At 43.6% G+C, this 56,051-nt stretch carries 67 protein-coding genes and 1 riboswitch (2 of these 68 cut by a window edge); of the genes, 9 read left to right on the forward strand and 58 right to left on the reverse strand.

Annotation, left to right across the window (positions count from 1 at the left end):
* Together brnQ and FQV26_RS15945 are read right to left on the reverse strand one after the other, a co-directional pair.
* Positions 1–1,152: the 5' portion of a branched-chain amino acid transport system II carrier protein gene (gene brnQ / locus FQV26_RS15940; protein WP_146558694.1), read on the reverse strand. Its footprint begins 219 nt before the window's first position; only the first 1,152 of its 1,371 coding nucleotides appear in the window; its start codon is at positions 1,150–1,152; its stop codon lies off the left edge, out of view.
* Positions 1,153–1,609: 457 nt separating this feature from the next.
* The gene (locus FQV26_RS15945) at positions 1,610–2,524 is read right to left on the reverse strand and encodes a DUF2971 domain-containing protein (RefSeq protein ID WP_146558695.1); all 915 of its coding nucleotides are present in this window, start codon (positions 2,522–2,524) and stop codon (positions 1,610–1,612) included.
* 245 nt (positions 2,525–2,769) lie between these two features.
* On the opposite strand from FQV26_RS15945, the gene FQV26_RS15950 reads away from it, so the two are divergent.
* Together FQV26_RS15950 and FQV26_RS15955 are read left to right on the forward strand one after the other, a co-directional pair.
* Complete coding sequence (locus FQV26_RS15950) at positions 2,770–3,144, forward strand: CidA/LrgA family protein (protein ID WP_146558696.1); 375 nt, start codon at positions 2,770–2,772, stop codon at positions 3,142–3,144.
* Between the two features lie 2 nt (positions 3,145–3,146).
* Entirely contained in the window at positions 3,147–3,839 is a 693-nt protein-coding gene (locus FQV26_RS15955; protein WP_146558697.1) for an LrgB family protein, read from the forward strand.
* 69 nt (positions 3,840–3,908) lie between these two features.
* On the opposite strand, the gene FQV26_RS15960 is transcribed toward FQV26_RS15955, so the two are convergent.
* From FQV26_RS15960 to FQV26_RS15970, 3 genes are read right to left on the reverse strand one after another with little or no spacing between them, the layout of a single operon-like run.
* Entirely contained in the window at positions 3,909–5,513 is a 1,605-nt protein-coding gene (locus FQV26_RS15960; protein ID WP_146558698.1) for an ABC transporter permease, read from the reverse strand.
* The gene (locus FQV26_RS15965) at positions 5,513–6,430 is read right to left on the reverse strand and encodes an ABC transporter ATP-binding protein (RefSeq protein WP_146558699.1); all 918 of its coding nucleotides are present in this window, start codon (positions 6,428–6,430) and stop codon (positions 5,513–5,515) included. Before FQV26_RS15965 ends, FQV26_RS15960 begins: the two co-directional genes overlap by 1 nt.
* Positions 6,431–6,441: 11 nt before the next feature.
* The gene (locus tag FQV26_RS15970) at positions 6,442–7,065 is read right to left on the reverse strand and encodes a TetR/AcrR family transcriptional regulator (RefSeq protein WP_146558700.1); all 624 of its coding nucleotides are present in this window, start codon (positions 7,063–7,065) and stop codon (positions 6,442–6,444) included.
* A gap of 232 nt (positions 7,066–7,297) precedes the next feature.
* Here FQV26_RS15970 and FQV26_RS15975 point away from each other — a divergent pair, with 232 nt between their 5' ends.
* The 4 genes from FQV26_RS15975 (at position 7,298) to FQV26_RS15990 (ending at position 10,856) form a co-directional block, all read left to right on the forward strand.
* Positions 7,298–8,146, forward strand: coding sequence for a transporter substrate-binding domain-containing protein (locus FQV26_RS15975; RefSeq protein WP_146558701.1), 849 nt, complete (start codon positions 7,298–7,300; stop codon positions 8,144–8,146).
* A gap of 280 nt (positions 8,147–8,426) precedes the next feature.
* On the forward strand, positions 8,427–9,125 hold the full coding sequence (pxpB, locus tag FQV26_RS15980; protein WP_146558702.1) for a 5-oxoprolinase subunit PxpB: 699 nt from the start codon (positions 8,427–8,429) through the stop codon (positions 9,123–9,125).
* Positions 9,109–10,089: a 5-oxoprolinase subunit C family protein gene (locus tag FQV26_RS15985; RefSeq protein WP_146558703.1), complete on the forward strand. Its 981-nt coding sequence runs from the start codon at positions 9,109–9,111 to the stop codon at positions 10,087–10,089. Before pxpB ends, FQV26_RS15985 begins: the two co-directional genes overlap by 17 nt.
* Positions 10,086–10,856, forward strand: coding sequence for a LamB/YcsF family protein (locus tag FQV26_RS15990; protein ID WP_315898448.1), 771 nt, complete (start codon positions 10,086–10,088; stop codon positions 10,854–10,856). Before FQV26_RS15985 ends, FQV26_RS15990 begins: the two co-directional genes overlap by 4 nt.
* A gap of 88 nt (positions 10,857–10,944) precedes the next feature.
* On the opposite strand, the gene FQV26_RS15995 is transcribed toward FQV26_RS15990, so the two are convergent.
* From FQV26_RS15995 to FQV26_RS16010, 4 genes are all read right to left on the reverse strand, one after another.
* Positions 10,945–11,970 carry an ABC transporter ATP-binding protein gene (locus tag FQV26_RS15995; protein ID WP_146558704.1) on the reverse strand — a complete coding sequence of 342 codons (1,026 nt, stop codon included), beginning with the start codon at positions 11,968–11,970 and terminating at the stop codon, positions 10,945–10,947.
* Positions 11,971–11,983: 13 nt separating this feature from the next.
* On the reverse strand, positions 11,984–13,042 hold the full coding sequence (opp3C, locus tag FQV26_RS16000) for an oligopeptide ABC transporter permease (protein ID WP_146558705.1): 1,059 nt from the start codon (positions 13,040–13,042) through the stop codon (positions 11,984–11,986).
* Complete coding sequence (locus tag FQV26_RS16005; RefSeq protein WP_146558707.1) at positions 13,039–13,968, reverse strand: ABC transporter permease; 930 nt, start codon at positions 13,966–13,968, stop codon at positions 13,039–13,041. The genes opp3C and FQV26_RS16005 overlap by 4 nt, the downstream gene beginning before the upstream one ends.
* Before the next feature lie 254 nt (positions 13,969–14,222).
* Entirely contained in the window at positions 14,223–15,866 is a 1,644-nt protein-coding gene (locus tag FQV26_RS16010; RefSeq protein ID WP_146558709.1) for a peptide ABC transporter substrate-binding protein, read from the reverse strand.
* Positions 15,867–16,002: 136 nt separating this feature from the next.
* Here FQV26_RS16010 and FQV26_RS16015 point away from each other — a divergent pair, with 136 nt between their 5' ends.
* Positions 16,003–16,374, forward strand: coding sequence for a DUF3899 domain-containing protein (locus FQV26_RS16015; protein WP_146558711.1), 372 nt, complete (start codon positions 16,003–16,005; stop codon positions 16,372–16,374).
* A 111-nt stretch (positions 16,375–16,485) separates the two neighbouring features.
* Here FQV26_RS16015 and FQV26_RS16020 read toward each other — a convergent pair whose 3' ends face one another.
* The 30 genes from FQV26_RS16020 to flgB all read right to left on the reverse strand — a co-directional run bounded on the left by FQV26_RS16020 (position 16,486) and on the right by flgB (position 40,501).
* Positions 16,486–17,130, reverse strand: a complete 645-nt coding sequence (locus FQV26_RS16020) for an NUDIX hydrolase (protein ID WP_146558713.1) — start codon at positions 17,128–17,130, stop codon at positions 16,486–16,488.
* 99 nt (positions 17,131–17,229) lie between these two features.
* Entirely contained in the window at positions 17,230–17,694 is a 465-nt protein-coding gene (locus FQV26_RS16025) for a hypothetical protein (protein WP_146558715.1), read from the reverse strand.
* A gap of 73 nt (positions 17,695–17,767) precedes the next feature.
* A complete protein-coding gene (locus FQV26_RS16030; protein WP_146558717.1) occupies positions 17,768–18,457 on the reverse strand; it encodes an HAD family hydrolase in 690 nt (229 codons plus the stop codon).
* Between the two features lie 18 nt (positions 18,458–18,475).
* On the reverse strand, positions 18,476–19,249 hold the full coding sequence (locus FQV26_RS16035; protein ID WP_146558719.1) for a hypothetical protein: 774 nt from the start codon (positions 19,247–19,249) through the stop codon (positions 18,476–18,478).
* A 149-nt stretch (positions 19,250–19,398) separates the two neighbouring features.
* Positions 19,399–19,755, reverse strand: a complete 357-nt coding sequence (locus FQV26_RS16040) for a PilZ domain-containing protein (RefSeq protein WP_146558721.1) — start codon at positions 19,753–19,755, stop codon at positions 19,399–19,401.
* 30 nt (positions 19,756–19,785) lie between these two features.
* Entirely contained in the window at positions 19,786–20,223 is a 438-nt protein-coding gene (locus tag FQV26_RS16045; protein ID WP_146558723.1) for a YaaR family protein, read from the reverse strand.
* On the reverse strand, positions 20,224–20,658 hold the full coding sequence (locus FQV26_RS16050) for a DUF6115 domain-containing protein (RefSeq protein ID WP_261384370.1): 435 nt from the start codon (positions 20,656–20,658) through the stop codon (positions 20,224–20,226). It lies immediately after the preceding gene.
* 31 nt (positions 20,659–20,689) lie between these two features.
* Positions 20,690–21,448 (reverse strand): FliA/WhiG family RNA polymerase sigma factor, encoded by a 759-nt coding sequence (locus FQV26_RS16055; RefSeq protein ID WP_146558725.1) that lies wholly within the window; start codon positions 21,446–21,448, stop codon positions 20,690–20,692.
* 36 nt (positions 21,449–21,484) lie between these two features.
* Positions 21,485–22,354, reverse strand: a complete 870-nt coding sequence (locus tag FQV26_RS16060) for a MinD/ParA family protein (RefSeq protein ID WP_146558727.1) — start codon at positions 22,352–22,354, stop codon at positions 21,485–21,487.
* Complete coding sequence (gene flhF, locus FQV26_RS16065; protein WP_146558729.1) at positions 22,347–23,468, reverse strand: flagellar biosynthesis GTPase FlhF; 1,122 nt, start codon at positions 23,466–23,468, stop codon at positions 22,347–22,349. Before flhF ends, FQV26_RS16060 begins: the two co-directional genes overlap by 8 nt.
* The gene (flhA, locus tag FQV26_RS16070; RefSeq protein WP_146558731.1) at positions 23,465–25,504 is read right to left on the reverse strand and encodes a flagellar biosynthesis protein FlhA; all 2,040 of its coding nucleotides are present in this window, start codon (positions 25,502–25,504) and stop codon (positions 23,465–23,467) included. The genes flhF and flhA overlap by 4 nt, the downstream gene beginning before the upstream one ends.
* Positions 25,505–25,526: 22 nt before the next feature.
* Positions 25,527–26,612: a flagellar biosynthesis protein FlhB gene (flhB, locus tag FQV26_RS16075; RefSeq protein ID WP_146558733.1), complete on the reverse strand. Its 1,086-nt coding sequence runs from the start codon at positions 26,610–26,612 to the stop codon at positions 25,527–25,529.
* Positions 26,613–26,615: 3 nt separating this feature from the next.
* Positions 26,616–27,395, reverse strand: coding sequence for a flagellar biosynthetic protein FliR (gene fliR / locus FQV26_RS16080; RefSeq protein WP_146558735.1), 780 nt, complete (start codon positions 27,393–27,395; stop codon positions 26,616–26,618).
* A gap of 6 nt (positions 27,396–27,401) precedes the next feature.
* Positions 27,402–27,671: a flagellar biosynthesis protein FliQ gene (gene fliQ, locus FQV26_RS16085; RefSeq protein WP_146558737.1), complete on the reverse strand. Its 270-nt coding sequence runs from the start codon at positions 27,669–27,671 to the stop codon at positions 27,402–27,404.
* A 16-nt stretch (positions 27,672–27,687) separates the two neighbouring features.
* Entirely contained in the window at positions 27,688–28,377 is a 690-nt protein-coding gene (gene fliP, locus FQV26_RS16090; protein ID WP_146558739.1) for a flagellar type III secretion system pore protein FliP, read from the reverse strand.
* Entirely contained in the window at positions 28,374–29,021 is a 648-nt protein-coding gene (locus FQV26_RS16095; protein WP_261384371.1) for a flagellar biosynthetic protein FliO, read from the reverse strand. Before FQV26_RS16095 ends, fliP begins: the two co-directional genes overlap by 4 nt.
* Positions 29,022–29,047: 26 nt before the next feature.
* Entirely contained in the window at positions 29,048–30,139 is a 1,092-nt protein-coding gene (gene fliY, locus FQV26_RS16100) for a flagellar motor switch phosphatase FliY (protein WP_146558742.1), read from the reverse strand.
* Complete coding sequence (gene fliM / locus FQV26_RS16105) at positions 30,129–31,112, reverse strand: flagellar motor switch protein FliM (RefSeq protein ID WP_146558744.1); 984 nt, start codon at positions 31,110–31,112, stop codon at positions 30,129–30,131. The genes fliY and fliM overlap by 11 nt, the downstream gene beginning before the upstream one ends.
* Before the next feature lie 13 nt (positions 31,113–31,125).
* Positions 31,126–31,341 carry a flagellar FlbD family protein gene (locus FQV26_RS16110; RefSeq protein ID WP_146558746.1) on the reverse strand — a complete coding sequence of 72 codons (216 nt, stop codon included), beginning with the start codon at positions 31,339–31,341 and terminating at the stop codon, positions 31,126–31,128.
* A gap of 48 nt (positions 31,342–31,389) precedes the next feature.
* Positions 31,390–32,166: a flagellar basal-body rod protein FlgF gene (gene flgF, locus FQV26_RS16115; RefSeq protein WP_146558748.1), complete on the reverse strand. Its 777-nt coding sequence runs from the start codon at positions 32,164–32,166 to the stop codon at positions 31,390–31,392.
* A gap of 42 nt (positions 32,167–32,208) precedes the next feature.
* Complete coding sequence (locus FQV26_RS16120; RefSeq protein ID WP_146558750.1) at positions 32,209–32,664, reverse strand: flagellar hook capping FlgD N-terminal domain-containing protein; 456 nt, start codon at positions 32,662–32,664, stop codon at positions 32,209–32,211.
* Between the two features lie 16 nt (positions 32,665–32,680).
* Positions 32,681–34,057 (reverse strand): flagellar hook-length control protein FliK, encoded by a 1,377-nt coding sequence (locus tag FQV26_RS16125; RefSeq protein ID WP_146558752.1) that lies wholly within the window; start codon positions 34,055–34,057, stop codon positions 32,681–32,683.
* 4 nt (positions 34,058–34,061) lie between these two features.
* Positions 34,062–34,547: a flagellar export protein FliJ gene (fliJ, locus tag FQV26_RS16130; RefSeq protein ID WP_146558754.1), complete on the reverse strand. Its 486-nt coding sequence runs from the start codon at positions 34,545–34,547 to the stop codon at positions 34,062–34,064.
* Positions 34,534–35,850: a flagellar protein export ATPase FliI gene (gene fliI / locus FQV26_RS16135; RefSeq protein ID WP_146558756.1), complete on the reverse strand. Its 1,317-nt coding sequence runs from the start codon at positions 35,848–35,850 to the stop codon at positions 34,534–34,536. Before fliI ends, fliJ begins: the two co-directional genes overlap by 14 nt.
* The gene (locus FQV26_RS16140; protein WP_146558758.1) at positions 35,831–36,637 is read right to left on the reverse strand and encodes a FliH/SctL family protein; all 807 of its coding nucleotides are present in this window, start codon (positions 36,635–36,637) and stop codon (positions 35,831–35,833) included. The genes fliI and FQV26_RS16140 overlap by 20 nt, the downstream gene beginning before the upstream one ends.
* Positions 36,630–37,643, reverse strand: a complete 1,014-nt coding sequence (gene fliG / locus FQV26_RS16145; protein ID WP_146558760.1) for a flagellar motor switch protein FliG — start codon at positions 37,641–37,643, stop codon at positions 36,630–36,632. The genes FQV26_RS16140 and fliG overlap by 8 nt, the downstream gene beginning before the upstream one ends.
* Before the next feature lie 11 nt (positions 37,644–37,654).
* A complete protein-coding gene (gene fliF, locus FQV26_RS16150) occupies positions 37,655–39,292 on the reverse strand; it encodes a flagellar basal-body MS-ring/collar protein FliF (RefSeq protein ID WP_146558762.1) in 1,638 nt (545 codons plus the stop codon).
* A gap of 25 nt (positions 39,293–39,317) precedes the next feature.
* Positions 39,318–39,614 (reverse strand): flagellar hook-basal body complex protein FliE, encoded by a 297-nt coding sequence (gene fliE, locus FQV26_RS16155; RefSeq protein ID WP_146558764.1) that lies wholly within the window; start codon positions 39,612–39,614, stop codon positions 39,318–39,320.
* Positions 39,615–39,638: 24 nt separating this feature from the next.
* Positions 39,639–40,094 (reverse strand): flagellar basal body rod protein FlgC, encoded by a 456-nt coding sequence (gene flgC, locus FQV26_RS16160; protein WP_146558766.1) that lies wholly within the window; start codon positions 40,092–40,094, stop codon positions 39,639–39,641.
* A gap of 5 nt (positions 40,095–40,099) precedes the next feature.
* Positions 40,100–40,501, reverse strand: a complete 402-nt coding sequence (gene flgB / locus FQV26_RS16165; protein ID WP_146558768.1) for a flagellar basal body rod protein FlgB — start codon at positions 40,499–40,501, stop codon at positions 40,100–40,102.
* A gap of 80 nt (positions 40,502–40,581) precedes the next feature.
* Positions 40,582–40,668, reverse strand: a riboswitch (cyclic di-GMP riboswitch).
* 222 nt (positions 40,669–40,890) lie between these two features.
* Between flgB and FQV26_RS16170 the strand changes: the two genes are divergently transcribed.
* Both FQV26_RS16170 and FQV26_RS16175 read left to right on the forward strand, forming a co-directional pair.
* Positions 40,891–41,727: a flagellar hook-basal body protein gene (locus FQV26_RS16170; protein WP_146558770.1), complete on the forward strand. Its 837-nt coding sequence runs from the start codon at positions 40,891–40,893 to the stop codon at positions 41,725–41,727.
* A 17-nt stretch (positions 41,728–41,744) separates the two neighbouring features.
* Positions 41,745–42,587 (forward strand): flagellar hook-basal body protein, encoded by an 843-nt coding sequence (locus tag FQV26_RS16175; protein WP_146558772.1) that lies wholly within the window; start codon positions 41,745–41,747, stop codon positions 42,585–42,587.
* Positions 42,588–42,639: 52 nt separating this feature from the next.
* On the opposite strand, the gene flgL is transcribed toward FQV26_RS16175, so the two are convergent.
* The 19 genes from flgL to FQV26_RS16270 form a co-directional block, all read right to left on the reverse strand.
* Positions 42,640–43,521, reverse strand: coding sequence for a flagellar hook-associated protein FlgL (gene flgL / locus FQV26_RS16180; RefSeq protein WP_146558774.1), 882 nt, complete (start codon positions 43,519–43,521; stop codon positions 42,640–42,642).
* Between the two features lie 17 nt (positions 43,522–43,538).
* The gene (gene flgK / locus FQV26_RS16185; protein WP_146558776.1) at positions 43,539–44,810 is read right to left on the reverse strand and encodes a flagellar hook-associated protein FlgK; all 1,272 of its coding nucleotides are present in this window, start codon (positions 44,808–44,810) and stop codon (positions 43,539–43,541) included.
* Positions 44,811–44,835: 25 nt separating this feature from the next.
* Entirely contained in the window at positions 44,836–45,321 is a 486-nt protein-coding gene (locus FQV26_RS16190; RefSeq protein WP_146558778.1) for a flagellar protein FlgN, read from the reverse strand.
* Positions 45,322–45,351: 30 nt separating this feature from the next.
* Positions 45,352–45,621, reverse strand: coding sequence for a flagellar biosynthesis anti-sigma factor FlgM (gene flgM / locus FQV26_RS16195; protein WP_146558781.1), 270 nt, complete (start codon positions 45,619–45,621; stop codon positions 45,352–45,354).
* A gap of 22 nt (positions 45,622–45,643) precedes the next feature.
* Complete coding sequence (locus FQV26_RS16200; RefSeq protein ID WP_146558783.1) at positions 45,644–46,072, reverse strand: flagellar protein; 429 nt, start codon at positions 46,070–46,072, stop codon at positions 45,644–45,646.
* Positions 46,073–46,141: 69 nt separating this feature from the next.
* A complete protein-coding gene (locus FQV26_RS16205) occupies positions 46,142–46,564 on the reverse strand; it encodes a flagellar basal body-associated FliL family protein (protein WP_146558785.1) in 423 nt (140 codons plus the stop codon).
* A 14-nt stretch (positions 46,565–46,578) separates the two neighbouring features.
* Positions 46,579–47,346: a flagellar motor protein MotB gene (motB, locus tag FQV26_RS16210; protein ID WP_146558787.1), complete on the reverse strand. Its 768-nt coding sequence runs from the start codon at positions 47,344–47,346 to the stop codon at positions 46,579–46,581.
* Entirely contained in the window at positions 47,336–48,145 is an 810-nt protein-coding gene (motA, locus tag FQV26_RS16215) for a flagellar motor stator protein MotA (protein ID WP_146558789.1), read from the reverse strand. The genes motB and motA overlap by 11 nt, the downstream gene beginning before the upstream one ends.
* A 118-nt stretch (positions 48,146–48,263) precedes the next feature.
* Entirely contained in the window at positions 48,264–48,641 is a 378-nt protein-coding gene (gene fliS, locus FQV26_RS16220) for a flagellar export chaperone FliS (RefSeq protein WP_146558791.1), read from the reverse strand.
* Between the two features lie 21 nt (positions 48,642–48,662).
* Positions 48,663–49,049 carry a flagellar protein FliT gene (locus FQV26_RS16225; RefSeq protein WP_261384374.1) on the reverse strand — a complete coding sequence of 129 codons (387 nt, stop codon included), beginning with the start codon at positions 49,047–49,049 and terminating at the stop codon, positions 48,663–48,665.
* Positions 49,049–50,539, reverse strand: a complete 1,491-nt coding sequence (gene fliD, locus FQV26_RS16230) for a flagellar filament capping protein FliD (RefSeq protein ID WP_146558793.1) — start codon at positions 50,537–50,539, stop codon at positions 49,049–49,051. Before fliD ends, FQV26_RS16225 begins: the two co-directional genes overlap by 1 nt.
* Before the next feature lie 18 nt (positions 50,540–50,557).
* Positions 50,558–50,902, reverse strand: a complete 345-nt coding sequence (gene flaG / locus FQV26_RS16235) for a flagellar protein FlaG (protein WP_146558795.1) — start codon at positions 50,900–50,902, stop codon at positions 50,558–50,560.
* A gap of 125 nt (positions 50,903–51,027) precedes the next feature.
* Positions 51,028–51,768, reverse strand: a complete 741-nt coding sequence (locus FQV26_RS16240) for a glucosaminidase domain-containing protein (RefSeq protein WP_146558797.1) — start codon at positions 51,766–51,768, stop codon at positions 51,028–51,030.
* Positions 51,769–51,923: 155 nt separating this feature from the next.
* Positions 51,924–52,100: a YjfB family protein gene (locus tag FQV26_RS16245; RefSeq protein WP_146558799.1), complete on the reverse strand. Its 177-nt coding sequence runs from the start codon at positions 52,098–52,100 to the stop codon at positions 51,924–51,926.
* Positions 52,101–52,158: 58 nt separating this feature from the next.
* Positions 52,159–53,016 (reverse strand): flagellin N-terminal helical domain-containing protein, encoded by an 858-nt coding sequence (locus FQV26_RS16250; RefSeq protein WP_146558801.1) that lies wholly within the window; start codon positions 53,014–53,016, stop codon positions 52,159–52,161.
* Positions 53,017–53,191: 175 nt separating this feature from the next.
* Positions 53,192–53,416, reverse strand: coding sequence for a carbon storage regulator CsrA (gene csrA, locus FQV26_RS16255; RefSeq protein WP_146558802.1), 225 nt, complete (start codon positions 53,414–53,416; stop codon positions 53,192–53,194).
* A 3-nt stretch (positions 53,417–53,419) separates the two neighbouring features.
* On the reverse strand, positions 53,420–53,875 hold the full coding sequence (fliW, locus tag FQV26_RS16260; protein WP_146558804.1) for a flagellar assembly protein FliW: 456 nt from the start codon (positions 53,873–53,875) through the stop codon (positions 53,420–53,422).
* 106 nt (positions 53,876–53,981) lie between these two features.
* Positions 53,982–55,805, reverse strand: a complete 1,824-nt coding sequence (locus FQV26_RS16265) for an adenylate/guanylate cyclase domain-containing protein (protein WP_146558806.1) — start codon at positions 55,803–55,805, stop codon at positions 53,982–53,984.
* A gap of 13 nt (positions 55,806–55,818) precedes the next feature.
* Positions 55,819–56,051: the 3' portion of a DUF3307 domain-containing protein gene (locus FQV26_RS16270; protein ID WP_146558808.1), read on the reverse strand. Its footprint extends 112 nt past the window's final position; the window shows 233 of its 345 coding nt (coding positions 113–345); the start codon falls outside the window, past its right edge; its stop codon occupies positions 55,819–55,821.

The following is a 56,051-nucleotide window of genomic DNA, read 5'->3' on the forward strand; positions in this document are numbered from 1 at the left end:
AAAGAAAGTCACAATAATGGTTGATACGTATACCAGTTGAGCATGTCTGAACAGCGGCGACAAGAAAGCCAGAATGATCAGGACGATAGCCAATGGATACAAGAACATCAACACAGGGATCGAATACGTAATGATATTGGCAAGTCCTGCATTTGTGACAATCAAGGAAAAGACAGAGAAGATAAAGACAAATGTCTTATAACTGATTTTCGGCGCCAGTTTGTGGAAAAATTCAGAAGTGGCAACTGTCAAGCCAATGGCAGTCGTTAAACATGCCAAAATAATAATCACGGCCAGCAATGTTGCGCCGAATGTTCCAAAATAATAGTCGGAAGCCCCGCTTAAAACAGGTCCTCCTGTTTCCATGAGACCTAAAGTGCTTGTACTTGTTGACCCTAGATAAGCGATTCCTGTATAGACGATAGCTAAAAGAGCTGCAGCTACTACTCCACTCTTCAACGTTGCGGTTAAAACACCTTTAGGTGAATTCACTCCCAATTTGCGGACTGCTGAAATCACGATAATTCCGAAAACCAATGAAGCGAGCGCATCCATGGTGTTGTAGCCTTCCGTAAACCCTGTAAAGAAAGCGTCACTCGCATAAACTGGCTGCGGTGCTTCCTGGCTGCCCATCGGCTTTACAAAAGCGGCAACCAGTAAAATACCCAAAGTTACGAGAATGGCTGGCGACAGGATCTTTCCGATACTGTCGACCATTTTTGTCGGATTCAGTGAAACCAATAAGGAGATTCCAAAGAAAATAAGCGAAAATACAAGCAAACCGATCACTGCATTTGCTTCTCCAATAAACGGAGCAACGCCGACTTCATATGAAACGGCACCTGTTCTCGGCAACGCGAAGAAAGGACCGATTGTTAAATACAATAACGCGGTGAAAACCAATCCATAAACCGGATGAACACGGCTTGATAAATCTTGCAGGTCATTGCTTTTCGAATAACCGATTGCCAATATCCCAAGCAAAGGCAGCCCGACACCTGTAACCAAAAATCCGAAGATTGCTACCCAGACATTTGTTCCTGCATACTGTCCCAATTGTGCCGGAAAGATTAAGTTTCCTGCCCCAAAGAACAACGCAAACAACATCATTCCTACTATCGTATATGACTTAAATGACAACTTACTATCCACTACTGCTTCCTCCTAAAAATTATAACGATTTATTTTGCATCACTTACAATTTCGATATAATACATTTCTCTCTAAAAAATGTATGCGATATATTGCATAAAGTAATAATACAATATATTGTCCAAAAAGCAAGCTTTCTAATTCAATAAATTTTTAAATTCTGTTTATTTTATAACACTGGGTTTTAAGGTTATTTTCGCGAAATAGTATATATACTTTTTAACGTATAAAAAACCACACCTTGTCAGCTCTTTTTGTGTGGTTTAAAGCCGTTCGTTGCCTTGTCGCAAGGAGATGAAGTCCATAGGTATCCACGAAAAATGCAGCACTCCTTGCATAGGCTGCGAGATGTCGGGACTCCTGAATCTTTTAACAAGATTGCCTAAAGCCTTTGTTCTTTTTTATTTATTGAGTTGTAGGATTTCTGGATGTACTATACGTCTCCGGTACAATAGCGTTAATACCTAAGAGCTGCAACTGACTTGCTGACTGAAATTTTATCCAAATCATACCCCTTGCTTTTGATGTAATGTTCAACGCCGCTTTTGGCAATATCAATATTATTCTTAGGACCGATGGTAATGTGGCTGATCGGCAGCCTCTCTTCAAACTCCACTTCAATATAAGGAATGATGACCCCATGCCGGGCACGAAACTTCACTTTATCGTCTTCTTTTCCGCCCCCGATTATGGCAATTCGATATTCTTCTTCGCTTTTAAAGCTGGTATCTTTAAAAAAGATTGCACATGATACAATCATGGAAAAGAAATGGTTTGGTAAAGCAGCTGCCACCTGCTCCGCTTCATAACCGCTTACCAATTCAAAGCTATCCAGTAAAAAGTTTGTTAAGACGGCTTCCTGTTCCTGTTTGTTGTAAACAACGAATCCGTGCAGCGCTGCAGAGCTATCTGGATGGGCACTAACCTTTCCAAGAAGATCAGCTGCAGAAAAACCGATATTATATCCGTCCCCTCTTGCATAGTTATACCAAAGTGCCAGCGAATCTTCCGTTTGTGACATTGAAAAAATGTAGACTTCAAAACCGCTTTCTACAATTTCTTTCATAAAATGATCCAATGCCTTCTCCAATTTTTCAGTAAATAGGTTCCATAGCGATACTTTTTCGGGAATGACCATTTTAGATATCACGTTTTTTAAAACGCCTGAGAAATAAACCAGCTCACTGGAGTCGTTCAGAAATGTTCCTTTGCTCATCCATAGACGGTTGGTTTCAATCATGCCCATTAAACTATTCAAGCTCGTGTAATGGTATAAACTGTGACCTGGCTCCTGAACTCTTTTTATTTGTTTGTTAAAGCCACTTATCAAATGATGTTCCAGCTCTTTGGCCAATGTATGGTTGCTGTTCATCTAACTGCGCCCTCTTTCGCTGTCGGAATCTGCGCTTTCCTACTTTCCCGCCGAGTCCGCTTTTGGTTTTCCTATACCCCCTCAGGAGAAATTAAAAATGCTTCTCGCAGATCTTTTTATCATTTTTCTAATACTTGGAGACCAGGACAACTCTTTCTCGCTTTTCAAATAAAATGCTGTAAAATAACTTATCATGGAAAGAACCGGGTTTTCATTTCACAACTAACCGGAAGGTGGCGTTCTCTTTGAAAATTATCTATATTATTCTTCAGCTTCTCGCTATCACCGGTTTTTATCTGTTAGGCGAAGAATTGCAGACCCTTTTTAATATCCCATTGCCAGGAAGCATCATCGGCTTCATTTTGCTGTTTACTGCGCTCATGCTGAAAATCTACCCGCTTGAATGGATTGATTCAGGAGCGCATTTTTTGCTGGCTTTTTTATCTCTTTACTTTATTCCAGCTACTGTCGGTGTTGTTGAATACGGAGAACTTTTTTCCGGCAAGGGCATTTTACTGATTCCGCTCGTTATGGCCAGCACTTTCCTCACTATGGCAGCAGCGGGATGGGTCAGCCAATATACCGCGGAGAAAAGTGCTAAGCGAAAGGAGCGGTCCTAATCATGGCATTCAATACAACAGCCGCTTTTTTTGCGGCACTGACCGTTGTTGTTTATCTGCTGACCAATTTTCTATACTTAAGATACCGAAAGACTTTATTGAATCCGGTACTTGCTTCTACAGCCATCCTCGCCAGCATTTTGGTATTGGGCAACATCCCTTACGACACCTATATGTTAGGTGGCAGCTGGATTGGGACACTCCTCGGTCCGGCAGTTGTCGCCTTAGCCATCCCGCTTTACAAACAAAGAGAATTGCTTTTCACTAATCTGATTCCCATCATTTCAGGTATTGCGACAGGCGTTGTAGTGGGCATGACCAGCGGTATTTTATTTACACAGTTGTTCCGTTTCTCAAATGAGCTGATTCTGACAGTATTGCCAAAATCGTTGACGACACCTGTCGCTATGCAAGTCGCCAGCAATCTTGGCGGCATCCCCTCGCTGGCTGCAGTTTTTGTGATGGTCGCAGGATTTACCGGTTATATCATCGGCCCTCTCCTTCTGAAGTGGCTGCATATCGATTCGCCGATTGGCCGGGGCATCGGCCTCGGCACTTCTGCACATGGCATGGGCACAGCGAAAGCATTTGAATATGGCCAGCAGGAAACTTCCATGAGTTCTGTTGCGATGACCTTGAGCGCAGTACTCGGTGCCTTACTGGGCCCTGTCGCTGCTTGGCTGCTGCTCCTGTAACCTCAACAAAGAACCGCCCCTCCAATCAAACTGGAGAGGCGGTTCTTTCTATTATGGAGCGATACAAATCTACCTTCCAATATCCCTGCGCTTAAAACCAGCCATGCCTGCTGCTATCAAAATAACAGCAACCACAATCAGCATAACAGCATTGAAGTAATTCATTTCTTCGATTGGAATTTCAGATACATAGCCAAATGGCGTCAACCTCCCCACCCACTCAGGAAATTGGAACAAGCCACCGAGATAAATGACGAAGAATGAAAAAGCCAAGTACAACCACACAATGCCGCTTAAATTTGGCGCCCAGCCGAGAAGCAGCACCGCCACGCCGACCATGGCAAGCATCGCTGGCAAATAAGCCATTGCCGCCCCATAAAACATGCCAAGGGAAAGCTGTTCCTCCATCATCGCATTCCCCACCAGGCCAAGTCCCAGTGCCGCCAGGGTCAGCATGACAAAACCGGTCAAGAAGGACATGGCCAAGTAACTGCCCATCACCTGGTTTCTGGAAACAGCACGACTCAGAATATGCTCAAGACGGTCGTTTTTTTCTTCTGTCTTCAATTTCAAAATGGCCATTAAAACTGGAATGGTTCCCAAAATCCCCATGACTGCCATGAGTACTGGAATAAATTGCTCTGTCAGCGAAAATCCTTCTACTTGAGCAATCATTTGCTGCATCAGGTTAATGTCTTTAAAAAATGTTTCCAGATCACCAAGGACCGAACCATAGGAAGCACCAATCAACAGCAACCCGATGGCCCAAGCGATCAACCCGGTTCGCTGAAGCCGGAAGACGAGGCCGACCGGACTCAGAAGCGACCGGGAAGCTCTCTCTTTTCCGGCGCGTGAAGGCAAAAATCCGGAACCGAGGTCACGAATTGAATTAAGATACAAAGCCAGCGCCATCAGCAGCAGCGATCCTGCCAACGTCAATAAGATCGGCCACCAATAATTGTTCACGTAGGCTTCAGATCGCAAAATCCAACCAAGCGGTGAAAACCAGGATAAGGTTTCATTTGTGACATCGCCGATGGCACGAATCATGTAAGCCAACAATAAAATTGTGATCGATAGCCCCAGTGTATTTCTGGCGTTTGGCGACAATTGTGCACACACAGCAGCAATTCCAGCAAAAATCATACCGGTAGCTCCTAAAGCGGCACCATATACGAGCGATCCTTCCAAGTCCACACTTTCAATACCCAATGCGGTCAATGAAAATGCAGTCAGCAATGCTAAAATAATATTGGCAATAGTCAACACTGCTAATATCGACAGCAGGTTCGACAGGCGGCCTACAGGCAATGATCGGACCATCTCGATGCGGCCATCTTCTTCATCTGTACGTGTATGGCGAGTCACTAATAAAATGCTCATCAGCCCTACTACCACAGCTGTCATGAGCAGCATTTCGTGCGCTGTCATGGCTCCGACAGTGTAATTATCCAGGCCATACCCCGGCCCCACCATCGCCGTCATAGCCGGATTGCGCATCGTTTCAGCCACAGCCTGCCGTTCTGCTGCATTCTGATACAAACCTTCAAAAGCCAAAGCAATGATTGCCGAGATAGCTGCGAACGATACGAGCCAAAGCGGCAGACGCAGCCGATCACGGCGCAAGACAAAACGCATCAACGTTCCTGTACCGTCAAAAAGATGTCGGGCCATTATGACTCGCCTCCTGCTCCTGATTCCACCGCTTTGCTGGTTCCCTCATAATGGCGCATAAATAGCTCCTCTAAAGTTGGCGGCGAGCTTTCGATGCGGGTCACTCCGAACTGGCTGATATAACGGATGGCATGATCTACTTCGCTAGCGTCCACCTGGAAAGACAGCGCTGCACCTTTTTGTTGTATGCCGCTGACTCCTTTCAGCCCTTCTAAATTAGGAATCGGCTCTCTCGTTTCCACCAACAGGATTGTTCCCGTCAAATGCCGAAGTTCTTTCAATGTACCTGTCTCTATAATTTTCCCTTCCCGGATAATCGCTACTTTATCGCAGAGTTTTTCGACTTCGGATAAAATATGGCTGGACAGCAGGATGCTCTTCCCTTGTTTTTTTGCATCCAAAACATATTCTTGGAACACTCTTTCCATCAGGGGATCAAGTCCCGAGGTCGGTTCATCCAATATATACAGGTCCACATCGGAAGAAAACGCAGCAATCAACGCTACTTTTTGGCGGTTCCCTTTGGAATAGGTCCGACATTTCTTGGTTGGGTCCAAGTCGAATTTACGGATCAATTCCTGCCGCCGATCCAAATTATTTCCGCCGCGCAGTTTGACGAATAAGTCGATGACTTCGCCGCCTGTAAGATTTGGCCAGAGATTGATGTCTCCCGGAACGTAAGCAACCCGTTTATGGATTTCGACTGCCTCTTTCCAGGCATCTTTGCCGAAAATTTCAGCATGTCCTTCAGAGGCTTTCAGTATCCCGAGAAGAATACGCAGCGTTGTCGACTTGCCCGCGCCGTTCGGTCCGATAAATCCATAGACCTCTCCTTCTCCCACTTCAATATTCACTCCGTCCAACGCCGCAAAATCTCCGAACTTCTTTGTCAGGTCAACCGTTCTCAAAACTGTCATGGATAGCCCTCCTAATTCGTATAAAAGCTTTTCTTGAGAATATCGAGGTATGCATAAAACTCTTCCCAATATGGTTCAAAATCCAGTTCCGTCATTTTCTTCCCTTGCAGCCTTTGCAGGAGATCCTGCTGATACCCATCAACTCCCCAGCGGATTAAATTGAATGCCTTGTCAGCGTCCACATCTTTTCTAAAAAGTGTTTTATCGATGCCTTCATACAACAGTGCATATCCTTGCACCTGCAATTGTTCGTAGCGCTTCTGCAGATGCGGCGGAAGATCCAAATCTTTCGTCAGCATGAACGTTCCCATAAAATTAAAGACATGTTCGTTTTCCAACTGCGCTTTCATCTTGATTTGTGCAGCTCCTTGAAGGCGTTTAATAAAATCAGCCTCTTTTATATCCACTAAACTCAAGTATTCATTGATGATGAAATTCAAACTGTATTCGACCAGGTATTCGTACAGCTCTTTTTTATTTTTAAAATAATAGAACAGCATCCCTTTTCCAATGCCTGCCTGTTTGACGATGCGATTGGTTGATGCTTGCTTGTATCCATTTTCAGCAAATTCCATTAATGCAGAATCAAGGATCTTCTGCTGTTTTTCCAGGTCAAGATTCTCAAACTTCTCCATGCTCATGCCCTCTTTCTGTCTTTAGACCATATCGGTCGACTACAGAATACATCTTTCGACCACAATGGTCAAGGTATTGTATCGAATTATCTGATTTTTTATTTAACTATTTTTATAGAATGGTTGAGTAGCCAATTTACTAAGTTTTGCTTTATTTCAAAATCAAACCATTGCCCTTAAACCTTGTTAATGCTATGTTTTAATTGCCATAATATTATAGGAGGAATAGCAATTGAAAAACTTATTTTTTACTAAAAAAGCTTCCATAGTTGCCGGTCTGGTGATTTTATCGCTTCTGAGTGCCTGTGGAAATAACGAAGATACAGCCTCTGAGGAAACAACGACTGCCTGGGATGAAATTCAGGAAGAAGGCAGCTTAACTGTTGCTACATCAGGTACGCTATTTCCTACATCTTATCGTGAAGAAGGTTCAGACGAGTTAACGGGCTTTGAAGTTGAGGTGGTTCGTGAAATCGGGGAACGTCTTGAGTTGGAAGTGGAATTTACAGAACTTGGTTTTGATGAAATGCTGACTTCTGTCCAAACTGGCCAAGTCGATCTTGCAGCCAACGACATTGAAATTACCGAAGACCGTCAGGAAAATTTCATCTTCTCCACACCGTTCAAGTATTCTTACGGGACTGCAATCGTCCGTTCGGGTGATTTGTCAGGCATCGAGACATTGGAAGACCTGGAAGGCAAAAAAGCAGCGGGTGCATCGACCTCCGTTTATATGGAAACTGCGCGCTCATATGGAGCTGAAGAAGTCGTTTACGATAATGCCACCAACGAAACTTATTTGCGCGACGTTGCCATCGGACGGACGGATGTCATCTTAAATGACTATTATCTCCAGACTTTAGCGATTGCTGCATTCCCAGAACTGGAAATCACCATCCATCCAGATTTGAAATACAGCCCATCCGAAGTTGGAGTCGTCATGAATGAAAATAATGAAGAACTTGCCGAGAACGTCAATCGTGTCATCGAAGAAATGCTGGAAGACGGCACAATCGCCGAAATCTCTGCTGAATTCTTTAACGGCGCCGACGTCACGGAAAAAGTGGATATTAAAGAATAAGACAAAAGAAGCCGCTCTTATTGAGCAGCTTCTTTTTCTTTGCGGCAGTCCGGCAACAAAATTCCCAATTATTTGGATATACTTTCTGCTTCAGTCTAAATACTTTCCGTTTGAGATGAAATACTTTCTGAATGGGCTTAATTACTTTCCAGAACCGGTGAAATACTTTCTGAAGTGGTTAAAGCCATATTTACATGCTGTTCTCTCCTCCTTTCGCAAACTTTATAAAAGCTCTATACTGAATAAAAAGCAAGAATAGTCTGTATATGGAGGCGTGTAGATGAATATTTCTTTTTCGCCGCTCGGTGACCAGGCGATTGTCATTGAGTTTGGCAATGAAATCAATGAGCAAACAGAACAGCAAGTCAGAAAAGTATCTGCCCTGCTCGAAAGCCGGCCGCTGGAATGGATGATTGAATTTATCCCTGCTTTTACAACGGTAAGTATCTTTTATAATCCAATTCTGGCACCATACGATTTAGTGAAAACCCAACTGGCACATCTCTTGACTCAGTTGGGTGAAGTGCCGTCTGTCCATTCCAGAACTATCGAAATACCGGTTTGCTACGGTGATGAATTTGGTCCAGACCTGGAATTTGTGGCGCAGTATAACCAACTAACACCGCGTGAAGTTATTGACATCCATACTGCTGGCACTTATTCGGTCCATATGATCGGTTTTGCGCCCGGGTTTCCCTTTATTGGTGGCATGTCCGAAAAAATTGCCGCACCAAGACGTGAGTCACCCCGTCTTCGAATTCCGGAACGGACAGTTGGTATTGCCGGCATGCAGACCGGCGTTTATCCAATTGAAACGCCGGGAGGCTGGCAATTGATCGGCAGAACTCCACTTCGTCTGTTTCGTCCAGAAAATGATATTCCAAGCCTGCTGTGGGCAGGCGATAAAGTTATTTTTCGAGAAATCTCACAACAAGACTATCATGCATGGGAGGAAGATCCGGATGCTGAAAATCCTTAAAAGCGGTCTGCAGACCACAGTTCAGGACCTGGGCAGGACAGGTTTTCAAAAGTACGGTGTCATTGCCAGTGGCGTCATGGATCCTTTCGCCCATCGTCTGGCCAATTTACTGGTTGGCAATAAAGAACAAGCGGCAACCATCGAAATCACTCTTGTTGGGCCTGTCATTAAATTCACTGAAGATGCGATTATCGCTCTATGCGGCGGTGACTTGAGTCCCCGAATAGATGACAAAGCCGTTGGTATGTGGCGCATGCTCGTCGTAGGTAAAGGTAGCACCTTGACGTTTGGAGAGCCTCGTATGGGTGCCCGGTGCTATCTCTCAATTGCCGGCGGGGTCGACATACCTGAAGTGATGGGCAGCAGATCTACTTATCTGCGCGCAGGAATCGGCGGATTTCAAGGGCGTGCTTTAGAGAAAGGTGACGAGGTTCCTGCTGGCCAAATCAACAAGCAGCAAAAAAAAATAATGCAGAAGAGCACTGAAAACGAGTTTGACTGGCTCTTGCCGCCTGCCCGTTATTTTGAAGAACCGGTAATCCGGATGATGCCAGGGCGCCAATTCGATTTGTTCGATGATAACAGCAGACAACGGATTTTCAATGAGCCATTCACTGTTTCGCCGAATTCAGATCGGATGGGATACCGGCTGGAAGGCACAGGTCTGTTCTTAAAAACCCCAAAAGAATTAATCTCCGAAGCGGTATCCTTCGGTTCTGTCCAAGTTCCTGCAGACGGCAATCCCATTGTCCTGTTGGCAGACCGCCAAACTACAGGCGGCTATCCGAAAATCGGACAGGTGGCGTCTGTCGACCTGCCGTTAATCAGCCAATTAAAGCAAGGCCAGCAGCTGCGCTTTAAGGAGATCTCTTTGGAAGATGCACAGCAGCGTCTGATTGAGCAGGAGCAGGCTATTCGTCAAATGAAAGCGGCAATCCAACTGAAGTGGGAGGAATGGATATGATACATAAAGTGGATTTGAATTGCGATATGGGAGAAAGTTTCGGTGCTTATAGAATGGGCAATGATGAAGAAATTCTTGATTACGTCACATCCGCCAACATCGCTTGCGGCTTCCATGCAGGTGACCCATCCACTATGCGGAAAACCGTCAAATTGGCTCTTGAGAAAAATGTGGGCATCGGGGCTCATCCAGGGCTTCAGGATCTGGTCGGCTTCGGACGGCGCAATATAGCGCTGTCGCCTCAAGAAGCCTATGATTTAACGATATACCAAATCGGCGCTCTGTACGGCTTTGTCAAAGCGGAAGGCGGAAGGCTCCAGCACGTCAAAGCGCACGGTGCCTTATACAACATGGCCGTGAAAAACACAGCACTGTCAGAAGCTATTGCCGAAGCCGTCTACAAAATCGACCCCGAGCTGGTGCTATTCGGACTGTCCGGCAGTGAAATAACAAAAGCCGGTGAAAAAATAGGGCTTCGTACAGCCAACGAAGTATTTTCAGACCGAACATATCAGCGGGATGGGTCGTTGACTCCACGGACAGAAAGCAACGCCTTGATCACCGACCCTGGAATTGCCATCGACCAGGTCATTCGGATGGTCAAGGAAAACAAAGTGGCAACCGTTGAAAATACCGATGTGGATCTCCAAGCAGAAACTATCTGCATTCACGGGGACGGTGTTCACGCACTTGATTTTGCTAGCGAGATTTCAAGATCCTTGAAAGAGGCTGGCATTAATTTGGTTAAGGTAAGCGAGTTTATTTAAAGAAAACATATTTACTAACCGTTATGCATTGTCCGAAAAAAACCAGTAAAGCCTGATTTTAGGCCTTACTGGTTTTTGATGTCTTATTTTAAAAAGAAGACTTGCCTGTTTCTACAAGTTCCGGTGTTTCCGTCGACGTCCGCGGATCCTGCAGCCAACAAGCTACAGAATGTCCGGTTTCCGTTACGATATCGCGCGGTGTATACGTATGGCATACCGCCATTGTATGCGGACACCGCGCCGCAAATGCGCAGCCTTCTCCAAGCGTTGCAAGATTGGGCGGCGAACCGGCAATTGGCAGCAGTGGCTGCGAGCGGTCTTCATTCAGCTTCGGCATGGATTGCAGCAGTCCCAAAGTATAAGGGTGCTGCGGATTATAGAAGATTTCATCCAAAGTTCCCTGCTCCACGATTTTGCCGCCATACATCACAGCCACACGGTCAGCCATATTGGCGACCACACCCAAATCGTGGGTGATCAGAATAATTGCGGTATCTGTTTTCTTTTGCAGGTCTTTCATCAAATCAAGGATCTGTGCTTGGATGGTGACATCCAAAGCAGTTGTCGGTTCATCTGCAATCAGCACCTTCGGGTTGCAGGCAAGCGCCAGTGCGATGACGACACGTTGCCTCATCCCCCCCGAAAATTGATGCGGATAATTGTCGAGCCGCTTTTCCGCTTGTGGAATCCCGACGAGCTTCAGCATATCCAGTGCCCGCTCACGCGCCTGTGCTTTTGTCACCTGTTCGTGCCGTTGAACACCTTCCATGATTTGTTTGCCGACTTTCATCGTCGGATTCAACGAAGTCATGGGGTCTTGGAAGACCATCGAGATTTCTGAGCCCCGCAGATTGGTGACTTGCCTTTTGGACATCTGCAATAAGCTTTCACCGTTATAGACAATGTCGCCTTTGGTCACTTCTGTAGTGGCTGACGGCAACAGCTGCATAATGGATTTTGCAGTCACCGATTTGCCTGAACCCGACTCGCCAACGATAGCCAGCGTTTCTCCTTTTTTCAATTCAAAATTTACGCCCCGCACCGCTGTCAATTTGCCGGTTTGGGTCTTAAACGCTACGTGCAGGTTATCAACTGTCAAAATAGTATCGCTCATGATGGTTCCTCCCCTATTTTCTCATTTTCGGATCTAATGCATCACGCAGTCCATCGCCAAGCAGATTGAAAGAAATCATGATGATGCTGATGACCAAAGCCGGGAAAATCAACTTATATGGGAAATACCGCATTGATTTATAGCCGTCTTCAATCAGCACGCCAAGCGATGCGAGAGGTGCCTGCAAACCGAGACCGATAAAGCTTAAGAATGCTTCAAAGAAAATAGCGGTCGGGATGGTGAACATGACCGTCACGATGATTGGACCCATGACATTTGGCAACAGATGTTTTGAAATCAGCCGCGGGTTCGATGCGCCAAGCGTCCGTGAAGCCAAGACGAATTCCTGCCCTTTTAGCTGAAGCACTTGTCCGCGTACCACACGTGCCATTCCAACCCAGCCGGTAATAACCATCGCCAAAATAATGGACGTGATGCCCGGTTCCAGTACAAGGATGAAGAGGATAATCACAATCAAGTTCGGAATCCCCATGAGGATTTCGATGATTCGCTGCATGACATTATCAATGCGTCCTCCGTAAAAGGATGAAATGCCACCATAAATGACGCCAATCACGAGATCGAGAAAAGCTGCCACTAAAGCGATGAACAAGGAAATTTGTGTCCCTTTCCATACCCGTGTCCAAAGATCACGGCCAAATTCATCTGTTCCAAACCAGTAATTGATTTGCACATCTCTTTCTGCATACTGATTGACTCCCTGCGAATTCTGTCCATTAAATCCAAGCCATTCCAAACCTTCGACTTTCGGCGGCATATTGGAATGTGCCAGATTTTGTTCGCGATATGAAAACTCATTCATACTCGGCCCAATCAATGCCAAAGTAATCAATAAAATGAGCATAATTAATGAAATCATAGCTCCTTTATTTTTAAGAAGACGCTGAAATGCTTCTTTCCAAAACGAAACCGAAGGCGTTCCGATTTCTTCGCTTTTTCGTTGATCCAGAGGCGCTTTTACAAACAAATCTTGTGGTATTTCATCGTAGGCATATTGATTCTGCGCCTGTAAGTCTTGATGCGGGGGAAGTTGCGGTATGTTTTTTGTCATGCTGATTCCCCCTTATAGTTGATGCGTGGATCCAGGAAGCTGTAAATGATATCGACGACAAAGACCACAAAAATGAACAAGGCGCTATAGAAAATAGTGATGCCCATAATCACGCTGTAATCCAAAACAAGAATCGATAATGTAAATTGTTCGCCAAGCCCTGGCACGGCGAATATCTTTTCGATAACCAAAGTTCCAGTCATGATCGATACAGCGAGTGGCCCGAGCATGGTCACAACCGGAATCAGCGCATTGCGGATTACGTGCTTAACGATGACCTGATTTTCTTTCAAACCCTTTGCTCTCGCTGTGATGATATAATCCTGGCCGATCACTTCGAGCATTTCACTGCGGATAAATCTTGCAACTGTAGCCGTCACGGTCACTGACAAAGCAATCGAGGGCAGCAGCGTACTGGAATAGCCTTCCCATAAAGCGACAGGCAGCCATTCCAATTTAACGCCCACATAGTATTGCAGCAATGCTGCGAAGACGAATGACGGAATCGACATTCCTAAGACGGCTAATGTCACTGAACCATAATCCAGAACGGAATTATGCTTCAAGGCGGAAACAATTCCTAATACAAGCCCGATGATTGCTCCAATAACCAACGCCTGCAACCCAATAAATGCTGAAGGGCCGATTCGATCACTGATCATGCTGGTGACGGTCCGTCCCTCATGTTGAAACGAATAACCCAGATCGCCCTGCACCAAGTTCCCAATGTACTGTATGTATTGAATGGCCACAGGCTGATCCAATCCATATTTAGCATTTAAAATAGCCAGCTGGCTGTCGGTCAACTTCTCAGGATTGGTGAACGGTGTACCTGGCAGAAGCTGCATGAGGAAAAAGGTCGCTGTCACAATAATGAAAAGCGTAATGAGCATAAAGCCGATTCGCTGCAATAAATAACGTTTCATGTGAACACCTCAGTTCTGTAGGGTGAATTAATCTTCGTGATGCGAAAAGCGCAAGCGCCCGTGTAGCTCTGATGGGCATAAGACAGACCGGCGAAGCGGCGTTTCTTCAGCCGCACAGCTGGGCTGGCTTATGACTCAAAGAGCTGGGTGCTGGAGTCTGGACAATGCGAAAAGCGCAAGCCCAAGCCATCAAAAATACGAGGGCGTCCGCCAAACGGCTACACCCTCGTATTTGTAAGCTGTAAACCTGTTCTCTATTCTTCGATCGTCACCCATTTATAGGAGAATGAAGCTCCAGTCGGATGCACCAATAGATTTTTAATCTTGCTTCTCTTTAAGACAGCGGCACCTTCTTGGTAAAGCGGCACAATCGCTGCGTCTTCTTCTAACAAGATTTTCTCAATGTCCAACAGCATTTGGTAACGAGCTTCAAGGTCTGTTTCCGTTCTTGCTGCTGCTACCAATTCTTCCAATTCGGCATTTGTGTAATCCATGCGGTTAGCCGATCCGCCTTCAAGCCACATATCCAAGTAAGTCATCGGGTCGCTGTAATCAGGCCCCCATGAAGATAGAGACAAATCATACTCAATCGCTTTTTCAATCTCTAAACGTTGTGCGAAAGGAACGGCTTTGATGTCCAATTTAAATCCTGGAAGATTGTCTTCCAATTGCGCCTGGATGTACTCAGCCACTTTTTTATGGTCTTCAGAATCTGCAATGTTGATGGATACCGTTACGTCTGTTGCTCCTGTTTCCTCTAAGCCTTTTTCCCAAAGCGCTTGAGCTTCTTCAACTGTTCCGGTATTGAAGTCCCCGTTCAAGTCACGGAAATCTTCGCCTGATGGAGATTTAAAGAATCCTTTTGGAACCACACCGTTTAATGCTGTAGAACCGTTCTTCAAAATGACGTCAGTCAGGCTTTCTTTGTCGATCGCCATATTAACTGCCTGGCGAATATTTTTGTTGCCCAGTACCGGATGGTTATGGTTAAAACGCAGGAAGATGATTTCCGGTTCCAGGATTGTTTCAAAATTTGCGTCGTCTTTGTTTTGGTCAACAGCTTCAGAACTCAAAACAATGCGGTCCACTTTATTCGTTTCATACAAGTTGATGCCGGCTGCTGGATCTTTTACCACATAGGCATTGATCGCATCCAACTGAACTGTTTCTGCATCCCAGTAATCTTCGTTCTTTTCATACTTCCAACCTTGTTCATGCGTCCAGTCAGTCAATGTGAATGGTCCGTTAAATAAAATATTCTCTGCTTCCAATGCATATTGGTCGCCTTGTTCTTCAACGAATTTCTGGTTTTGAGGCAAGAAAGTCGGGAATGTCATCAACGACTGGAACAACGGATTCGCTGCTTCCAACGTAACTTCCAATGTTTTTTCATCGATTGCTTTAACACCTAATTCTTCTGCATCCATCTCTTCGTTCATAATCGCTTCAGCATTTTTGATGCCTGCTGTTACGAACATAAAATTATAAGGACTTGCATCTTTCATAACGCGCTTCCAGGCATATTCGAAATCCTGAGCAGTAACTGGATCTCCGTTGCTCCAGTTTGAATCGCGCAACGTGAATGTATGGACGGTTTGATCTTCATTTTCTGTATGTTCCGTTACTAGAGCTTCAATTGGTTCGTGATTTTCATCTTGACGATAAAGACCTTCATTCACATTATTCAAAACCGTGAATGCAATGCCGTCATGTGCTTTGGTGGAATCTAAAGTGGGAATATCCGCTGTGGTAGAAATGTTCAATACTTGCCCAGCTTCTCCTTCTGCTGCTGCATTTTCTTCACTTGAACTTTCGGAAGAATTGAAGTTGCAACCTGATAAGAATAAAACAAATGCAATCATGATCATGAAAATCTGTGTTTTTCTCTTTCTCCCCATTTTCTTACCCCCCAATTTTTTTGATAATTCTTTCTAATCATAATTGTTATTTCAAGAATAGGCAACAAGATGTTTAAATTTTCAAATATATAAATTACATGGTAATCTTTATTTATGAAAAAAAGGGGCGGCATGGATGAATTTCAACAGAATTTTATTTCTAGTTTCACTGGGCAGCTCATTAATTTTGCCTTTCTTCCTATATAGGCATTGGACTGTTGCGACTTGGTTTGACGCTGTATTTTTGGTCGGTCTTTTACTGATCATAGTCTATTTTGTAATGCTTTTAATCGAAGGGCAGTTTTTTTCAGCATTCTTGAAAAGTACTCGAAACTTTTTTGCAAAAGTAAATAAAAAAGATCAGCTGATAAGGGAAAGTGAAAAACGCGCTGTGGAGTCAGTGGAATACCAGCATCATTTTCCAAATCAAAAAGCTTTCTTACAAATCGGTTTGATTTATTGTATCGGGGGCTTGCTGATTTCCTCTGCTTTGTATTACTTGAATTAGAAAAGCATAAAATAAGATTCACGCTAGTTACATGAAAAAATTTCGATACAATAAAGAAACGGCATTGCCTGTAAAAAGGCAATGCCGCTTCACTTTATATAATCTAAATAACTATTTTGTATGAGATTCGGTTTCGTCTAATTGTTGTCCGATCAATTCGGTGATTTTTTTCAAATACTCGGGACTGTGGGGAACCAGATCCTTCAAGCTAATCATTTTCTTTAACATGTTGCGGCCATTCATAGTTGCTTCAAAGCCTTCCACTTGAACTTCTTCTTTCTCCCCTTTAATCAAAGCAGACAATTCTTCAAATTCAAGTTTCACCATGCCGGATACTTCTTCAAGCTGCAACTTGAAGGTATCGTCAATGTTTCCTCTGCCCTTGTATAAAAAGCAGTGGCAACGTTCATTGTCCAGGAAATCGTCTATTGCCAGCTGATCTTTGATGATTCCTAAATAGATCAGTTCTTCAAGATTCACTTCGAGACCGAGTTCTTCTCGCACTTCCCGGACGCCGTCTTCAACAGTTTCATCCGCCAATAAATGACCTGCCGCTGTGATATCGAAAAGCCCGGGAAAATCCTTCTTGCCTTCACTGCGCAATTGCAGATAAATCACATCTCTGCCGTCTTGACGGCTAACCACCCAGCAGTGAAAGGTTTCATGCCAATATCCTTTTTCATGAACAGCCTGCCGTGTAGCTATCCCTTGCTGGCTTCCATGTTCATCGTAAACGCTTATTTTTTCTGTTTCCATTCTTGCCCTCCTCTTTCTTCCAGCCTAACAAAAAACCAGCCATTTTTATGACCGGTTCTTAGTTTCTTCAATAATTTCTCTGTTGACTGGTACATTTCATTACGTGTATTCGTTAAAATGAGTGCCATACGGTGCCACGTGTTTGATGAACAACAGATCTTCTTCCGTCACATCCGGAACGAAAAATTCAGTGCCCCAATGTTCCGATGAGAAAATATGTTGTTCTCCTCTGCTTAAAAAGACTGAAAACCATTTTAGCATTTTCTTTTCGCTCACGTGATGGCTCATTAGAAATTGTGCGATTTCCAGTGTCAGAAGACCAGAAAAGATGGTCATCCCTCCCTTTTTGTCAATATCGAACAAGCCAGGGAAGCTTGAAGTGAGCTCCTCAATGGCTGCTGCTTCTTCGTTAAAACAATGGATTTCAAACGTATCGGATTTAGCCAGAAAATATTCCATCAGCAGAAGCCAGTAATCATAGTTTCCTATAGCCGGTATGCGGTCCGATGCTTGGTTATCTGCAAACTCAGTCAGTTCAAACTGTAATTGCGTCTTTAGTTCCATGCTGCACTTCACCTGCCCTTTTCTCCTATCGCGCATTCTTCTCCAGCATGACGTACAGCTGATTCTCTTTCCTTCATTTTAAAGCTGATTCTGCTGTCTTGGAGTTGAAGCGTTCAATCCATTCAGTAATTTCACTTAAATCCTCAATTTCTCCATCTGCATTCAGACAGTTCCAATGCCGGTCTTTTTTCCAAAGCGTGTTCATGCCGACTGCTCCTGCTGCCTGTATATCATTTTTCGGATGATCTCCAATATAGACAGCTTCAGCCGGAGATAGGCCGAAACCAGCTAAGGCTTTCTGAAAAATAGCTGGATTGGGCTTAGCCATCTCTTCCCATTCAGAGATAAGAATTTCATCAAAATAATCTTTGATTCCCAAGGCCAGTATATTGTCCATTTGGAATTGCCCTTTGCCGTTTGTAATCATTCCTAAACGAAGGGAGTTTGTTGCCAGTTGATTCAGCATATTGTCTAAATTCGGAAACGGTATGCAATGAGAGCTGAAATTTTTCACATAATCCTCCAGTAAGCTTGGCCAATCAATCTCTTTAATCGAAAATTCTTCGATTAATTGTTGATAAACTTGATCTTTCCAGACATAGCCCTTGGCATCCAGTTCGATAAAACGTTTGATGAATTGAACCTTCGGTATATGCTGAAAGTACGCAGCTAACCGGGTATACTGGTCTTCTATAAATGATGCCAGTGAAGCATCCCGGTCTAGTAAAGTTCCATCCAAATCAAAAATAACGGCTTTGATCATTTTAACTCCCCTGTCTCCTCATTCACTGCTTCCCAGATTGAGCCTCCGGTAAAACCCTAAGGATTCTCTTAGAAATTCTTTGTTATAATGCGTTTTCTCATGGATTCTTTCCACCCATTCTTCCAACGTCTCAATCGGGCTATCCGGGTAAAGTCCCGTACCGGTGCTTAAAAAACTCTTCCAATTATCGAACTCCCAATGAACAGTTTCATCTTCTTGCTGCAATCGGATCTCGACCAATGGCTCTGTATGGATATGGTGTTGAGAATACTCGGCAGCCCTTAAAAATTCCGACCGCTCAACCGGTACTGTCGCATAGACCTGATCGGACTGTTTGCCGTTCGGCCGGTAATAAATTACTTCGACTCCTTGATCAGCCGGTTTCACTTGAACTTCTGCTCCCGGAAAAAAACCAGCCAGTCTGTCCCCGTTAAAATTAGGGCTATCTGCATCGATGAGGATCGGCTGTATCCACTGGTCCCCTAAATCACAGAGGAATCTGCGTCCAGCCGAATCTGCAGCCATAATAGCTGCATGAGCTTGCTCTGTACCAAGCTCACTGCCAATCGGATACGCTTTTATTCCCGCATCATCAAAAGCGGAAAGCAGCCAAATCGCCAGGTCAAAACAATTACCGGTAATGCCATATTGCGTGCGATGATGCTTCATCAACTCTACATCGCGCTGCTTCTGCTCGCCTGAACGCTGGTAGTACCAAGCTTTAGTCAAGGTCTCCATCGGAAATCCGTCAAACTGCCGCCAAACGGTAAGGATTTCAGCCGGTGCTTGCATGTTTTCCACCTTCTCTTTTTTTGTATGGCTATTACTTCTCTTTTTTCTATCGGAATTCCTCCTATCAAAAGAAGAACTTCACCTGTTAGAATTTCACGCACAAAAAAACAGACCTCAAGGGCCTGTTCTTTTTTTATTAACATATGATTTTATTCGGCCAGTAATCCTTTACGTTGGCGGATCTGGTAATAGTTTAACTGCTTGAATAATTCTGAAGAAGTTCCTTGGTCTACAGAAAACTCAACACCGTATTCAATTATTTCCTTATCTTTTTGAGGAATTTTCCGGACAATAGAACCTGCTAATGCAAAAGATCCTTCTAGAACTTTAAAATGACAAATGATCGATTCATTCAAAGCATTGCTAACCTTAGAATAAAATCCTAGTCCGCCCGCACTTATGTTGTAAATTTTTACAGGAACAAGTTCTGCCCCTTTAACTGAAACGTAACCTTCAATTGAATCATCGAACCATAATCGAAAAAACTCACGGCGGTTATTGTCCATCTCTGCCCTCCTATTACTAGATAATCGTATTCACATATATAAATTGATAAGCAGACCTTTAACTTCCCCTACTAGATCTAAAGTACCAATACCTGCTTCTTCATTATTCAATACTTGGTCTTGGATTTCAATCAATTTCTTATCAATTACTTTAATGATTTGATGAGACTTCATTCCGCCGCCCGGCATTTGGCTTTGTTCGTCAGATAAATGCAGACCATGGCGGGTGGACTCGCTGACAAATTGTTTGACCGCCTGCTTGTAATTTATCAAATTTTCAAGTGTCCGCTGGTTGGAAAGTTTTTGTCCTTGTACGTCCACGCGCTCCATTAATTGGTTCAGCGAATCATTGTGAAGCTTTGACTGGGATTTTTTCATGGCATTCAAAAAAAGATCGCCATTTTTATTTCCCGTTGCTTGTACCGGTAACCTTTCTTTCTGGATATTACTTTGGCTGTCAATGCGCAATTACAGCACCTCATCTTCTTTAAAATTCCCTTGTTGCTTGTTATTCATATTGACAACGAGCTCGACTTTCCCGTAGTCGACTTGGAGTACTTTGGCGATTTGCTTGGAAGAAAATCCTTGCTTGGAAAGCTGAAGCACCTTTTCCGTTTCTATAGAAGCCAGTTGGGGTGCTTCTTCGAAATCAGAAGCAAGGTTTTCTTCCAAGCGTTCGATTCGTTCTGCCAGCTGCAATTCGTTGTCCTTAATATAGGCAGTTAATTTATCGTAAAGTTCATCATTTTCTTTTTCAAGCTGTGCCACAAACTCCGCCATACTTTCGTGAATTTCAGCTGGTTCTTCTTCGTCTATCTGCTGCTTTTTAACGGATAGCATCAGTTTTATATTCATTAGCATCAACAAGATGATTCCCGCAATTAATAGCCACTCCATAGTCATCACCCAGACCTTCTGTTTCGTAGTTTACATCTTAAAAACGATCGTGCACAGATAAAATAGAAGCATGCAATCGAAGCATTGCCTTAGAATGAAGCTGCGATACTCTCGATACACTAACGTTGAGGATTTCTGCGATTTCGGTTAATTTCATTTCTTCAAAATAACACAAGGAAACGGTAATTTTTTCTTTTTCCGGAAGTCGTTCAATGGCTCGGACAAGTGATTCTTTAGTCATCTGATCTGACAAGTGGCGCTCGGGTGAATCGACATGATACTGCCCCAGTGCCCCTTGTTCTTCAAAGTTCTCGTCGTCCATTGAAATCATGGTCGATAATGCCGCTTCAGAAACGGTTTTATTGAGTTCGGCTTTGGTGATTCCTAAATACGAGCTGACCTGTTCGTCGGATACGGCGGCTTCATTTTCCTGCTCTAGCAGAAGATAGGCTTTTTCAATTTTTTTCACTTTATCCCGTACAGACCGGGGAAGCCAGTCACTATGGCGCAAACCATCAATGATTGCCCCTTTAATCCGCCAGGAAGCGTAAGTTTCAAATTTCAAATCCCGTTCAATGTTGAATTTACTCAAGGCATCAAGTAAACCTTCGTAAGCATAGCTGCGGATATCGTCTTTTTCCACAGTTTTTGGCAGACTGATCATGAACCGTTGAATCACGTAATCAACCAAAGGAAGATACTGTTCAACCAGGTAGTCCCCAGCCTCCGGATTCCGATGTTGTTGCCAATCACCCCAATAGGCAAGCTCTTCTTTTGATAAGTTATGATTCAGCAAGATTTTCAACACCATTCCCAAGCGGCAACACCGCTTTTATTTGAAAAGGATTTTCATAATAAATCCTTTAAGTCCTAATTTATACGGTGCCGGCAATTCTAAAAATTCACTAGCCATTTTACGAATTGCTGTTGCCGCTTCACTGCTTGGATAAGCCAACAGCAAGGGATGCTGCTTTTTCACAGCTTCCGGAATATGTGCATCGCTTGGAATAAAACCCAATGCCTCAATTTCTTTACCCAGAAACTGCTGAGCTACCTGTTTAAAATTATCGGCTGTCCGTTGTCCTTCTCGTACGCTGATGCATTGATTGACTACGAGTTTCATATGAACATTCGGATCTCTGCCCTGGACCATCTTAACGACCGAATAAGCATCGGTGATTGACGTTGGCTCAGGAGTCGTGACCAAGATCACATCATCTGCAGCAAGGATAAAACGAGGGTTTTCGTAGGACAAACCTGCTCCAGTATCGAGGATAATGTAGTCCACTTTTCCCTGCAGCGCGCTCAATTCCTTAAAAAACTTCTCCAATTTTAGGTCATCCATGCTGAATAGGTCACTAAAACCATTGCCTCCAGATATGAATAGCAGGCCATTGGGACCTTCTTCAATGATGTCTTGTGCAGCCAAATCTTTTTCAATCATCGTAGCTATAGTTTCCTGTGGCGTTCGTCCGAGCAGTACGTCAATATTGGCAAATCCAAGGTCGACATCGAAAATCAGCACTTTCTTATTTTGCTCCACCAGACTTAGTGCAAAGTTCAGAGCGAAATTGGATTTCCCTACTCCCCCTTTGCCGCTGGTGATTGCCAATACCCTGGTTTTTTTAATAGATTTGCGCTCAGGTTTTTCGGATTGCTTCATTCTCATTTTTTCCCTTAATCCATTTGCCTGATCACGCATGATTTTCTTCCCCCAATATAAAATCTGCCACTAATTCAGGAGTAACTGCCAATATATCGTTTGGTACATTTTGTCCGTTGGCAATATGGCGAACAGGAATACCATAATGATGGATCAGGTTTAGGATCGCACCAGAAGAACTCGTTTCGTCCTTCTTTGTCAGAAGCAGTTCATCCATAGCGATTGATTGGAAATTATCAATAATCTTTTTCATGTCTTCATATTTCGCAGTCAAGCTTAACACCAGATTGATTTGCACTTTATGATTGTCCGGCAATAACCGTTCGAGTTCATCAATATAGTGTTTCTGCTGATAATTGCGTCCAGCTGTATCCATCAAAATGATGTCACAGCCCGCAAAGTCGCTGATGGCTTTCTTTAAATCACCCGCCGACTCGACCACTTTGACAGGGATATTCAAAATGCTGCCGTAAGTCTTCAATTGCTCGACAGCTGCAATCCGGTATGTATCGGCAGTGATCAATCCAACTTTTTTATCTTTTGTCAGCATATAATCTGCAGCGATTTTGGCAATGGAAGTTGTTTTCCCTACACCTGTCGGACCAATAAAACAAATGATTTCAGGATCTTGAAGAGTGGTTTGCGGCTGATGATGAGCAATCATTTCAACCAGTTCTTCACGAGCCAGCCGCTCTAAATACTCTGACGTATGGTTAGCTTCTCCTTCGATCCGGGCTATCAGCGTCGCCAGCAATTCCGTTTGGATATCCGCCGCCACTTCCTGAGTTGCCAGTCGTTGTTTTAACAACTGAAGCGCCTCCGGCAAAGCTTCTTCCGTCAATTGCTGGACCATAAACTGTTTAATGTTTTTCAATTCGTTGATCAGTTCAGCTGCCGATTCTGTCTCCGGTGTTATATTCACCAACGGCTTGGTTTTCCGCAATTCCATTTCCTTCGGTTCCGGCTGAACCTCCTGCTTCACTACCGGATCAACGGCAGCAGTAACTTCCAATTTATCTTTCTGGAAAAAGCCTAGAAAGCCGCCGGTTTTAATTTTTTTTGTGTTCAGGATCAAGGCATCTGCGCCCAGATCCCGTTTAATCATTGGAATCGCTTCAGTCATCGTGCCGACGATATATGTTTTCAGCCTCATGAGATGTTAACCACTCCAACACTTTGAATTTCGATCTCTGGTTCCAATTCGTTATAGGACAGCACCGGCAGGTCAGGTGCAAAACGTTCCACAAACTGCCTCATATAAATTCGGATAGCAGGAGACGTCAGCAGAATCGGCTGTACACCGGTTTGCTGAAGCTGCCCAGCCTGTTCGGTTATCTTCTGGAAAATCGCCTGGGATGATTCTGGATCGATGGACAAGTAATTGCCCTGTTCTGTCCGGTGTACGGAATCGGCGAACTTCTTCTCTAAGCTCGCTCCCGCTGTAATAACTTGCAAAGGTTCTTTCTGAGTAGCATATTGCAACGTGATTTGCCTTGATAGGGCCTGACGGACGTATTCTGTCAGCAAATCCGTATCTTTGGTCTGTGAAGAATAATCAGCCAATGTTTCCAAAATAACGAGTAAATTACGGATCGATACTTTCTCTTTCAACAACTTCATCAGCACTTTCTGCACTTCACCGATGGTCATCAGCTGCGGCACCAATTCCTCCACCACTGCAGGTGAGGTTTCCCGTACGTTTTCAATCAACGATTTGACTTCCTGCCTGCCAATCAATTCATGGGCATGGCGCTTGATGACTTCCGTCAAATGAGTAGAGACGACAGATGGAGGATCCACAATGGCGTAGCCCGCCATTTCCGCTTCTTCTTTCATGTCTTCATCGACCCAAAGCGCTGGCATACCGAAAGCAGGTTCAATCGTTTCGATGCCTTCCACCGCTTCGTCCTCAATTCCTGGGCTCATGGCCAAATAATGGTCGAGCATAATTTCGCCTGACGCTACCCGGTTGCCTTTAATCTTGATGACGTATTCATTGGGCTGCAGTTGAATGTTGTCGCGAATCCGGATAACTGGGACGACAATGCCGAGTTCCATTGCACACTGCCGGCGAATCATGATGACGCGGTCCAGCAAATCGCCGCCTTGGTTTTTATCGGCAATTGGAATCAGGCCATACCCAAACTCAAATTCAATCGCATCAACATGCAATAAGTCGATGACGCTTTCCGGGCTTTTCATCCCTTCCAGCTCTTTCTCGTCCTTGCCTACTTCCACTTCCTGCTTTTCCTCAGACTTCAAGGTTTTCTGCATTTGGAAAGCCCCATAAGCGATGACGCCTGCAATCGGTACGACCAGCATCGGGCTGATTGGTGTAAAGACTGCAAACATTACCAATGTAGCTGCGACAATATATAGCATTTTCGGATAAGCGAACAACTGTCTCGTGATATCCGATCCTAAATTGCCATCCGATACCGCACGTGTCACGACGATACCCATAGCAGTGGAGATCAACAGAGCTGGAATCTGGGAAACCAAGCCATCTCCAATCGACAGCAAGGCAAACAGCTGGGCTGCTTCTCCAAACGGTAATTGGTGGACCATAACACCGATCAGCAAACCGCCAATAATATTGATGATTGTGATAATGATACCGGCTATGGCGTCCCCTTTAACGAATTTGCTGGCACCATCCATAGCTCCGTAGAAATCCGCTTCCGAGCTGACTTTCTCGCGGCGGCTCTTGGCTTCCTGATCAGAAATCATTCCGGCGCCAAGATCGGCGTCAATGCTCATTTGCTTACCAGGCATCGAATCGAGCGTAAACCGTGCAGCGACTTCTGCTACTCGTTCCGAACCTTTTGTGATAACCAAGAACTGAATGATGACGAGGATTAAGAACACCAAAATCCCGATAATGGCACTTCCTCCGACCACAAACGAACCGAATGTCTCAATAACCTGTCCGCCGGTTTGGTTGGTCAAGATCGAGCGTGTGGTCGAAACGTTCAAGCCCAGACGGAATAAAGTAGTCAGTAATAATAAAGTAGGAAAAATAGAAAATTGCAATGGTTCTTTTGTGTTCATCGCCACTAACAAGATGGTTAATGCGAGGCTGATATTGATCATGATCAATACATCTAATAAGAGCGGCGGAAGAGGGATGACCATCATAACAACAATCATTATGACGGCTACCATGATGGCATAATCTCTAAATTTCACGCGGTTCCCTCCTCTTTCCAGTTCATCGGATTTTTCCTTTTAGTCGGTAAATATATGCTAATACCTCTGCCACGGCCAGAAACAGATCTTCCGGCACGGTATCCCCAATTTCAACTTGGGCATACAATGCACGTGCGAGAGGCTTATTTTCCATCGTCACAATTCCAAGTTCTTTTGCTTTTTCTTTGATCTTTAAAGCCAAGTGATCTTTGCCCATCGCGATAATGACCGGAGCTGCCATCGTTTCGGCATCGTATTTGATGGCGATTGCATAATGCGTCGGATTGGTGATCAGCACATCCGCGCCCGGCAGATCCTGAATCATCCGATTCATGCTCATTTGCCGTTGCTTGTCTTTTATTTTTGATTTGATCAGCGGATCGCCTTCCGCTTTTTTGTATTCATCTTTGATGTCCTGCTTGGACATCCGTATGCCTTTTTCAAACTCATATTTCTGGTAGATATAATCCAGAATGGATAGACACAACAAGATGATGCCTGCCACGAGCCCCATCTGAACCACTAAAGAACCGATGAAAGATAAAGAATAACTGATGCTTTTTTGAGATAGGGAAAACAGTTCTTCCTTGCCAAGCCACAACACACCGAAAGCAGCGCCTCCGATAATGGCAATCTTCAGCAAGGATTTCCCCAATTCGACCAAGGCGCGAACCGAGAAGATCCGTTTCGCTCCTTTGACCGGATCCAGCCTTTCCAGCTTGGCCATAATGGGATCGGTTGAAAAGATGGCGCCTACTTGAATGAAGTTGCCGAGAAAGCCGAAAATTACACCAATCAGCATGATGGGCAACATCAGCAAAAATGCATTCATGGCCATCTGCTCAAATAAGGTCCGGATTGTCGCGGGCGTTATTTCCCAGGAAATATATTGCGTAAAATGGATGCGGTAAATAGCCAAGATCCGGTCGAGCATCCAGCCGCCAAGTGAATTCAGCAACATGATTCCGCCAAGGATGATCATGGCTGCTGCAACTTCGGGGCTTTTGGCTACTTGGCCTTTCCGCTTGGATTCCTGGCGTTTTTGCGGCGTCGCTTTTTCAGTTTTTTCACCGGCAAAAAACTGCAGGTCCAGGGGATACCTTTTCACTACTTACGTTCCTCCTAATAAACTGATCAGCTGAGCCATGCTCACTAAAATTTTCTCGAAGAGAATTTGTAAAATATAAAAGAATACAGGCAAGGTCAGAAAAACCATGATAAAACCGACAAAGATTTTCAGCGGCAGACCAACAGCGAAAATATTCAACTGCGGCACTGTTTTCGCCAAAATGCCGAGTGCGATATCCACTAGAAACAAGGCACCAACAATCGGCAGCGCGATTTGCAGCGCAATCAGAAACATATCCGTAAACAAGCCTGTCATGAACTGGGCAATGCCTTCCGCTTTCACTGTAATCGCCAGCCGTTCCACCGGAAACACACGTAAGCTCTGCATGACGCCGTCCAGCATCAAATGGTGGCCGTTGGCAGTCAACAGGAACAACAGCGCCATCATGTACTTGAAATGGCCCATAATCGGTACCTGTGCGCCCGTCTGTGGGTCTAGAACATTGGCCATTGAAAAACCCATCTGAAAATCGATGAAAGCCCCTGCAATTTGCACTGCATATAACAGCAGTGCTGCTGTAAAGCCAAGTGCCAATCCTGTTCCAAGTTCTTTCATGATTAATAAAAGGTAAGAAGAGTCAAGCGGGATAGTGTCCCCCATTGGCAAAGTCGAAACGGCAACATATGCCAGAAAAGCAGCGATGCCGATTTTAAATTGTGTTGGTACTCCCCGCATCGAGAAAATTGGAGCAATCAGAAAAAAACTAGTTAAGCGAATAAGCATCAATAAAAAATAAGGCAGTATGTCAAAAATCGTTTCCATCGCCGCTTACCCGATGATTCTTGGCAGCTGCTGAAACAAGTTTCGAGTGTAATCCAGAAGCAAAGTGAGCATCCATGGCCCAAAGACTACCAGTGAAATGAAGACCGCCAGTATTTTCGGAATGAACGCCAGCGTCTGTTCCTGGATTTGCGTCATCGCTTGGAAGACACTAACCAATAATCCAACAGCCAGTGCAATCAGCAGCATGGGAGCGGATATAAGGATAATTGTAAAAATCGATTGTTCAGCTAGTTTGATCACCATATCTGGAGTCATCGTTTTCTTCCCTTCGTCAAAAGCTGACAAGCAGCGATTCGATTATTAAATACCAGCCATCCACTAGGACGAACAGCAAAATCTTAAATGGCAATGAAATCATGACCGGCGGCAGCATCATCATTCCCATCGCCATCAGCGTACTGGCGACAACCATATCAATGATCAAAAAAGGAATAAAAATGACAAAGCCAATCTGGAAAGCTGTTTTCAGCTCACTGATGGCAAACGCGGGTATCAATGAAGTCAACGGAATCTCTTCAATGCTGTCGGGCTTTTCTAATTCTGCATATTTGAAGAACAAAGCCAAATCTTTTTCCCGTGTGTTTTGAGCCATGAATTCCTTCAACGGGATGATGGCAGTATCGAGTGCTTCTTGCTGCTCCATGTCCCCATCCAAGTAAGGCTGAAGGGCAGTTTCATTCATCTCCATCGCGATCGGCGACATGATGAAAAACGTTAAGAACAGGGCCAAACCGACCAATACTTGGTTCGGCGGCATTGATTGGGTTCCGAGCCCAGTTCGAACAAAAGACAAAACAATGATGATCCGTGTAAAACTGGTCATCATAATTAGAATCCCCGGTGCCAGCGACAAAATAGTCAACAAGAAAAACAATTGAAGCGTCGTTGAAACATCTTCAGGTGATTCTACGCCAAAATCGATGCCCGGAATATTAATGGATGATAATATTTCCGGAATCATAGCGGACGTCCTTCCTTATCTTGTCTTTTTTGTTCAAGATCTTGCTGCAATGCTTCTTGTTTAGCTTGCTGTTTGTTCAGGCTTTGCTTAAACAACTGATCAAAGCCCTTCTTTTGCGGTTTTTTTGAAATATGACCAATTTTCTTTTTCGTAAAGTCGATTAGATTTTTCGACATTGCAGGCTGCTGTTGTTCAAAGTCTTTTTCAATGCCGCTGATTTCTGCAGCATCCGAGAATTCCTTGATCAAAGTTACTTCATCCCCGACACCAATCAAATACATCTGGCCGCCAACTTTCACTAATTGCAGCGACTTATTGTTGCCGAGCGGCGTACCGCCCATCAATTTGACTGCCTGATTGGGCTGGAAGTTTTTCTGGCGAGCTGCAAGAAACTTGATCAACCCATAAATCATCGCAACAATCAGAAGTGTGTAAAGCACCAATTGCACGATGATGCCGGCAAGGCTTTTTTCCTCTACCGTTGCCACATCGATACTTTCCTCCGGTATTTCTCCTGTAGGCTCTTCATTGTTCAGCCATTCCACCACATTCGGACTGGCCTGTACAGAGGGTGCCGACAATAGTGCACTGAAAAACAGAGCCGCCAGGATTAGGGGAATGGTTAAGAAATATGATTTGTTCAATCTTGGTAGACTCCTTCTATCAGGCATTAACGCAGTTTCGAGATGCGTTCGGCTGTACTTAGCACATCTGTTACGCGGACTCCAAAGTTCTCGTCAATGACGACCACTTCCCCGACAGCGATGAGCTTGTTATTGATCAGGATATCGACGGGTTCACCAGCCAATTTATCCAGTTCAATGATGGAACCTTGTGAGATTTCCAGTATTTCTTTGACCATGCGTTTTGTACGCCCCAGTTCTACGGTTACTTGAAGCGGAATATCCAAGAGCATATTCAGGTTATTCGGTTCAGAATCAGTAGACTCCGGTTCATCAAAACTGGAAAATTGGACATTCTGGATTTGAGGTGATGCGGCTTGATCCGTCACGTGGCTTTTTTGTGTTATTGATTCTGATTCTGTTGAGTTTTTATCTGTTTGATAGGGCATTATTTGAGTCTCCTCTGCTGCTTCTTCCTCTTCCTCTTCAAAGGAATCTGCCAAAATTCCAACCATCTGTTTTGCTAATCGAATCGGGATACATAAATGAAGGTTCAATTTATGGAGGTTGCTAATCTTAATTTCAAAGGCGGCTTCTACAAACCACTCTTCATTCGTAAAATTTCCCACTCGAAAATCTTCATGACGTTCAACTGTATCCATTCCCGATAACGAATGAACAATTTCACATTCCAGCACTTTTGATAAGGAACTTGAAACTGAGTTAAACATTTCTTGGATAAAGTCTTGTATAACTTGAAACTGTTTATCTGCATCTTCATTACTGCTCGAATCGACTAATTCTGCTGCAGCTGAAACTTCTTCTTTATTGATTGAAAGAATCTGTATGCCTTTGATTCCTCCTGCATATTCACCCAGGACAATAAAAAATGGAGCCACTGTATCGGATAATAAATGATCCCTTTCGATCACAGACAGTATAGGAGCCGAAACGGTTACTCCTTCCCCAAAAATAGGAGATAAGACAGTAGCAGAGCCGCCAAGTGATACGGTTAATAACTCTGTTAAAACTTCAGTTTCCGATTTAGACAATGAACTTTGGTTTTTCAATTTCGTACTTTTAGTTTGTTGACCTAACAATCCCTTAACTTCATCTGGAGATAATTTATCAGTTGTCATCGAATACGTCTCCTTCTGCAAACACGTCTGTTACTTGAATGGCTAATCGGCCTTTAGAAACCCCAGGCTGCGCAAAAAACTTTTGTTTTCCATCGACGAGAACTGTAACCGAAGAATCATAGGATTCGTTTAATCGAATGACATCGCCTTCTTTTAGTTTCAAGAAGTCCCCGATATCGATTTTTGATCTGCCTAAAATAGCTTTAATCTCTAATTTGGTACTTTGCAATTTTTTCTCTAAGGCTTCCAGTTCATGATTCTCAATTTCTTTTTTCTGATTAGCTAGCCAATGGCGGGCAGATAATTTAGGCAATACTTGCTCCAGCACCACGTGGGGGAGGCAAATATTAATAATGCCTTCTACATCTCCAATTTTTGTCTGCAAAGAAACGAGAATCACTGTTTCGTTTGGAGGAGAGATTGTTAAAAATTGTGGATTTATTTCTATTTCTTTTAATTCAGGAGACAATTCAATGACTGAGGCCCAAACTTCCTGAAAGTTTTCTAACGCTTTTATAAACACTCTTTCAATAATACTTACTTCAATTTCCGTCAAATCACTGCTCTTCAGCAGCACTTTGCCTTGGCCTCCAAGCAGCCGGTCGAACATCACATTTGCGACATTTGGAGAAAATTCCATAGCCATACTGCCTTGAAGTGGCGCAGCTTCAAACACACCTAAAATTGATTTTTGCTGCACATTCTGAATAAATTCCTCATATGAAATCTGTTCAACCGCTGAAACGGAAATTTGTACAAATGCCCGCAATTGAATCGAAAAATAAGAAGTTAATAAACGTGCAAAGTTTTCATGAATACGAGTCAAGGTACGTGTTTGATCCTGTGAAAAACGTAAGGCTTTTTTGAAGTCATAAGTTCGAACATTTCGGTCTTTTGTTTTTGGAGCTAGTTTCTCTGTGTCTAACGTCGAAAGCAGCTTCTCGATATTTTTATCGGATAAACCCTCTGTCACAGCTTTTCTCTCCTCATTCCATCAAGTTTAGTTCTTGTAAACGAGGTAAAATGTTAATTTCTCGATAATAATCAGTCACTTTTCCAGTCACTTCGTCTATGGATTCCAAAACATGTACTTTTTTGCCCGAAGTCAACGTTACTACGGTATCTGGAATTGCTTCCAATCTTTCAATGTATATAGCATTCAAAGTGATTGAGGATTGATTTAATCTAGTCAAATTAATCATTTAGAATGTCAAGGTCAGGAAAACTCCTTTACCTTAACCGTCCCTCCTTTATCGTTTCAAGTTAATAACTTCTTGCAGAACTTCATCAGAAGTGGTGATTGTACGAGAATTGGCTTGGAATCCACGCTGCGCAATAATCATTTCCGTAAACTCTTCGGTAAGATCCACATTTGACATTTCCAACATCCCTGAACTAATTTCAGTGTTTCCAGCAGTTGCTGTGCCTATAGCAAGAGCGCCACCTGCAGCTCCTGTCATTTCGTATAGAGATCCTCCAACTTTCCGGAGCCCTTCTGGATTTGGCGGAGTTGAAATACCAACAGAACCAATGGTAGTTTCTGCTCCATTCGCTTGCCTTCCAATTACTTCACCCGCGCGATTGATGCTGAAAGAATCGTAACCTGCTACATTAATGGCCTGTCCGTTACTATTTAAAACATTATATCCTTGAGCTGTAACCAGATTTCCAGCCTCAGTAACTGTAAAATTACCAGAACGAGTTAAGTATTGTCCTCCAGCAGCTGCTTCTGGATCCTGAACTACAAAAAATCCGTCACCCATAATTGCCAAATCTGTGCCGACCCCTGTAGTCATGGCAGAACCTGCGTTATGATTTACATTGATTGAAGCTGAAGCTGACCCCAGACCTACTTGCATTGGATTAGCGCCGCTGTTCGACATGTTTTGGCTCAGCAAATCCTGAAAGTTGATTGTACTTTTCTTATAGCCGATCGTATTGACGTTAGAGATATTGTTCCCGATAACATCTAATTTTGTTTGGAAGTTCTTCATGCCTGATACACCTGAATACATTGAACGTAACATTTAATTTTCCCCTTTCAAGAATCCTCTTTTGACCACTCGGGGTCAGACGATTTCTTGTCCATTTGTGCTTGCTGGTTGTTTTTCAATCCTTTGAATCGATTCAATTTGGACTTTTACATCCGTGCCTTCAATTTCGGCCATCAATTCGCCATTCTTGCTCGACAAGGCTTTGACAACGCCTTCTCCTGAGCCCGTTTCTGATTCCCATTTAACCGAAGTACCAATTAAATGCGCATAATCCGCTAACGAAGAAGTTCCTTGATTGCTGACAAATTGCGTCATCGTTTTATTTAAGTTGGTCAATTGCTCTAAGCTCGTAAACTGTGCCATCTGGCCAATAAATTCGGTGTCTTTCAACGGCTCCATTGGATCTTGGTGCTTCATTTGAGTCACCAGGATTTTCAAGAAAGCATCTTGTCCTAATGCATTTGTTGCTTCCGTCTTAGCAGCCGGTGTTGATGCAGCAGCCGATCCGGTAGTCGCTGTCGAGATATTCATTCAAACACCCTTTCTTTTATACTGTATAATCCACTTTCATTAATTGACCCACTGAAGGCTGCCGTTCGGCTGCCTTTTCTTCTTCCAGCTGCAAATAACTGTTTTTATTTCGTCCAGCAGTACCATTTCGCTGTTGCTGCTGAGAAAAGCGTTGTTCGGCTTGATTGCCAGTCTGTCCAAATGGCGACTGAGGATCCTGCTGCAGCACTTCAATTTTTTCTACTGCGACTCCTTGCTGAACCAATGAAATTCTCAGTTGATTTAGTTGAAGTTCAAGTGCCTCTTTCGCCATCGGAGTACTTGCCATGATTTGAGCGGCCAGTTTTCCGTTGGTCGAAGTCAACAGGATTTCAAGATGGCCGAGATGCTCTGGAAAAATGTTAACCCGCATCTTCATGCCTTCAGAGCTGTCTGCCAAACGCATTGAGCTTTTCAGCATCCCACCCAAATCTTCCAGCAGATTCGATAGTCGAACAACTGGTGAAGGCGGCGGGGTGGTTTCTATCCGAACAGGGTTGCTCATGGATTTAGCAGCCTCAGGTACCGTGGTTGCAGGTACCTGCACCGGTGTTTCTTGAGGAGCTTTGGTTTCGAGCACTTTTACTTCAGGCGCTTTAGTAGTTTGAAGCTCTTCTGCATTTTGAGGTTTGACAGCAGACAGAACTTCTACCGCCTCAGCTTTTTGTTGACTTCCTTGGGTTTCAACAGAGACTCTTTGAAGTTCATTGATCGGTTTCAGCGCTTCATGCATAAATCTCGGGCTATCTTTTACAGACTTTACTCCTTCTAATTGCGGCAAAAACGGCAACTCTTGGCCAGTCGTTTTTTTCTGCTGAACCGTCAAAGCCGCGTGCTGCTCTTTTTCAAGCATATTAATTAGCTCATCCAGCTGTTTAGAGATTTGAGGCAGACTAATGAAATTAGAGCCAGTCTTTTTTTCTTCAACCCCCTTAAAAACAGGAAGATCGGCGAATTCTGTAGTAAATTTGTCGGAGAGTATTTTCAGTTTCTGCTGGATGTTCTCAAGCAGCGTAAACAGTTTGTCCGCTGTCTCTGTTGCATTCTCTTTAATTCCATCCATCACGTTTAGCTTCGAAAAATCACTTTCTTCACTTCCACTTTGAAGCTTCTGCAGCTGAAGAATAGCGTATTGAAGTTCCTGTTGTTCCGTCGTTTGTTCTTCAACAGGCACTTCCTGCAAAAAGCTCAGGAGATTCTCTAGGCTTGCCAATAACTCTTCTGCAGGTGCCTGCTCTTCACTTGGAAGCTCCATCTCCATGTTTAATGAAGCAAGCAACGAAGCAAAGACGCCTTGATCTTCAGCAGGTAAAGAAACAGCCGCACTTGCTGGAAAACCAATTGTTTTCGGTAATGATAGTTTTAATGCTTCCATCCGTTTAAATTCCTTCCGCTAAGTTACTGGCTTTAGTTAAGCGGTAAAATCGTGTGCTCGCCATTTCATCAAAAAAGCTTTGTTCGGCAGCTTTAGTTGCTTCCTGAAAGCTATTCAGCTTCTGCTGCTTCAAGTTTTCCCACGTTTTTTCTTCCTGGGTTTTCTTTAGAAGCACTCCTTGGGATGTCGAAACGTTTTTCTGCAAGTATTCAAGTTCTCGCTTAGAGGAAAGTGACTGATCCTGAAGCTGGTGGATATACTCCTCCAACATTCTCAACTCTGAAATATTGACGCCTTTTTCCTGCTTGGCATTTTTCAATTGCTCCACATCGCTGATTTTGTTTTCAATAGCTCTGTTGCGCTGATGGCCTACTTCATGCTGTTTAATGGCTTCGGCCATTTGGATCTGCGCAAAGCCCTTTTCATTTTCCTTTAAATCCAATATCTTTTGAAATCTAAAATTAAATTGTGTCAGTTTAAACGCCTCCAAATTGTGCTGATAACCGTTCTATACTTTGTTCCAGTTTGGCTTTTTCATAGATATCCTGCTGCAGGTATTCCTTGATCAGTGGATGCGACCGGATTGCATCATCGATTTCTTTATTGGCGCCGCTCTTATATGCACCGATATTGATCAGATCTTCTGATGTTTCATAGGCCGCCAGCAAGCGCTTGAATTCACGCGCCGCCTGCTGGTGTTCCGCCGAGACGACTTCGTGCATGACCCGGCTGACGCTTGCCATGACATTGATCGCAGGGAATTGTCCTTTTTGGGCAATTTTGCGGTCCAAGACGATATGGCCATCTAAAATTCCCCGCACCGCATCTGCAATTGGTTCGTTCATATCATCACCATCTACTAAAACAGTATAGAAAGCAGTAATCGAACCTTTACTGGAAGTGCCTGAACGCTCCAAAAGCTTAGGCAGCAAGGCGAAAACGCTCGGTGTGTAACCCTTACTTGTAGGCGGTTCACCCACCGCCAGTCCAACTTCCCGCTGTGCCATGGCAAACCGGGTAACCGAATCCATCATTAGCATGACGTTTTTTCCTTGATCACGGAAATATTCGGCAATCGCGGTTGCGGTCAACGCCGCTTTGATTCGCTGCATGGGTGTCTGATCGGAAGTTGCTGCTACGACTACTGATTTCTTCAATCCCTCAGGACCGAGATCCCGCTCAATGAAATCACGTACTTCGCGGCCACGCTCACCAACTAATGCAATGACATTGATATCAGCTTCTGTATTGCGGGCAATCATGCCCATCAATGTACTCTTTCCGACGCCGCTTCCGGCGAACACGCCAACGCGCTGTCCTTGTCCAACAGTCAGCAAGCCATCAATTGCTCGGACACCCACTTCCAGCGGTTTATCAATTCGTGGCCGTTTTAATGGATTAGGCGGTGCATTATTGGTCGAATACTTCTTCAGTCCGCGCGGCAGCAAGCTCTCATCAAGAGGCATCCCGGTTCCATCGAGCACTTTACCTAAAATAGTGGGGCCGACTTTAATTTGAAGCGGTCCACCAGTTGCAACGACGAGACATCCGGGACCGACCTGCGAAAGATCCTGCAACGGCATGAGCATAATGCGATTTTCCTTAAAGCCCACCACCTCCGCTTCAATTGGCGGTTCATTGCGCTTGGGGTACAACAGACACAATTCGCCGATTTTAGCATTAGGGCCTTTGGACTCGATAGTCAGTCCAATCACTTGAACCACTTTGCCATGCTTTTTTACTGGTTCCATCTCATCCAGCAAAGACACATATTCATCTTCCCATAGGTTCATCGTTTATTTTCTCCTCACAATAAGCGAGCATTTGTCTTCTGATTTCTTCTAATTGGCTATCCACAGTTGCATCATATGAGCCGCTTGCTGTTTGAATCATGCATCCGCCTATCGTCAAACTTGCCGTGGGAACCAACTTTAATTCAGAATCTGCTTTAACGTAGATTCTCAACTCTTCCATAAAAGGCAGAACCAGCGGGTAATCTTCGAGTGCTACTTGCAGCATGACATCTTCTGCTTCTTCAACTTGCCGAAGTGCCTGCTTAATGATATTCAACAACTGGTCTTCGTTTTGCTTTAATTCTTGTTTAATTACTTTTTCAGCAATCTTTACACTTAGTGATAACAAGAACGGTTCCGATTGTTGAATTATTTGAGCCTTTTCTGAGTACGCTGTTTCGATTAAGCTATTCATCTCTTGGCGTTTTTGTCGAAATTGTTCTTCTATTGTTGCAAGCCCTTTGTCATATCCGGCTTGAAATCCTTGTAGAGCCGATTCTTCGGCCAGTCTTTTTGCTTCTAGCTCTGCTTCTTCCCGCTTTTCCACCCACCATTGTTCAATGGTTTGCTGAGCTTCTTGTTTCTGTATTTCTAATTGATCCTTTAATAACTTTGCTTGAGCATCCAAATGTTCAATGTCTTCCCGTAAACTTCTTCTTTGTTGTTGCGAGTCAACTGCTCTTTCAATAAAATCTAGTTTTTTTGTTTCAATTTTTTTTGTGCCAATTATTTTTTTTTCACTTATTAAAGAAGGTGCCTGGGAGTGGTTGCGGATAATATTAGACAATCAACTCATCCCCTTTGCCACGAGAAACTGCGATTTCACCTTTTTCTTCGAGACTTCTCATTAACGAAACGATGCTGGTTTGAGCATTTTCTACATCTTTCAGTTTTACTGGCCCCATCACATCAATTTCATCACGGATGAGATCTGCACGACGCGTTGACATATTTGCATATATTGCATCTTTTACTTCATCACTTGCTACTTTCAATGCAAAAGTTAAATTCGTATCGTTAACGTCACGAATAACCCGTTGAATGGATCGGGAATCCAAATTGATAATATCTTCAAAAACGAACAAACGCTTCTTGATTTCCGCAACCAAATCCGGATTCTCTTTTTCCAGCGCTGAAAGGATTGCTCTCTCTGTTCCAAGGTCAATCTTATTCAATACACGGACAATCGACTCCACTCCGCCAGTTGCAGTGTAATCCTGAGTTCCGGAAGCCGAAAGCTTCCTCTCCAAAATCTGTTCTATTTGAAAGATAACTTCAGGGGATGTGCTTTCCATCTGTGCAATTCTCCGCGCAACCTCTGCTTGTTTTTCGCCAGGGAGCTGGGATAGGATTTCGGAAGATTGCTTGGCGTCTAAATAGGATAGAACCAATGCAATCGTTTGCGCATGCTCATGCTGCAGAATATTCAATATCTGGTTTGGATCTGCTTTTCTCGCGAAATGAAAAGGTTTCACTTGCAGGCGATTCGACAAGCGCCCGATGGTTTCCATCGCTTTTTCTTTACCCAACGCTTTTTCCAAAATGCTCCGAGCATAGCCTAAACCGCCTTCGTTCAGGTAATCTTGCCCCACCATCATTTCATAGAATTCATCAATAATCGCCTCTGTCTGACTGTTTGGCAATTGACGAACGTTCGCAATCTCCATCGTCAACAAGTCAATTTCGGCTTCTGTCAATTGCTTAAACAAATCAACCGAAACATCCGGTCCAAGCCCTACAAGTAAAACCGCTACTTTCTGCACACCCGTTAATTCTTTTGTTATATTAACCATTGATTACGCTCCTAGTCATCCGCCATCCACGTTCGCAGCAATTTAGCAAAATCTTCAGGTCTCCCTTTAGCAAGTTTCTCAATTGTCTTTTGCTTTGGATTTGATTTTGAACCAAATGCAGATAAATCGATCTCTTCTTCAAGTTCTACTTGATTTGACTTAGCCAAAGCCTGTTCAAATCCACCAAACTCATACTCTTCTTCAAAAATCTCTTCTTTCTTCCTTCTGCGAAGCAAAATTAGTACTACAACAATAATAAGGAGTAAAACAACCGCTGCGCCGATTACAAGCAGAAGGTTATTCGGTATCCCTGCCAGGAATGTTGTTTCCGGCTCTTCTTCTTCAACTGCTGGACGTCCCTGAAACTCGGTTGCAAAAACAGAAATTCGATCTTCCAGCTCTGCCTCAGTTGCAGGGAATTCATTCATACTCAATGAAGTACTGACCGCATTCTTCAATAGATTGCTGATATCCGTAACGTTTTCTTGTGTTAAGCTGGCTGGATTCTCAGGAACTGGCGGTTCCACACCTACGTTGATCGTAATATCATCGATGACGTATGGACTCATCTCGATTTGCCGATTGATCCGATTGACTTCGCTATTGATTCGCTCTTCTGTTCGTTCGGATTCACTGTTGCCGGCACCATCCACACCCGGATAATTAGCTACTTCTGTTTCACCGGTTCCCGCTGCATCTTCAATGACTGTGCCTTCACTTGAATAAGTTTCGACAATCCGTTCCACACTGATATCCAAACCTTCATTGTTTTCAATATCGACGGGTTCAACCAATTGCTCTTCCCGCTTTTCTTTCGTGAAATCGATGTTCGTCATAACAGAAACAACCACTTTGTCCTGCCCTAATAACAAGCCCAGCATTTGCTGCAGTTCGCGCTGAATATCCTGTTCGATGCCTTTTTGGATTTCGCGGTGCTGCTGGTAAACCGACAAATTGGTATCTGCCTGATTGGCATCCTGCACTTCGAACACTTGGCCGTTCTGATCCATAATGACAATCTGCTCAGCCGGTAAACTTGGAACCGATTTGCTGATCAGGTGATACAAGCCATTTATTTGTTTCTGATCCAACTGGAATGTTGGATCGCCTTTAATGACGATAGATGCTGTTGATGTCTGCTCATCATCCGTAATCCAAATATTTTCCTTCGGCAGCGTGATCATGACATTCGCTTCCGTTACTCCATCAATCTGTTGAATCAAATACGCCAATTCATTTTGCATGGCATCTCGTTCCACAACATCAAAATGGCGATCCGTCATTCCGAGACCCATGTTTTCACTGAATATGCCGTAATTCACATTGCCATTTTTCGGAATGCCTTCCGCAGCCAAACTGACTTTCAAATTAGCCAAATGCTCTTCCGGCACGCTGATGGTTTTTCCATCGGCTGAAACTTGCACCGGAATGGCCTGCTCTTCAATCGCTGTTTTGATTTCACCTGCTTCAGCTGCTGTCAAATTAGAATACAGTACTGAAAACTCGGAGCGATTACTCAGAAAAACAAAGACAATCAAGATTATCAAGGTGATAAAAAAGGAGCCAATAACAGACCATTTCGTTACAGGAGAAAAACTGGTCCACGATTCACTCAATTTCGTTTTATATGTCGAAAACTTCTCTTTCATTTAGTCATCATCCCGCCGGTCCCTATCATACTTGCATTCTCATTACTTCTTGATAAGCCTCAACAACCTTATTGCGTACCTGCATGGTCATCTGCAAAGATAAGCTGGCCTTTTGTGAAGCAATCATCACTTCATGTACATCCTGAACTTCTCCTGTCACCAATTGATTGGTCAATTTGTCTGATTCATTCTGTGCTTTACTGACTTCCTTTAATGCGTCTTTAAATATTTCTCCAAAACCTTCTACTTTGTTTTCGGGTTTCACTTTGTCGAACAATTGATTTTGAATAAAAGGCGTCTGAATCTGGCTTATTTTTTCCATGGTGCCTCCTTATGATCTAATGAGTTATTTGCCAATCTCTAAAGCTTTCATAAACATGCTTTTTGAAGCATTCAATGCCGTAACGTTCGCTTCGTAAGAGCGTGTGGCGGACATTAAATCCACCATTTCTTTTAGTGGATCTACATTGGATGAGCGAACATAGCCGTCTTCTCCTGCGTCCGGATGGTCCGGATCGTAAGTCATGGTAAAAGGGGTCTCGTCTTCTTTGATTTCCGACACTTTGACTCCTGTCACTGCCGCATTGCCTTTATTGATCACCGACTGCAATTGATTAGCAAAAGGCGATCCGCCGCTTTGAGATAATTCTACTGTTTTTCGGCGATAAGGCATCCATTCCCCATCCACCAGCTCGGCACGATTTGTGTTGGCATTTGCGATATTGGCAGATACAACGTCCATCCGGAGTCGGTTGGCTGTCAGGCCGGAAGAACTGATGTTAAATCCGTTAAATAAACTCATCTTTTTTATCTCCCTCCATTAATAACAGAGCTTAAACTGTTGAGTTTGCCGTTTACCCGTTCGGTAACAGCGTTATACCATAATTGGTTTTTTGCCAGTTCAGCCATTTCGACGTCCATGTCGACATTATTGCCGTTGTTATTGTATTTTGTGGAGTTGTTCGTCAAAACTTCAGTTTTAGTCACCAATCGTTCGTTGCTGAACGACAGATGCCGCTCGTTTGTTTTATAACTTGAAAGGCTTTGCTGGTTCATCGCTGTATCCAACGCTGCTTGAAAATCGACTTTTTTGCTTTTGTAATTAGCTGTATCCACATTGGCGATATTTGCTGAGTGGACTCGTTGTCTTAAGGTTGAAGCCGATAGCGCTTGCTCCATAGTTTCAAGAGATTTAGGGAATATATTCATCAATAAACTCCTTTTTTTTACAATTAATTTTAAATAAAAATCCACCTTAAAAAAAGGTGGATTTAATTAAATCTACCATTTTTGGTAACCCGGCTGCCTTATACACCATGTAGTTAGGCCCGTGGCTTTGCGTCTTTATCTTTCGAATAAGTTTGCCATTATCACAATGATTTTATCTATTTTATTTTTAAACTCGTCATTTCGTACTATTTTCAAAAAATAATAACAACGTGATAGTATCATGTTTATATAATTTTGTATATTTTTCTTTTAAATATTTTTTTAATGTTAAATTTTCCATATTAATCTAAAAGTCTCTATTTATATTCTATTTTAAATGTTATGCTACGCGAGAATTAATGAAATAGGCTTTGAAAGGAAGAAACCATATGTTTCGTGGATTATATACTGCTACATCAGGGATGATGGCCAATAATAGGATGCAACAAGTCTTAACGAATAACCTATCAAATACCAATACTCCTGGTTTCAAAGAGGACCAAACGGTTATGCGCGCTTTTCCCAATCAGTTGATTAAAGCGATGGAGGCTGGTAAAAAAGGTACAATAGTCCCCCAAAATATCGGGACTTTGACCACGGGAGTATATGCTCAGGAAGGGATTCCTTCTTTTTTGCAAGGACCTCTAAAAGAAACCGGAAATACGACAGATTTAGTGCTCATGGATGAGTTATTGCCCATAAATCCAGAAACTCAGCAAAAAGGCACAATGGTTTTCGCAGTAGCTGCAGATAACAATGAAGTCCGCTATACGAAAAACGGAACTTTCGCAGTAAATGCCGAAGGTGCGTTGATGACCAGCGATGGATTTCCTGTATTAGGTGAAAACCAGCAGCCGATCCAAGTGGGATCGACTAACTTTACAGTGCAGGACAATGGCCAGATTGTGTTAGCGGATGGCACGCAAGGTGGCCGTCTATGGATGGGCCACACTGAAAATCCGGATCAGTTTGTAAAAGAGGGACAGAATCTGTTGCGGTGGGCCGGAAATCCGGAAGGCACTCCGCAATTCGTTGATAATGTTGCTTTGCTTAATAATACAGAAAGCCTTGTAAAACAAGGATTTATCGAACAATCAAATGTTGACTTGACCCAGACGATGACAGACATGATGACGACTTACCGAGGTTTCGAATCGAACCAAAAAGTGATTCAAGCTTACGATCGCAGCATGGAAAAAGCCGTCAATGAAATCGGTCGCGTATAAGGAGGAATTAGTTTCCAGTGAATATCCAAATGAATACAGCAAGCAATACCATGGCTGAACTGCAAAAAAAGATCGACTTGATCGGCAATAACATTGCCAATGTAAATACCAATGGCTATAAACGCCAAGAAGCGAGTTTTTCTGATGCGCTCGTTCAGTCAATCGAGAAACAAGTCGGCCCGCAAAATGAAGTTGGACGAATTACGCCTTACGGTTTGCGAATTGGCGTCGGCGCGATTTTATCTCAGACAGCCACTCGCAACGAACAAGGCTCCATCCGCCAAACAGATCGCCCGCTTGATTTTATGATCCAGGGCGAATCCGCATATTTCCGTGTTGCATCAGAAGGCAACACCTTTTATACAAAAGACGGCTCTTTTCAAGTCCAGCCAATCTTGAATTCAAATCAAGTAAGCCTTGTTACCGCGAACGGAGATGCCGTTCTTGGAGCCAATAACCAGCCGATTACTTTTGATGCTGATTATGACACCATCCAGTTAAATGGAAATGGAGCGTTGGAAGTTTCCTATAAAGATCCTGCTAAACAACCGGCTGAAATCCAATTGGGCATTGCCCAAATAAACCGGCCGAATTCTCTTGAAAAAATCGGCGGCAACCGATTCAGCCTGACTGGTACCGAAGCAGAACAACTCGCCAACGGAAATTTGCAGCTAATTGATTTGTCGCAACAAAATGACGGTTCCATCGCCATCAAGCAAGGCGCTTTGGAAGCATCCAATGTTGACCTTACCGATGAAATGACCGAATTGATCTCCACGCAGCGATTGTTTCAATCACAAGGAAGAGCCATTTCCTACGCAGATGACATGATGGGCTTAGTCAATACAATAAAAGGATAACGAAAAAAGAGCAGATGCCCTGGGGCGTCTGCTCTTTCGCACTTTAATTCACTTATCTTAAGAAATCCATTAAACTCGGTTGAATTATTTTTGATGTTGCAGCGAGGCTTGCTTGGTAGACACTTTCTTCGCTTTTTAGCTTGATGATGGCTTCGGCATAATCCGTATCCTGTAGTTTTGACAGCATGGATTTGAGCTCCAAGTTGCTGTCCAGCAAGCGATTCTCCACTGCTTCTAAACGATTTTGACGGCCCCCATTTTCTGCTGATACCGTTAGCAGCCGTTCAATTCCCCCATCGATCATACCCAAGTCCACTTTTTCATCAGCTTTCAAGCTATTCACCATTTCATTTAATGCCTGAAACAAGTTGGTTTCGTCATCAGCATTCCCAAATATTTTATCTGGTGTGACGCTCGCTTCTATAGTGACGTTATCGCCAATAACAATTGTTTTTGCAGCCACTTCGAAAGTTGTCGTCAGATAGGAATCGGATTTCGGATACGGGGCTTGATCAGTATTTTTTCCGTTAAACAAAAAGTTTCCATTTACTTTTGTATTAGCAAACTCTCTTACTTGCTCTGTTAATTGTTCAACTTCTGCAGCAATCGCTTTCCTGTCTGAATCGGACAAGGTGTCGGTATTGCTTTGAACGCCCAATTCCCTCACACGCTGCATGACATTGACCATCGCATTAATATTTTGATCGGTTTCTTCCATCCATAACTTTGCTTCGCCAGCATTTCGTTCAAATTGCTGATTGGCAGCCAATGAACTTTTTAAGCTCATGGATTTACTGACACCATTCGGATCGTCCGATGGCCGGTTAAGCAGTTTGCCAGTCGAGACCTGATTATTAACTTTTTCAAAACGGCTCAAGTTTTGATGCATATTTCTTACTGAATTTTGATTGAGCATTTGTTGTGTGACTCTCATCCTGCTTCCCCCTCTACTTACCGGGCGGCCATACGGTTAATGATGGTATCTAGCATCTGGTCTGTCATGGATACTAACCGTGCTGCCGCATTATACGAATGTTGGTATTTAATAAGATTGGCCATTTCTTCATCTAGTGAAACACCGGTTACTGACTGTCTTCGGTTTTCTGTGGCCAGCAATGTTGTTTCGTGATTAACGACGGTATTTACAGCAGCTTGGCTTTGAGCCCCAAGCTTGCTGACCAATACACGAAAGTCCGACTTGGCTGATTGTGAGCCACTTTCCATTGATGCAGGAATCTTTGAATCTTCCATATTGTAATTAACCTTTAGGGTTGAAATATTAAAATCAGTGGTATTGCCAATAAATAATCGGCTTTCTTTGCCGCCTGCTGCTGACATGCCATTCGCCGTAACGAACCCTTCAACCACTTTGTTCATTTCCTTGTGGTAGTCATCAGCGATTTCCATCGACTGGCTGAGACCGGCAAGCTTGCCGCCGTAGATTTCATTTTCACCAGCACCGGTTTTATAATCAATATTGGTTACTTGAGTTCCTGCCACTAGTGAAGCATCCGTGGATTTGAGTTTGATGCTGTAAGAGCCGTCTGTTTTTTCTTCGACTTTGACTGACATCAGTTTTGACAGCCCTTCAACTGCTTCGTCGCGTTTGTCGCGCAAATCGTTTGCTTGGCTGCCGCTGCGGACAATGCTGCTATTTAAATCAGCTATTTGCTTTAAATAAGCATTGGCTTCTGCGACTGTCGACTGCGATTGTTGAACCAAATCGCTTTTTAAATTTTCCATTGATGCATTCATCGATTGAGCAACTTCTACAAAAGCCTGAGCACGCTCTTTAACAACCGCCTGCGCTGATAAACTTGTAGGTTCGTTTCCAAGGTCCTGCCAAGCATTCCATAATTGATCCATGGCTGAGTTCAAGCCCGTGTCGCTAGGTTCGTTAATTACCGTCTCGAGCCGATCCAAAGTCGCCTGTTTTGCTTCCCACTGACTTAAGGTTCCCGATTGATCGCGATGCTGCTGATCAAGGAATTGATCTCTTACACGTGTAATCGAGTCAAGGTTGACACCCGTTCCCAACTGTCCGGAGTTTGCTCCGCTATTCGTCCAGATATCAACAGATGCTGACGCACTGGCGTTTACTTGTTGCCGCGAATAGCCTTTTGTATTGACGTTGGCAATGTTTTGTCCAGTTGTAGCAATGCTTGCCTGCCCAACGGATAACCCACGTTTCCCTAACTCTAGACCGTGAAAAGATGAGACCATTATTTCCCCTGCTTTCTAAAAGTTCTTAAGCTCTTGTATCGAAAAAGCCCTGATTATTTATCTGTGCTTTTTGCTGTCCGACTGGTGATTGATAATTAAAATGCTGTTGCTTTGATTTCGTTACTTGAGTGATCATATGTTGAACAAAGCTCATCGAGTCTTCAAGGATTTTTTCATTAACCTTGTTTTTTGCCTGCAACTCAGTTAAAAGCATTTGTAAAGTTTTCAATTGGGAGTGAAGCTCTTTTTTTACTTTTTCATCTGAAATCTGATCAGTAAATTCACTGAATGTCAGGCCCGGGTGTTCGTTGAGGACATCTGCCATTAACTGCTGGCGCTCGTCCTCTAGTTCGCCCAATTGTTTAATAAGCTTGGACTCTTCTTTTACTAACTCAGTTAATTCATCCACTTTACGTTCGATGAGTACAGTCTGTTTCCGTTCAGCATAGCGAATCAACTGTTTCTGCAGACTGATCAATTCGTCCAGCGTCGTGACGACTAAATCCAGCATCCGACACCCTCCTCTTTTAAGAGCTTAATTCTATTTATCAAACCAGAATTGATGGACTTTATCAGCTACCTTATCAACGTCGACTTGGTATTCACCCGCTGCGACCTGGGCTTTCAAAAAGTTTATCTTTTCCTGTCTTTCGATATCTGCTGTTGCATTTTTTTCAAACATTGCTTTTGCTTGATGTGAAATTTGCAGTTCGTCTTCTTTTTGTATCGGTCTCGCCTTAGCTGCAGGAGTAACCTGCAGCTTTTGATAAGCTTGAATAAAGGAAGAACCGTTTGTTTTATCGATATTCATTCCTTCACCGCCCTAACTTTTTTTATTTTCTTAGCTTCCAGTATTGTGCGTTTGCAGAAACACCCACAGGGTTCTTAGCCATTTGCTCTCTAAACTGATCGGCTTGAAGTGACTTGTTGAGCTCTGTTGAAAATTTAGTGGCACATTCGGTACATAAACTCTCTCTTTTTATTACCTTACCACACTGGGAACACGGGTAACCCAGATTTGGATAATCCGCTGCATACAGGCGCCCATCGCGAATGAATTCTTTAATCCGCTTTTTCGAAACATCGACGGCTTCACTGACTTCAGCAATCGTAGCCCCGCGGTTCTGTTCGACTTTCAAAAACTCTGCTACGAGTTTAAACTGCTGCTCGATATCCTTGTAGCAATCCAGGCAGTAATCTGAATAGCTTTTATTGAATAGCCTGCCGCAAATACTGCAATTTTCTAACCGGCTTGCCTGCATTCACTTCACCTTATCTCTTCTATAGATTTATATCGGCAGCTTCCGTTAAATGTTTAGTAAAATCAATGATTATTGTACTTTAAATTCTGTTACCAGCACACGTTCAACATGCCCCTTGTCCAGCATGTCATTTAACTTTGCCGTGAGTTGCTCTTCAAGTGTTGCTATTCCATCCTTGCTGACGAGCTCTTCTTTAGTAAAACCAGCAACTGTTGAAATAATTGCTGCACGGACTTCAGATGTGCGCTTTTCTGTTTCTTCTTTTGTTTTTTTATTGTCTAATGCAATATTGAATTGAACAACAGCAAAATTGCTAGCAGAAGCAAGGTTTGTGGTGATGATATCGGTATCGATACTCAATTCCACTAATTCTTCTGCAGTTAAAGGTTTGTCTTCAGAGCTTGCTGTTTTTTGTGAGAACAAAAATGCAGCTCCTACCCCAATAACTGACGCTAAAATAATGATAATAATAATATTTTTAAATTTCCCCATGCTGTACACACCTCTTAATCTATATTTTCTTTTTGATAAGGGGAGATTAGTACTTCCACGCGGCGGTTTTCCTCTCGTCCCGCTTCGGTATCGTTTGAAGCAATCGGCTGATACTCGCTATAGCCGGTGGCACTAAATTTCCGTGGATCCAACTTTTCATTTTCAAGAAGAATTTTCATGAAAGTGATGGCTCTCGCTGAACTCAGCTCCCAATTGCTTGGGAATTCCCGGGTGCCTGTTGGCACATTATCCGTATGTCCCTCTATATAAATCATACGTGGTGTATCGGTAATCAATAAATTCGAAATTTCTTTTGCCACTGTTCTGGAATCTTCGAAAATTTCGGCCTGACCTGATTGAAAAAGAACACCTTCCGTTATCGTCAGCATCAGCCCTTTTGAGGTAAGCTTAGTTTGGAGTCTCGGAGACAAGCCTTTTTCGTCAATATACCCATCAATTTTCGCTTTGAATTCTTTCAGTTCTTTCTGATCTTCTGCCCATGACATTTCTTCTTGGCCTTCAGTTGTTGAGTCATCGGTCTTCAACTCTTCAATCGGAGGCGTAACTTCCATACTTTCAGTCGGTGCTTCCTTTTCCAGAACACCGGTCCCGCCTTGGAGCTCACTATTAAAGGAACTGGAAATCGCCTGGAATTTTCGGGAATCTACTTCACTTGCAGCAAAAAGGACGATAAATAAGGCAAGCAGCAATGTTAAAATATCCGCATAAGGCAATAACCAGGCTTCATCTACATGTTCTTCGTGTTTTTTTTTACGCTTCAACACGAACACCTTCTTTGTCTTTTCCTCTTGTTTCTGCTTCAAGGACTCGATCTTTTACCGGTAAATACGTCAGCAGTTTTTCTTCCACTGTCCGGACTGGCAGACCACTTTGTACGGCTAATATCCCTTCCAGCATGATCATTTTCATTTTTGCTTCTTTTTCGGATTTCCGTTTGAGCTTGTTAGCAAAAGGATGCCACAGTACATAACCCGAGAAAATCCCGAACAAGGTCGCGATAAAAGCCGCGGAAATCGATTTTCCAAGCAATGCCACATCATCCAAATGTCCGAGTGCCGCAACCAACCCAATAACGGCACCAAGAACTCCAAGTGTTGGCGCATAAGTGCCTGCTTGCGCAAAGATCTTTGCACCCAGTTCATGGCGGTCTTCCATCGCTGCAATCTCTTCTTCCATCATTTCACGGATGTATTCCTGAGACTGTCCGTCAACGACCATTTTCAGTCCGCGCTGCAAAAACGGATCTTCTACTTCGTCTGCTTTTTCTTCCAAAGACAACAAACCTTCTTTTCTCGCGAGCATCGCCCATCCGGTAAACATGGGAATCATTTCTTTGACAGTAGCCATTTTCGATTCACTGAAGATAACCTTAAATAAACTTGGAATCTGTTTAACTTCTTCCATCGGAAACGCCACGAGAATACAGGCAATCGTACCGGCAAAGATAATAACCAATGCTGCCGGGTTATATAAAGCGATTGGACTGGACCCTTTTAAGATCATTCCGCCGATCAAGACGGCAAATCCAAGTATTATGCCCACCCATGATGTCTTATCCACGTTCATACCTCATTTCATCTTTATACGTACTTGCTATACATCGTTTAGAGCATAGCTTTCGCAGGAGATCAGCCAAAGAACACCTATATTCTTGCTTCACTCAGCTTATAGGGCCGAATTAATTATTTTTAGCTAATGCCATTGCTTCTTTCCAAGTGTTACGCATATCTTTCATCAGCGTTTCCACTTCTTCGAGTGCTTCTAGATCGTTTTTCATATTAGCATCCAGCAGGCGGCTGTACATGTATTCATACATCTGAGCCAGAGCAGCTGACATTTCGATCTTTAAATCCAACGTGATACGGAGTTCTTGAACGATGTTCTGTGCTTTGATGATGTTAGTGTTCTTTTCTTCAAAATGTTTATCTGCCATCGCGCGTTTTGCCATTTTTATGAATTTCAGGCTGCCGTTGTAAAGCATCAAGGTCAGTTCCTGTGGAGATGCCGTCATTACTGAATTCTGCTGGTAGGCCTGGTAAGGATTTATTGTTGCCACGTGTTGTTTTCCCCCTCGATCTTAATTCCGTTTATCTATGAACGAACCTTCAGTGGATACGGTTTGATAAGCATTGCTGTATTTTTTTGACATTTCTTTTGTTTGAGCAATGCGATTAATCTGTGCAAAAAAGGCGTGGTGCAAGTCGTTGAGCAAGAGATGAAGCTGTTGATCGATTTCCTTTACTTGTTCAATGATGGACTGCTCTTCAGCTGTCCATTGAAAGTTTTTTTGCTTCATAAAAGTTTCTAACTGTTTAATAGATTGCTGTCGGCGATAAAATATAGTCTCAAGCGACTCAACGCTGCCTTCGTCGTTTGCTTCCATTCGTGAGTTAATGTGCTTTGCTTTTTGGTAAAGCTCTTGTGTTTGTTCAAGAAAGGCATACATAATCGTTTTTGAGCTCATCACGAACCACCAAACATATTCTGCTGCATCCAGGCACTTTGCGAGTTCATCTGGCTTAGCGCTTTTTCCATTGCTGTGAACTGCTTCCAATAGCGATCTTCGACGCGCAATAAACGATCTTGCCAGCGGCTAATTTCATCGTTCATCTGCCTTATTTTTTTTGAAAGTGTACTGTTGTCGACAGAGCTCGAAGAACTGCCAGCTTTTGTACTGAGGTTTTTAACGATATTATTCAACGTGTCATAGACTCTTGCTCCGACTCCATTGCCCGAAGCATCTCTAGTGGTAAATAATGCCATCACTTCATCCGGTTTGTTCTTCAACGCTTCACTCAATTTCGCTTCATCTATGAATAATTTGCCACCTTCAGTATATGCACCAGTGTTTATGCCTATTTGAGACAAAAGGTTAAGGTTGCCATCTGCAACACTTGATACCTTGTCCATGAAGGCTCTTCGCAGGTCTTGCATAGCCGATTTCAGCACCGGATCGTTGCGCAATAAGCCGCTCCTTGCTTTGTCTTCCCATAATTCAATTTCTTTTTCAGTCATGTCTTTCTTTTGTTCATCGGATAAAGGTTGGAAATCCGGATAGCGCTTTTCGACCAGCTGCTTCTGCAGCGTTTCAATTGTTTCATTGTATTTGTCGACAAATTCTTTGATCATCGCCAACGGTTTTTCGGGATTGGACTGGACATTTATGGTTGCTTCTGTACCAGCCTGCAAAAGATTGATCGTCAATCCGTTAACGGTCGTTTGGTTAGTTTTTAATCCCGTAATTTCAATACCATCAAATTTCATGGATCCGTCTGCAGCCCCGGCAGCTGTGGCTGTGGTTGCGCCATTATTAATAATTTTATTAGCCAAATCTGCATTTGCCGTTGTTCCATCTGCTGCTGTGAAATCCATGGTAAAAGCCTGTTCGGCTCCCATTCCTTTTGTTGCGATGAAAAAGCGGGACGTCGTGTTATCAAAGCTGGCCCGCAGAGCTGGAATCGAAGCTGCCGTGGCATCCTGAAGATTCTTAGCTACGTCCGCAAACGTATCAGTGCTCGCTACATTAACGCTTATAGTTCCTATCTTTATTTGGCCTGCCACACCAATTTGATCTGTCGAATTGGCAGCCTTGGTGCTTCCGTCTGCTACTGTTGTCGTAATACCAGCAGTTGAATTCAATTTCGCCGCACTCGCTACACTTGTCACCTGTACGTTGTAAGAGCCGCTCATTGCAGTAGCCGTTGTCGCTACCGTGAAACTTGTCGGATTTGGTGAAGTGGCACTATACGAGTTGAATGATGACTGAAGCCGCAAATTACTGGCGCTTGTCCGAAGAGTCGACATGGACAAATTGGTATTGCGGAATGCTTCCTGCTGCCATTCTGTAAAGGTTTTTTGCTGCATTAATTTATCTAAAGGCATCTTTTGGATCTTCATCATGTCTTTGACGATTGATTCTGTATCCATGCCTGATGCTAATCCGCCAACGCGCATATTCTGTTCACTCCGTTCTTATAATTTCTCATCCACAATCAGGCCCGCCAATTCGGCCATCGATGCATACATATCCAAGAATTTTTTATTGGGAATTTCCCGCAGGACCTCATCTGTTTTCGAATCAATTACTTGAACATAATAGACCTCCAGCTTTTCATGCAGTTGGAATTTCACATTTGTCGAGCTCGGTTCTAAAAACTTGTTCATGTCCTCTACTTTATCGCTGATCATTTCTTTCGTAATGGATTTATTGATATCCAAAAATTTATTTTCTTCAGGCACTGGCGTTTCTTTGGAAGCTGCTGGATTCGGTTCGTTGATTTTTGGAAAATGAGGAATTGACTGATTTACTACTTCCATGATTGCCACTCTCCTAATCTTCCAGTTTGTTTAAAAGGCTCTATATTAGTTATCGGCAGAATATGTGGTTTTTTTAGCAATAAATCAAAAAAAATAAGACAGGTCTATGAAAGACATGTCTTATTTTATGTGAGCTTGGAATAATAATTGTTGACGCCCTGCGTCCAATGGTTATTTAACCCGGTTGGATCGTTAGCGGCTCCAACCGGCGCGTATTTCGCTCCAATTTTCGCAATGGTGTCTTTGCCTTGATTCAAGTAGTTCTGGCGCAAATTGCGGGCCATATCGAAAATACTGTCTTCTACAGAACCATAACTGCGCAAGCCGTTCTTGCCCATCATCCCGGCAACATTGTTTTTGTCATTGATCGCTTTCGATGAGCCATTTCCGGTTTCGTGGATGGCGATGGCTGACAATAAATTCGGATCGAGATCGTATTTTTTCCCTGCATTGATAAAGTGGGCAGCCGTTCCGCTTAACTTGCCTTCTAATGTATTGTCCAATTTGATAAATTGCGTCGGCCGGAACTTCAAATCGCTCTTATCGGTTGCAGCAGTTGGAACTTCTTTTGTGTTGAGCGGCGGGATCGCAACAGTCGGATTATAGGAATTGGCTAGCGGAGCCGTTAATGGCGTAGTTAATGACGGCAATGCAGCTTGAACACCCGTTTGCGGAGCTGTCCCCGTATTTGTCTGTTCCATGCTTTCCATCATAGCACTCATCAGCATCGCAAAAAATGTGCTGGGACTTGTCGAACTGCTGACAGAGTTACTGGTGCTGTCAGTCTGTCCTAAAGCAGGCATCGACTTCGCCATCGTGGCGATTGTATTATATAAAAAAAGATTAGAAGATATCGGACTGGTCAATCGGTTCTCACACCCTTTGCTTGAGTTAATCTTGTTTAGTGTACAAGATAACGGACAAAAAAAGAATAGGATAATTGTGGGAGGAAATAAAATCTTTATCCAGTAAAAAGAAAAAAAGCCTGTGACCTTTTACAGTCATAGACTTTCTCACTCATTTACCCTCTAATGTCCAACTTGCCACCAATATGAGGCTGTACAAACTGTCCCAGCATTTTTACAACACTCTGACCATTTGTTTCAGCTTGGTTGATTGTCTTTTTCATAATAGAAACGTTTACTTCTGTTCGAACATTTATCTGACTGATTGCCATTGATAACGCACCAATATCCATTAGACTGCCTCCTTATAAAAAAAGGAGCCTAAAATTAGGCTCCTGTTGATTCTTAATATTAACGTAGCAATTGAAGCACTTGCTGCGGAGCCTGGTTGGCTTGAGCTAGCATTGCTTGTGATGCTTGGGCAAGAATTGAATTCTTTGTTTGTTCCATCATTTCTTTCGCCATATCGACGTCACGAACTCGTGATTCCGCAGCAGTAAGGTTTTCTGCAGACGTGTTCAAATTATTTGTTGCGTACTCTAAGCGATTTTGGTTAGCTCCTAAGTTAGAACGCTCAGCTGAAACTGCTTTTATAGCATCATTAATAGTTGTAATTGCTGCTGTTGCTACTGCAGAAGTTGAAGAAATATCAATAGCATCAGTTGCTTCATCATCAGTTGTAGCGATAGCTAAACCAGTTGAACCTCTCATATCAGCGAAGTTAACCGTAATTTGTTGATTTTCATTCGCTCCAACTTGGAAGGTAAATGAACCATCTCCATTCGGTCCGCCTACGCCAGTCAAGAGATCTTGACCGTTAAACTGAGTATCTTTAGCAATGCGGTTAACATCCTTTGCCAACTGATCTGCTTCATTCTGAATTGCTTCACGATCTTCAGTTGTGTTTGTATCGTTTGAAGCTTGTACAGCTAATTCACGCATGCGCTGAAGAATGTCTTGAGTTTCATTCAATGCACCTTCTGCTGTTTGAATTAAAGAAATACCATCTTGCGCATTTCGAGAACCTTGTTCAAGTCCGCGAATCTGTCCACGCATTTTCTCAGAAATTGAAAGTCCAGCTGCATCGTCTTTCGCGCTGTTGATGCGAAGTCCAGAAGAAAGCTTTTCCATGCTGTTCATTTGTGCGCTTTGAGCAGAGCCCATTTGTCTGTGTGTGTTAAGTGCTGCGATATTGTGATTGATAATCATTGTGTATTACCTCCGTGTAATGTTTTTTTGTTTTTTTGCAAGCGCCCAAATCCTTTTGAACTGCCTTACATAAGTTATATCGGAGGGGTTTCATAAATGTTTAGTGTTTTTTGAAAGTTTTTCTTTTTTATTTCTAATCCATATAAAAAGCCTGCAAAATCTGCAGGCTTTCCCTCTATTTCTTCTTCATGCTCAGGAAGTCGCTCAAATTGATGACATTCGAAGTCGCTTGTTTGTTCTCTTCCTGAATCTCCAGGTACACTTCTTTCCGGTGGATAGTGACTTGCTTCGGCGCGTTGATGCCGAGGCGTACCATGTCGCCTTCTATAGAGGTAACCGTGATTTCGATATCGTCGTTGATAATGATTGTTTCGCCTTTTTTTCGTCCCAGTACTAACATTTCTTACACCTGCCTTGCAGCGGTGTCGCCGCTCTGGAATAAAGCCTGCTTGATCTGGTAGTCTTTGTTGTTCAAGACAATTTGCATGCCCAACTGTTTTTTATTATTGATGACCAATGGTGCCTTTAAGTTCGTTGTCGCTCCACTAATGTTGCCTTTAACCGTTACTGTTGTTAACACGATGGCATCTGCCGGATCTTCCAGCTGCAGCCGCTCCACCATCTGCTCTTCCAGCTTGATATCGTAATCCTGGAAAAACGTAAATGGATCGACCAGGAAGAAACTGACTTGCATCGCTTCCACCGACTGCAGGAAAAAGAATGGCGATTCGCCTTCTGCGTCTGCTGGTATCAATACATACTCCTTATATTCTTCAAATCCTGGAATGCCTTTATCAAATGTGATGACGCGTTCTTCAGCCAGGTCCACTTCACCGAATTGTTCTGTTTGAACTTTCATGTCCAACTCCCTTTCCATAACAAAAAGATGCCTCTTAAGATAAAGATATCTCACCAGGCATTTATTAACAATCAATTTTTATTTAACTCCATAAATTGGAAACCTTTTAACCTGCATGCTTCTCGATCAATACATTCTCTTTTAACCGAATCCGCACCAAATCCACTGCACCTTCGATTCCTTTTAAGACAGCTGAAAACTCTTCAAGCTCGACATCAGCAGCTGACAGCAATTCCACTGAGGATGTGTGCGCCAATAACTCACGGCTAATGACGACATCATTGCCTTCGCCCTGACCTTCGATCCGTGCCGCAATATTGACCGTCCGCCCAAAATAATCAAGGCGATCATTGGAATTGACGGCGATGGCCGCTCCGCTGTACACCCCGAGACGCAGCACCAGTTCTTCATTCGCTGTATCATTGAACGCTTGCAGATTTTTCTGGATAGCCAACGCTGCCTTCAATCCGTCCTCGGGTTTATGAAAGACAGCCATAACAGCGTCGCCGATCGTTTTCACGACGCTTCCGGAGTTTTTGACAATATGTCCGGTCAGAAAATCGAAATGGTTGCGCACCTGGCCGTAGGCGCTGGAGTCGCCAATCGTTTCATACAGCAAGGTTGAGCCTTTTAAATCCGTAAACAAGATCGTCACGTGGTCAATTCCGATTTTCTGGTCCGGAGACAAAACTTCAGAAGAAAAAAGGTCCCTGAACTCCTGCATCACTGTAACTTTTGCAGCCGTTACTGCCTGCTTATTCCAGTCCGAATGTTCCAAAGCGACGACAACATCTGCACTGCTGGAGTTTTTGATGACAACTTCCCCTGTATTCGATACCGAATCCTGGGACCAGCCCAAATCTGAATACAAAAGCTGTGTTGCTTCCGCACTTTTATCTACAGTTACTCTGTCATTCGCTTGAAGCACACGGAAGCGCAGTGCCTCTTCACCTTGTGGAATCCTAAAGCTCGCGGTCTTGCCCCTTTCAATAACTTGCTGGGCTTTGACATGCGGCGTAATCATTGGCCCGCCGATGCAATACACTTCAGCGTAAGCCTTGCGTATAGCCGGGTGAACAGAAAAGTTCAGTTCGACAAATTGATCAAAATTGGCATCGTAATTGACGCCGCATAGGTCGCAATGAAACGCCTGCTCGAGCTGTGACAGCGAGCTGTGCTCGACTTTCGAAACCCGGCAGTTCGGGCAGATCACGTTCCAGCTCAGGTTTAGCAACCCCGCTTTTGTGGCATAGAGCAGCACACGCAAGGTTTCATCCAAGTCAGTGTTCCACATCCGGGCAAGATTCACCGGCTCGATTTGGGCAACGTCGTGGTCGCCTTTCCCAACTAAATAATCATGCAATTGTTCCACGTAATGATTCTCGACGGGCGACTTGGCAAGCAGAGCCGACAGCCGGTCAAGTTCAAGCAAATTGATTTCAACGGCTTTTGGTCTTTGCGGCGCTTCCAATACATTTGTTGCCTCAGACGCCAAATAATCATCTAAGTAACGCATGATCTTTTTGACTGCCGGCAATCCGGTTGCCCAAATGGCTCCATATCCAAGAGGATTGAGCGGCACAAAGTCAGCCGTCAGCTTGACCCGGGTTCCATTCTGCGCACTATCGAACAGTTCAACCTTCAGCGTGTAACGCTTGAGCGGACCCGTCAGGTAGCGGCGTTCAACCGTATAGCTGTCGTTTTCCTGCCACTGGAACGGGAACTCCTGCCACGATATGGGCACGAGCCCCAGCACTTTGGCATGAGCTTCCCGGTAAAACACTTCTACTCCGTCCTGCTTGGCCGGACTGAAACTTACCGGGAACAGGCCGATATACAAATTCATGCGGTTGTTGTCCGCGAGCAGCTGCCAGGCCGTTTTCCGGTCTACAGCATATTCTTTTTCAAGCACGTAAGTTTTAGGTTTCATATTTTGTTCACTCCTAAGAAATCGCTATGGCAATGGCAAGCAAAATGATATGGAAAATTTGGTCAGCCATAATCGACAGCCAGGCCTTTTCAGGTCCTTTGGCTGTCTGAATCCGCTCTACCCAAAACATCACAAAGCTTCTTCGGTCCAGAATGATATGGCCAATGAAAATAATGGCGAGCGCCGGCAAAGACAGTCCACCCGAGAAAATGCCAAACACGGCGATAACTATTGTGTAAACAGATA

The organism is Planococcus sp. CPCC 101016 (assembly GCF_007859295.1).
GTDB lineage: Bacteria > Bacillota > Bacilli > Bacillales_A > Planococcaceae > Planococcus.

What these genes read in the sequence shown, in the direction of transcription:
- pxpB (WP_146558702.1), top strand. Translation starts at nt 8,427, where the DNA reads ATGAATATTTCTTTTTCGCCGCTCGGTGACCAGGCGATTGTCATTGAG.
- FQV26_RS16035 (WP_146558719.1), bottom strand. Translation starts at nt 19,249, where the DNA reads ATGCAAGCACCGGCTGAAATCCTTACCGTTTGGCGGCAGTTTGACGGA.
- fliP (WP_146558739.1), bottom strand. Translation starts at nt 28,377, where the DNA reads ATGATTCCGGAAATATTATCATCCATTAATATTCCGGGCATCGATTTT.
- fliF (WP_146558762.1), bottom strand. Translation starts at nt 39,292, where the DNA reads ATGAAAGAGAAGTTTTCGACATATAAAACGAAATTGAGTGAATCGTGG.
- FQV26_RS16040 (WP_146558721.1), bottom strand. Translation starts at nt 19,755, where the DNA reads ATGGACAATAACCGCCGTGAGTTTTTTCGATTATGGTTCGATGATTCA.
- flgC (WP_146558766.1), bottom strand. Translation starts at nt 40,094, where the DNA reads ATGAGTTTATTTAACGGATTTAACATCAGTTCTTCCGGCCTGACAGCC.
- fliW (WP_146558804.1), bottom strand. Translation starts at nt 53,875, where the DNA reads ATGAAAGTTCAAACAGAACAATTCGGTGAAGTGGACCTGGCTGAAGAA.
- FQV26_RS16025 (WP_146558715.1), bottom strand. Translation starts at nt 17,694, where the DNA reads ATGGAACTAAAGACGCAATTACAGTTTGAACTGACTGAGTTTGCAGAT.
- fliQ (WP_146558737.1), bottom strand. Translation starts at nt 27,671, where the DNA reads ATGACTCCAGATATGGTGATCAAACTAGCTGAACAATCGATTTTTACA.
- FQV26_RS16190 (WP_146558778.1), bottom strand. Translation starts at nt 45,321, where the DNA reads ATGCTGGATTTAGTCGTCACGACGCTGGACGAATTGATCAGTCTGCAG.
- FQV26_RS15995 (WP_146558704.1), bottom strand. Translation starts at nt 11,970, where the DNA reads ATGAGCGATACTATTTTGACAGTTGATAACCTGCACGTAGCGTTTAAG.
- FQV26_RS16110 (WP_146558746.1), bottom strand. Translation starts at nt 31,341, where the DNA reads ATGATTAATTTGACTAGATTAAATCAATCCTCAATCACTTTGAATGCT.
- fliY (WP_146558742.1), bottom strand. Translation starts at nt 30,139, where the DNA reads ATGACAACTGATAAATTATCTCCAGATGAAGTTAAGGGATTGTTAGGT.
- FQV26_RS15990 (WP_315898448.1), top strand. Translation starts at nt 10,086, where the DNA reads ATGATACATAAAGTGGATTTGAATTGCGATATGGGAGAAAGTTTCGGT.
- FQV26_RS16250 (WP_146558801.1), bottom strand. Translation starts at nt 53,016, where the DNA reads ATGATTATCAATCACAATATCGCAGCACTTAACACACACAGACAAATG.
- FQV26_RS16245 (WP_146558799.1), bottom strand. Translation starts at nt 52,100, where the DNA reads ATGGATATTGGTGCGTTATCAATGGCAATCAGTCAGATAAATGTTCGA.
- FQV26_RS16020 (WP_146558713.1), bottom strand. Translation starts at nt 17,130, where the DNA reads ATGGAAACAGAAAAAATAAGCGTTTACGATGAACATGGAAGCCAGCAA.
- FQV26_RS15965 (WP_146558699.1), bottom strand. Translation starts at nt 6,430, where the DNA reads ATGACAGTTTTGAGAACGGTTGACCTGACAAAGAAGTTCGGAGATTTT.
- FQV26_RS16015 (WP_146558711.1), top strand. Translation starts at nt 16,003, where the DNA reads ATGAATTTCAACAGAATTTTATTTCTAGTTTCACTGGGCAGCTCATTA.
- csrA (WP_146558802.1), bottom strand. Translation starts at nt 53,416, where the DNA reads ATGTTAGTACTGGGACGAAAAAAAGGCGAAACAATCATTATCAACGAC.
- fliR (WP_146558735.1), bottom strand. Translation starts at nt 27,395, where the DNA reads ATGGAAACGATTTTTGACATACTGCCTTATTTTTTATTGATGCTTATT.
- FQV26_RS15970 (WP_146558700.1), bottom strand. Translation starts at nt 7,065, where the DNA reads ATGGAGAAGTTTGAGAATCTTGACCTGGAAAAACAGCAGAAGATCCTT.
- FQV26_RS16005 (WP_146558707.1), bottom strand. Translation starts at nt 13,968, where the DNA reads ATGAAACGTTATTTATTGCAGCGAATCGGCTTTATGCTCATTACGCTT.
- FQV26_RS16030 (WP_146558717.1), bottom strand. Translation starts at nt 18,457, where the DNA reads ATGATCAAAGCCGTTATTTTTGATTTGGATGGAACTTTACTAGACCGG.
- fliG (WP_146558760.1), bottom strand. Translation starts at nt 37,643, where the DNA reads ATGGTTAATATAACAAAAGAATTAACGGGTGTGCAGAAAGTAGCGGTT.
- FQV26_RS15955 (WP_146558697.1), top strand. Translation starts at nt 3,147, where the DNA reads ATGGCATTCAATACAACAGCCGCTTTTTTTGCGGCACTGACCGTTGTT.
- FQV26_RS16205 (WP_146558785.1), bottom strand. Translation starts at nt 46,564, where the DNA reads ATGGGGAAATTTAAAAATATTATTATTATCATTATTTTAGCGTCAGTT.
- fliI (WP_146558756.1), bottom strand. Translation starts at nt 35,850, where the DNA reads ATGAACCTATGGGAAGATGAATATGTGTCTTTGCTGGATGAGATGGAA.
- fliD (WP_146558793.1), bottom strand. Translation starts at nt 50,539, where the DNA reads ATGCGCGTTGGCGGATTAGCATCAGGCATGGATACAGAATCAATCGTC.
- FQV26_RS16050 (WP_261384370.1), bottom strand. Translation starts at nt 20,658, where the DNA reads ATGACTATGGAGTGGCTATTAATTGCGGGAATCATCTTGTTGATGCTA.
- FQV26_RS15985 (WP_146558703.1), top strand. Translation starts at nt 9,109, where the DNA reads ATGCTGAAAATCCTTAAAAGCGGTCTGCAGACCACAGTTCAGGACCTG.
- FQV26_RS16120 (WP_146558750.1), bottom strand. Translation starts at nt 32,664, where the DNA reads ATGAATATCTCGACAGCGACTACCGGATCGGCTGCTGCATCAACACCG.
- FQV26_RS16125 (WP_146558752.1), bottom strand. Translation starts at nt 34,057, where the DNA reads ATGGAAGCATTAAAACTATCATTACCGAAAACAATTGGTTTTCCAGCA.
- FQV26_RS16225 (WP_261384374.1), bottom strand. Translation starts at nt 49,049, where the DNA reads ATGAGCTCAAAAACGATTATGTATGCCTTTCTTGAACAAACACAAGAG.
- FQV26_RS16060 (WP_146558727.1), bottom strand. Translation starts at nt 22,354, where the DNA reads ATGCGTGATCAGGCAAATGGATTAAGGGAAAAAATGAGAATGAAGCAA.
- FQV26_RS15945 (WP_146558695.1), bottom strand. Translation starts at nt 2,524, where the DNA reads ATGAACAGCAACCATACATTGGCCAAAGAGCTGGAACATCATTTGATA.
- flhF (WP_146558729.1), bottom strand. Translation starts at nt 23,468, where the DNA reads ATGAGGCTGAAAACATATATCGTCGGCACGATGACTGAAGCGATTCCA.
- FQV26_RS16265 (WP_146558806.1), bottom strand. Translation starts at nt 55,805, where the DNA reads ATGAAACCTAAAACTTACGTGCTTGAAAAAGAATATGCTGTAGACCGG.
- flgB (WP_146558768.1), bottom strand. Translation starts at nt 40,501, where the DNA reads ATGAATATATTCCCTAAATCTCTTGAAACTATGGAGCAAGCGCTATCG.
- fliE (WP_146558764.1), bottom strand. Translation starts at nt 39,614, where the DNA reads ATGGAAAAAATAAGCCAGATTCAGACGCCTTTTATTCAAAATCAATTG.
- FQV26_RS15960 (WP_146558698.1), bottom strand. Translation starts at nt 5,513, where the DNA reads ATGGCCCGACATCTTTTTGACGGTACAGGAACGTTGATGCGTTTTGTC.
- flgM (WP_146558781.1), bottom strand. Translation starts at nt 45,621, where the DNA reads ATGAATATCGATAAAACAAACGGTTCTTCCTTTATTCAAGCTTATCAA.
- FQV26_RS16200 (WP_146558783.1), bottom strand. Translation starts at nt 46,072, where the DNA reads ATGCAGGCAAGCCGGTTAGAAAATTGCAGTATTTGCGGCAGGCTATTC.
- flgF (WP_146558748.1), bottom strand. Translation starts at nt 32,166, where the DNA reads ATGTTACGTTCAATGTATTCAGGTGTATCAGGCATGAAGAACTTCCAA.
- FQV26_RS16170 (WP_146558770.1), top strand. Translation starts at nt 40,891, where the DNA reads ATGTTTCGTGGATTATATACTGCTACATCAGGGATGATGGCCAATAAT.
- flgK (WP_146558776.1), bottom strand. Translation starts at nt 44,810, where the DNA reads ATGGTCTCATCTTTTCACGGTCTAGAGTTAGGGAAACGTGGGTTATCC.
- flaG (WP_146558795.1), bottom strand. Translation starts at nt 50,902, where the DNA reads ATGGAAGTAGTAAATCAGTCAATTCCTCATTTTCCAAAAATCAACGAA.
- flgL (WP_146558774.1), bottom strand. Translation starts at nt 43,521, where the DNA reads ATGAGAGTCACACAACAAATGCTCAATCAAAATTCAGTAAGAAATATG.
- opp3C (WP_146558705.1), bottom strand. Translation starts at nt 13,042, where the DNA reads ATGACAAAAAACATACCGCAACTTCCCCCGCATCAAGACTTACAGGCG.
- FQV26_RS16010 (WP_146558709.1), bottom strand. Translation starts at nt 15,866, where the DNA reads ATGGGGAGAAAGAGAAAAACACAGATTTTCATGATCATGATTGCATTT.